Origin of the sequence: Castellaniella sp. (assembly GCF_034674885.1) — a bacterium.
GTDB lineage: Bacteria > Pseudomonadota > Gammaproteobacteria > Burkholderiales > Burkholderiaceae_B > Castellaniella.
Genome location: NZ_JAUCDS010000002.1, coordinates 163,177 through 219,488, shown reverse-complemented (window position 1 = coordinate 219,488; position 56,312 = coordinate 163,177). Strand labels below are relative to the sequence as shown.

The 56,312-nt window shown below is 64.4% G+C and carries 57 protein-coding genes (2 of these 57 only partly in view); 16 read left to right on the top strand and 41 right to left on the bottom strand.

Annotated features, from left to right (window positions below; genetic code table 11):
* The 7 genes in view from VDP74_RS02695 to orn are tightly spaced (at most 44 nt apart) and all read right to left on the bottom strand, a layout consistent with a single transcriptional unit that may run on beyond the window.
* Positions 1–1,101: the 5' portion of a sodium:solute symporter family protein gene (locus tag VDP74_RS02695; protein WP_322998077.1), read on the bottom strand. The gene continues 387 nt to the left of window position 1, outside the view; only the first 1,101 of its 1,488 coding nucleotides appear in the window; it begins with the start codon at positions 1,099–1,101; its stop codon lies beyond the left edge, outside the window.
* Complete coding sequence (locus VDP74_RS02690) at positions 1,098–1,283, bottom strand: hypothetical protein (RefSeq protein WP_322998076.1); 186 nt, start codon at positions 1,281–1,283, stop codon at positions 1,098–1,100. Before VDP74_RS02690 ends, VDP74_RS02695 begins: the two co-directional genes overlap by 4 nt.
* Before the next feature lie 24 nt (positions 1,284–1,307).
* Positions 1,308–1,877, bottom strand: coding sequence for a CDP-diacylglycerol--glycerol-3-phosphate 3-phosphatidyltransferase (gene pgsA / locus VDP74_RS02685; RefSeq protein WP_322998075.1), 570 nt, complete (start codon positions 1,875–1,877; stop codon positions 1,308–1,310).
* A gap of 44 nt (positions 1,878–1,921) precedes the next feature.
* Entirely contained in the window at positions 1,922–3,745 is a 1,824-nt protein-coding gene (uvrC, locus tag VDP74_RS02680) for an excinuclease ABC subunit UvrC (protein WP_322998074.1), read from the bottom strand.
* Entirely contained in the window at positions 3,708–4,754 is a 1,047-nt protein-coding gene (nagZ, locus tag VDP74_RS02675) for a beta-N-acetylhexosaminidase (RefSeq protein ID WP_322998073.1), read from the bottom strand. The genes uvrC and nagZ overlap by 38 nt, the downstream gene beginning before the upstream one ends.
* A 27-nt stretch (positions 4,755–4,781) precedes the next feature.
* Positions 4,782–5,216: a holo-ACP synthase gene (gene acpS / locus VDP74_RS02670; RefSeq protein ID WP_322998072.1), complete on the bottom strand. Its 435-nt coding sequence runs from the start codon at positions 5,214–5,216 to the stop codon at positions 4,782–4,784.
* Between the two features lie 14 nt (positions 5,217–5,230).
* A complete protein-coding gene (orn, locus tag VDP74_RS02665) occupies positions 5,231–5,776 on the bottom strand; it encodes an oligoribonuclease (protein WP_322998071.1) in 546 nt (181 codons plus the stop codon).
* 54 nt (positions 5,777–5,830) lie between these two features.
* Between orn and VDP74_RS02660 the strand changes: the two genes are divergently transcribed.
* Positions 5,831–7,075, top strand: coding sequence for a M48 family metallopeptidase (locus tag VDP74_RS02660; RefSeq protein ID WP_322998070.1), 1,245 nt, complete (start codon positions 5,831–5,833; stop codon positions 7,073–7,075).
* Complete coding sequence (rsgA, locus tag VDP74_RS02655; protein WP_322998069.1) at positions 7,068–7,967, top strand: ribosome small subunit-dependent GTPase A; 900 nt, start codon at positions 7,068–7,070, stop codon at positions 7,965–7,967. Before VDP74_RS02660 ends, rsgA begins: the two co-directional genes overlap by 8 nt.
* On the opposite strand, the gene VDP74_RS02650 is transcribed toward rsgA, so the two are convergent.
* The 8 genes from VDP74_RS02650 to VDP74_RS02615 form a co-directional block, all read right to left on the bottom strand.
* Positions 7,961–8,695 carry a CoA pyrophosphatase gene (locus VDP74_RS02650; RefSeq protein WP_322998068.1) on the bottom strand — a complete coding sequence of 245 codons (735 nt, stop codon included), beginning with the start codon at positions 8,693–8,695 and terminating at the stop codon, positions 7,961–7,963. The genes rsgA and VDP74_RS02650 overlap by 7 nt on opposite strands.
* 141 nt (positions 8,696–8,836) lie before the next feature.
* A complete protein-coding gene (rplS, locus tag VDP74_RS02645) occupies positions 8,837–9,208 on the bottom strand; it encodes a 50S ribosomal protein L19 (protein WP_322998067.1) in 372 nt (123 codons plus the stop codon).
* An 81-nt stretch (positions 9,209–9,289) separates the two neighbouring features.
* Positions 9,290–9,619, bottom strand: coding sequence for a hypothetical protein (locus VDP74_RS02640; RefSeq protein WP_322998066.1), 330 nt, complete (start codon positions 9,617–9,619; stop codon positions 9,290–9,292).
* A 144-nt stretch (positions 9,620–9,763) separates the two neighbouring features.
* Positions 9,764–10,405, bottom strand: coding sequence for a peroxiredoxin (locus VDP74_RS02635; protein ID WP_322998065.1), 642 nt, complete (start codon positions 10,403–10,405; stop codon positions 9,764–9,766).
* 114 nt (positions 10,406–10,519) lie between these two features.
* On the bottom strand, positions 10,520–12,331 hold the full coding sequence (locus tag VDP74_RS02630) for an acyl-CoA dehydrogenase (protein ID WP_322998064.1): 1,812 nt from the start codon (positions 12,329–12,331) through the stop codon (positions 10,520–10,522).
* An 88-nt stretch (positions 12,332–12,419) separates the two neighbouring features.
* Entirely contained in the window at positions 12,420–13,349 is a 930-nt protein-coding gene (locus VDP74_RS02625) for an electron transfer flavoprotein subunit alpha/FixB family protein (protein ID WP_322998063.1), read from the bottom strand.
* Positions 13,350–14,099 (bottom strand): electron transfer flavoprotein subunit beta/FixA family protein, encoded by a 750-nt coding sequence (locus tag VDP74_RS02620; protein WP_322998062.1) that lies wholly within the window; start codon positions 14,097–14,099, stop codon positions 13,350–13,352. It lies immediately after the preceding gene.
* Between the two features lie 76 nt (positions 14,100–14,175).
* Entirely contained in the window at positions 14,176–15,099 is a 924-nt protein-coding gene (locus VDP74_RS02615; RefSeq protein ID WP_322998061.1) for a histone deacetylase family protein, read from the bottom strand.
* Between the two features lie 220 nt (positions 15,100–15,319).
* On the opposite strand from VDP74_RS02615, the gene mltB reads away from it, so the two are divergent.
* Positions 15,320–16,264, top strand: a complete 945-nt coding sequence (gene mltB / locus VDP74_RS02610) for a lytic murein transglycosylase B (RefSeq protein WP_322998060.1) — start codon at positions 15,320–15,322, stop codon at positions 16,262–16,264.
* Between the two features lie 41 nt (positions 16,265–16,305).
* Here the strand turns inward: mltB and cysM are convergent, their stop codons facing one another.
* The 19 genes from cysM to gyrA form a co-directional block, all read right to left on the bottom strand.
* Positions 16,306–17,211, bottom strand: a complete 906-nt coding sequence (cysM, locus tag VDP74_RS02605) for a cysteine synthase CysM (protein WP_322998059.1) — start codon at positions 17,209–17,211, stop codon at positions 16,306–16,308.
* A 99-nt stretch (positions 17,212–17,310) separates the two neighbouring features.
* Positions 17,311–18,696, bottom strand: a complete 1,386-nt coding sequence (locus VDP74_RS02600; protein WP_322998058.1) for a TolC family outer membrane protein — start codon at positions 18,694–18,696, stop codon at positions 17,311–17,313.
* Complete coding sequence (locus tag VDP74_RS02595; RefSeq protein WP_322998057.1) at positions 18,693–21,758, bottom strand: efflux RND transporter permease subunit; 3,066 nt, start codon at positions 21,756–21,758, stop codon at positions 18,693–18,695. The genes VDP74_RS02600 and VDP74_RS02595 overlap by 4 nt, the downstream gene beginning before the upstream one ends.
* A 3-nt stretch (positions 21,759–21,761) precedes the next feature.
* Positions 21,762–22,817, bottom strand: coding sequence for an efflux RND transporter periplasmic adaptor subunit (locus tag VDP74_RS02590; protein WP_322998056.1), 1,056 nt, complete (start codon positions 22,815–22,817; stop codon positions 21,762–21,764).
* Between the two features lie 64 nt (positions 22,818–22,881).
* A complete protein-coding gene (locus tag VDP74_RS02585; protein ID WP_322998055.1) occupies positions 22,882–23,595 on the bottom strand; it encodes a DUF3313 domain-containing protein in 714 nt (237 codons plus the stop codon).
* A gap of 156 nt (positions 23,596–23,751) precedes the next feature.
* Positions 23,752–24,246: a ComEA family DNA-binding protein gene (locus VDP74_RS02580; RefSeq protein WP_322998054.1), complete on the bottom strand. Its 495-nt coding sequence runs from the start codon at positions 24,244–24,246 to the stop codon at positions 23,752–23,754.
* A 130-nt stretch (positions 24,247–24,376) separates the two neighbouring features.
* Positions 24,377–25,378 (bottom strand): ADP-glyceromanno-heptose 6-epimerase, encoded by a 1,002-nt coding sequence (gene rfaD / locus VDP74_RS02575; RefSeq protein ID WP_322998053.1) that lies wholly within the window; start codon positions 25,376–25,378, stop codon positions 24,377–24,379.
* The gene (rfaE1, locus tag VDP74_RS02570; protein ID WP_322998052.1) at positions 25,375–26,310 is read right to left on the bottom strand and encodes a D-glycero-beta-D-manno-heptose-7-phosphate kinase; all 936 of its coding nucleotides are present in this window, start codon (positions 26,308–26,310) and stop codon (positions 25,375–25,377) included. Before rfaE1 ends, rfaD begins: the two co-directional genes overlap by 4 nt.
* Positions 26,307–27,518 (bottom strand): lipopolysaccharide assembly protein LapB, encoded by a 1,212-nt coding sequence (gene lapB, locus VDP74_RS02565; RefSeq protein WP_322998051.1) that lies wholly within the window; start codon positions 27,516–27,518, stop codon positions 26,307–26,309. The genes rfaE1 and lapB overlap by 4 nt, the downstream gene beginning before the upstream one ends.
* Positions 27,519–27,529: 11 nt before the next feature.
* Positions 27,530–27,853: a LapA family protein gene (locus tag VDP74_RS02560; RefSeq protein WP_322998050.1), complete on the bottom strand. Its 324-nt coding sequence runs from the start codon at positions 27,851–27,853 to the stop codon at positions 27,530–27,532.
* 87 nt (positions 27,854–27,940) lie between these two features.
* Positions 27,941–28,291, bottom strand: a complete 351-nt coding sequence (locus VDP74_RS02555; protein WP_322998153.1) for an integration host factor subunit beta — start codon at positions 28,289–28,291, stop codon at positions 27,941–27,943.
* Between the two features lie 8 nt (positions 28,292–28,299).
* Positions 28,300–30,012 carry a 30S ribosomal protein S1 gene (rpsA, locus tag VDP74_RS02550; protein WP_322998049.1) on the bottom strand — a complete coding sequence of 571 codons (1,713 nt, stop codon included), beginning with the start codon at positions 30,010–30,012 and terminating at the stop codon, positions 28,300–28,302.
* Between the two features lie 106 nt (positions 30,013–30,118).
* Positions 30,119–30,823, bottom strand: a complete 705-nt coding sequence (cmk, locus tag VDP74_RS02545) for a (d)CMP kinase (RefSeq protein ID WP_322998048.1) — start codon at positions 30,821–30,823, stop codon at positions 30,119–30,121.
* An 8-nt stretch (positions 30,824–30,831) separates the two neighbouring features.
* Positions 30,832–32,157 carry a 3-phosphoshikimate 1-carboxyvinyltransferase gene (gene aroA, locus VDP74_RS02540; RefSeq protein WP_322998047.1) on the bottom strand — a complete coding sequence of 442 codons (1,326 nt, stop codon included), beginning with the start codon at positions 32,155–32,157 and terminating at the stop codon, positions 30,832–30,834.
* Positions 32,154–33,047, bottom strand: a complete 894-nt coding sequence (locus tag VDP74_RS02535; protein ID WP_322998046.1) for a prephenate dehydrogenase — start codon at positions 33,045–33,047, stop codon at positions 32,154–32,156. Before VDP74_RS02535 ends, aroA begins: the two co-directional genes overlap by 4 nt.
* Entirely contained in the window at positions 33,044–34,156 is a 1,113-nt protein-coding gene (gene hisC / locus VDP74_RS02530) for a histidinol-phosphate transaminase (RefSeq protein ID WP_322998045.1), read from the bottom strand. Before hisC ends, VDP74_RS02535 begins: the two co-directional genes overlap by 4 nt.
* 12 nt (positions 34,157–34,168) lie before the next feature.
* Entirely contained in the window at positions 34,169–35,257 is a 1,089-nt protein-coding gene (pheA, locus tag VDP74_RS02525) for a prephenate dehydratase (RefSeq protein WP_322998044.1), read from the bottom strand.
* Positions 35,250–36,383, bottom strand: a complete 1,134-nt coding sequence (gene serC, locus VDP74_RS02520) for a 3-phosphoserine/phosphohydroxythreonine transaminase (RefSeq protein WP_322998043.1) — start codon at positions 36,381–36,383, stop codon at positions 35,250–35,252. Before serC ends, pheA begins: the two co-directional genes overlap by 8 nt.
* Positions 36,380–39,064: a DNA gyrase subunit A gene (gyrA, locus tag VDP74_RS02515; protein WP_322998042.1), complete on the bottom strand. Its 2,685-nt coding sequence runs from the start codon at positions 39,062–39,064 to the stop codon at positions 36,380–36,382. The genes serC and gyrA overlap by 4 nt, the downstream gene beginning before the upstream one ends.
* A gap of 376 nt (positions 39,065–39,440) precedes the next feature.
* On the opposite strand from gyrA, the gene ompA reads away from it, so the two are divergent.
* From ompA to VDP74_RS02500, 3 genes are all read left to right on the top strand, one after another.
* On the top strand, positions 39,441–40,010 hold the full coding sequence (gene ompA, locus VDP74_RS02510; protein WP_322998041.1) for an outer membrane protein OmpA: 570 nt from the start codon (positions 39,441–39,443) through the stop codon (positions 40,008–40,010).
* Positions 40,011–40,104: 94 nt separating this feature from the next.
* Entirely contained in the window at positions 40,105–40,812 is a 708-nt protein-coding gene (gene ubiG, locus VDP74_RS02505; RefSeq protein ID WP_322998040.1) for a bifunctional 2-polyprenyl-6-hydroxyphenol methylase/3-demethylubiquinol 3-O-methyltransferase UbiG, read from the top strand.
* A gap of 5 nt (positions 40,813–40,817) precedes the next feature.
* Entirely contained in the window at positions 40,818–41,498 is a 681-nt protein-coding gene (locus VDP74_RS02500; RefSeq protein WP_322998039.1) for an HAD-IA family hydrolase, read from the top strand.
* On the opposite strand, the gene sstT is transcribed toward VDP74_RS02500, so the two are convergent.
* The gene (sstT, locus tag VDP74_RS02495; protein ID WP_322998038.1) at positions 41,455–42,687 is read right to left on the bottom strand and encodes a serine/threonine transporter SstT; all 1,233 of its coding nucleotides are present in this window, start codon (positions 42,685–42,687) and stop codon (positions 41,455–41,457) included. The genes VDP74_RS02500 and sstT overlap by 44 nt on opposite strands.
* Positions 42,688–42,905: 218 nt before the next feature.
* Here sstT and VDP74_RS02490 point away from each other — a divergent pair, with 218 nt between their 5' ends.
* Positions 42,906–43,895, top strand: a complete 990-nt coding sequence (locus VDP74_RS02490; RefSeq protein WP_322998037.1) for a diaminopimelate dehydrogenase — start codon at positions 42,906–42,908, stop codon at positions 43,893–43,895.
* Positions 43,896–43,906: 11 nt separating this feature from the next.
* Positions 43,907–44,470: a DUF924 family protein gene (locus tag VDP74_RS02485; protein ID WP_322998036.1), complete on the top strand. Its 564-nt coding sequence runs from the start codon at positions 43,907–43,909 to the stop codon at positions 44,468–44,470.
* 24 nt (positions 44,471–44,494) lie between these two features.
* Here VDP74_RS02485 and VDP74_RS02480 read toward each other — a convergent pair whose 3' ends face one another.
* On the bottom strand, positions 44,495–45,421 hold the full coding sequence (locus tag VDP74_RS02480) for a DMT family transporter (protein WP_322998035.1): 927 nt from the start codon (positions 45,419–45,421) through the stop codon (positions 44,495–44,497).
* 128 nt (positions 45,422–45,549) lie between these two features.
* On the opposite strand from VDP74_RS02480, the gene VDP74_RS02475 reads away from it, so the two are divergent.
* On the top strand, positions 45,550–45,897 hold the full coding sequence (locus VDP74_RS02475; protein WP_322998034.1) for a carboxymuconolactone decarboxylase family protein: 348 nt from the start codon (positions 45,550–45,552) through the stop codon (positions 45,895–45,897).
* A gap of 92 nt (positions 45,898–45,989) precedes the next feature.
* On the top strand, positions 45,990–46,709 hold the full coding sequence (locus VDP74_RS02470; protein WP_322998033.1) for an RNA polymerase sigma factor: 720 nt from the start codon (positions 45,990–45,992) through the stop codon (positions 46,707–46,709).
* Between the two features lie 24 nt (positions 46,710–46,733).
* Here VDP74_RS02470 and VDP74_RS02465 read toward each other — a convergent pair whose 3' ends face one another.
* Both VDP74_RS02465 and VDP74_RS02460 read right to left on the bottom strand, forming a co-directional pair.
* Entirely contained in the window at positions 46,734–47,522 is a 789-nt protein-coding gene (locus VDP74_RS02465; protein ID WP_322998032.1) for a biotin/lipoate A/B protein ligase family protein, read from the bottom strand.
* Positions 47,519–47,824, bottom strand: a complete 306-nt coding sequence (locus VDP74_RS02460) for a biotin--protein ligase (RefSeq protein ID WP_322998031.1) — start codon at positions 47,822–47,824, stop codon at positions 47,519–47,521. The genes VDP74_RS02465 and VDP74_RS02460 overlap by 4 nt, the downstream gene beginning before the upstream one ends.
* 58 nt (positions 47,825–47,882) lie before the next feature.
* Between VDP74_RS02460 and VDP74_RS02455 the strand changes: the two genes are divergently transcribed.
* Positions 47,883–49,418 carry an MDR family MFS transporter gene (locus VDP74_RS02455; RefSeq protein ID WP_322998030.1) on the top strand — a complete coding sequence of 512 codons (1,536 nt, stop codon included), beginning with the start codon at positions 47,883–47,885 and terminating at the stop codon, positions 49,416–49,418.
* Here VDP74_RS02455 and VDP74_RS02450 read toward each other — a convergent pair.
* Together VDP74_RS02450 and VDP74_RS02445 are read right to left on the bottom strand one after the other, a co-directional pair.
* Positions 49,406–49,771 (bottom strand): ribbon-helix-helix domain-containing protein, encoded by a 366-nt coding sequence (locus VDP74_RS02450; RefSeq protein WP_322998029.1) that lies wholly within the window; start codon positions 49,769–49,771, stop codon positions 49,406–49,408. The two genes, VDP74_RS02455 and VDP74_RS02450, sit on opposite strands and share 13 nt — an antisense overlap.
* A 63-nt stretch (positions 49,772–49,834) precedes the next feature.
* The gene (locus VDP74_RS02445; RefSeq protein ID WP_322998028.1) at positions 49,835–50,413 is read right to left on the bottom strand and encodes a DJ-1/PfpI family protein; all 579 of its coding nucleotides are present in this window, start codon (positions 50,411–50,413) and stop codon (positions 49,835–49,837) included.
* A gap of 297 nt (positions 50,414–50,710) precedes the next feature.
* Here VDP74_RS02445 and VDP74_RS02440 point away from each other — a divergent pair, with 297 nt between their 5' ends.
* From VDP74_RS02440 to VDP74_RS02425, 4 genes are read left to right on the top strand one after another with little or no spacing between them, the layout of a single operon-like run.
* Positions 50,711–51,679, top strand: coding sequence for a tripartite tricarboxylate transporter substrate binding protein (locus tag VDP74_RS02440; protein WP_322998027.1), 969 nt, complete (start codon positions 50,711–50,713; stop codon positions 51,677–51,679).
* Positions 51,680–51,715: 36 nt separating this feature from the next.
* On the top strand, positions 51,716–53,239 hold the full coding sequence (locus tag VDP74_RS02435; RefSeq protein WP_322998026.1) for a tripartite tricarboxylate transporter permease: 1,524 nt from the start codon (positions 51,716–51,718) through the stop codon (positions 53,237–53,239).
* 16 nt (positions 53,240–53,255) lie between these two features.
* The gene (locus VDP74_RS02430) at positions 53,256–53,741 is read left to right on the top strand and encodes a tripartite tricarboxylate transporter TctB family protein (RefSeq protein WP_322998025.1); all 486 of its coding nucleotides are present in this window, start codon (positions 53,256–53,258) and stop codon (positions 53,739–53,741) included.
* Positions 53,742–53,800: 59 nt separating this feature from the next.
* Positions 53,801–54,892, top strand: a complete 1,092-nt coding sequence (locus VDP74_RS02425; RefSeq protein WP_322998024.1) for a tartrate dehydrogenase — start codon at positions 53,801–53,803, stop codon at positions 54,890–54,892.
* 9 nt (positions 54,893–54,901) lie between these two features.
* Here the strand turns inward: VDP74_RS02425 and VDP74_RS02420 are convergent, their stop codons facing one another.
* Complete coding sequence (locus VDP74_RS02420) at positions 54,902–55,816, bottom strand: LysR family transcriptional regulator (RefSeq protein WP_322998023.1); 915 nt, start codon at positions 55,814–55,816, stop codon at positions 54,902–54,904.
* A gap of 159 nt (positions 55,817–55,975) precedes the next feature.
* Here VDP74_RS02420 and VDP74_RS02415 point away from each other — a divergent pair, with 159 nt between their 5' ends.
* Positions 55,976–56,312: the beginning of a tartrate dehydrogenase gene (locus VDP74_RS02415; protein WP_322998022.1), read on the top strand. The gene runs 749 nt beyond the window's last position; the window shows 337 of its 1,086 coding nt (coding positions 1–337); its start codon is at positions 55,976–55,978; the stop codon falls past the right edge of the window.

Sequence of the window (56,312 nt, the reverse complement as noted above, 5' to 3'; positions counted from 1 at the left end):
GCGCGCCTCGTCGCGATGCCCGAGGGCATGGGCGTAGACGTCGCGCGACAGCATGGACGACAGGGTCAGCATGATGGAATCGATGGTGGAGACCGCCGCCGCCAGGATGCCGATCATCACGATCTCCGCCAGGATGGGCGGCACCATGTCCGAACCCAGCAGGCGCGGGGTGGCCAGATCGGGCGTGGACAGGCCAGGCAGCGCAATCAACGCACTGAAGCCCCAGGTGACCGACACCAGGGTATAGATCAGGCCAAAGCACAGGAAGCCGATCAGCATGCGCCGCAGGGCCGACAGGTCCTTGGGCATGAACAGGCGCTGGCTGACCTGCGGATTGGACAGGCTGAAGAAGAACCAGGGCAGCGTCAATCCCAGGAAGGTGGCAAATGAGAAGAAGCCCGGACCGGGCACCGTGAGGACCTCGCCCGGCGCCTGCGCGAGGCGGTCGAACATGACGCCCAGCCCGCCCAGCTGATGCACCACCAGCAAGGCCACGGCTGTTGCCGACACCAGCATGAACAACGCCTGCAAGGCATCGGTCCACATGATGGACCGCATGCCGGCAATGTACGAAAAGATCAGGGCCACCACCGTAGCGAACACGGTGCCGGTGGTGAAGCTGATGGCGCCATGGCTCATGCCGGCCAGCAGGTAGCCCACTCCAGCCAGCTGCACGGCGGCGTAGGGGATCAGGAACAGGCAGTTGGTCAGCGCCGTGGATACCGCCACGGACTTGCTCCGGTACCGGTGGCCCAGCATCTCGCTGGGCGTGATGAAATCATAGGCCTTGCCCACATGCCAGAACTTGGGCCCGAAGACGGCGACCAGCGACACCCCCACGAAATACACGATCTCAAAACCGAAGGCCCCGACGCCCGCCTTGTAGGTCAGCCCCGCCAGACCCACCAGCATGAAGGCGCTGTAGGTGGTCGCGCTGTAGCTGAGCGCCGAGACGAAACCTCCGAAACGCCGCGCGCCCAGGAAGTAACCGGACATGCTGACGGACCGGCCATTGGTGGATTCATCACGCGCCAGCCAGGCGACGCAGATGGCGATCGCCAGGTAGACGGCGACGCCGATCCAGAGTGATGTGGCGCTCATTGGTCATGCCCCCGCAGATCACGGGTGGCGATCAGGTTCAGGATGATCACCAGCGCACCGACCAGCGTCCAGAACAGGAAGCTGCCGTACCAGGCATTGACGCGATCCAGGAACAGATACGGGACCACATAGCACAGGAGTGCCAGGACCCAGATGCAGGCGAGACTGAGTTTTCTAGTCATGACGATAGAGGATGAGGCAGCCGATCAGCTGCGGCGCTGGATTTCCGGCCAGGCCTTTTTCAGGTAATAGCACATCGACCAGACGGTCAGGATGGCAGCCACGACGATCAGGATGGAGCCGACGACGCGGGTGGACATGCCTTCGATGGGCTGCCAGTACAACAGACAGGGAATGGCGACCATTTGGGCGGCGGTCTTGAATTTGCCCAGGCGATGGACGGCCACGCTGCTGCTGGCGCCGATTTTCGCCATCCATTCACGCAGGGCGGAAATGGTCAGTTCGCGCCCGATGATGACCAGGGCGATCAGGAGATCCACCCGCCCCAGGTGCAACAGGATCAGGAGCGCCGCCACCACCATCAGTTTGTCGGCAACAGGATCCAGGAACGCGCCGAAGGCCGAGGTCTGGTTCCAGCGCCGGGCCAGATAGCCGTCGAACCAGTCGGTGACGGCAGCCACGATGAATGCGATGGCCGCCGCGCTGTCACGCCAGCCGGACACAGTCCAGGCGTCCGGCAGATAGAACAATCCCACGAGCAGCGGGATCATGGCAATGCGCAGCCAAGTCAGAGCGATGGGGATATTGAACGGCATGATAGATGTAATACTACCCCAAGCAGGTACCCGGCAGGCTGCGCTTAACGCAAGGCGTGATAAATGCGTTCGGCCAATTGGCGGGAAATGCCGTCCACACCGGCCAGTTCGTCGATGCTGGCATCCACGACCCCCGAAAACCCGCCGAAGCGGGCCAGCAGGTTCTTGCGGCGATGCTGGCCGACGCCTTCGATGTCCTCCAGGCGCGAGACATTGCGCGCCTTGGCGCGGCGCGCCCGCATGCCGGTGATGGCAAAGCGGTGCGCCTCGTCGCGCACTTCCGCCACCAGCATCAAGGCGGCGGATTCCACCCCCAGGGCCACCGCCGGCCGGCCATCGACGAAGACCAGGGTTTCCAGGCCGACCTTGCGGTGGTCGCCTTTCTTCACACCCACGATGCGGCTGACGTCCAGCCCCAGTTCCTCGAACACCTGGCGGGCCACACCCACCTGCCCTTCCCCGCCATCGATCAGCACGATGTCGGGCAGGGCCACGTCGCCGTCGGCCACGCGGCCGTAGCGCCGGGTCAGGGCCTGGCGCATGGCGGCATAATCGTCCCCCGGCTCGATGCCGGCGATGTTGAAGCGGCGATACAGGGAATGCTGCATGGCGTGGCTCTTGTACACCACGCAAGACGCCTGGGTAGCCTCGCCCGCCGTGTGGCTGATGTCGAAGCATTCGACGTGCAGGGCCGCCAGGGCGTCCGGGTCCGTATCCAGATCCAGTTCCACCGCCAGCGCCAGCGTGCGGGCTTCGCGGGCGCTGGACTCCGACAGGCGCTGGGCCAGTGCCATGCGGGCATTGCGCTGGGCCTGTTCCAGCCAGGTCCGACGGGCGCCCTGCGGGCGCGACAGGACCCGCACCTTGTGGCCGTGCTGTTCGGCCAGCATATTGACCAGGTCGGGATCCGGCAGAACGTGCGAGCAGACCAGGACCGGCGGCACCGGATTGTCGGCATAGTGCTGGGCCACAAAGGCCGCCAGCACGTCTTCCGCCGATTCGTCCTGGGCCTGGGTGGGAAACAGGGGCTTGTCGCCCAGATGACGGCCGGCCCGCACCATGGCCAGATTGACACACACCCGTCCGCCGGAGACCTCCACGGCGATGATGTCGGCGCTGTCCTCGCCCACCTGTTCCATGGTCTGCTGCTGCAGGACTTTTGCCAGCGCCCGCATCTGGTCGCGCAACACGGCCGCCTGCTCGAAGTCCTCGCGCTCGGCGGCCTCCATCATGCGTTGTTCGATGTCTTGCAGCACTTCGGTCGTGCGGCCTTCCAGGAACCGGATGGCGCGTTGCACGTCCGCCTGATAGTCGGCCAGGGAAATCTTGCCCACGCAGGGTGCCGAGCAGCGCCCGATCTGATACAGCAGGCAGGGACGCGTGCGGTGCGCGTAGACGCTGTCCTCGCACGTGCGCAGCTTGAAGACCTTCTGCAGGATCTGGATGGTTTCGCGCACCGCCCAGGAATTGGGATAGGGGCCGAAGAAATGCCCCTTGCCCTGGGTGCTGCCCCGGTAATAGACGATACGCGGGGCCTCGTGATCCGTGATGTGCAGATAGGGGTAGGACTTGTCATCCCGGAACAGGATGTTGTAGCGCGGCTTCAGGCGCTTGATGAGGTTGTTTTCCAGGATCAGCGCTTCGGCCTCGGTGCGCGTGACCGTGACTTCGGTGCGTGCCACCCGCGCCAGCATGTGCTCGATGCGCGGGCCGTGACCGGTTTTCTGGAAATAGGAACTGACGCGGCGCTTCAGGTCGCGGGCCTTGCCCACGTAGAGGACCTCTCCATCGGCGTCGAGATGCCGGTAGACCCCCGGCAGGCGCGGCAGATCAGCTAGAAAGGTTTTCAGATCGAAGGCTTCGGGCACGGAGATACCTGGGGTCGGACAAAAGCCCCGTCCAGTCCGGGGACGGACGGGTCGGCATCAGGCGACGGATGCGACGCACGGCCTGGGGATCCGGAGAACGCCCGTCCAGGGCCGCCAGCAGTTCATCGGCCAGATCGGGGCGGTTGCAGACCAGCACCATGTCGCAGCCGGCCTCCAGGGCGGCGCGGGCGCGAGCCTGGATGTCGCCGGCCACGCTGGCGCCTTCCATGGTCAGGTCGTCGGAGAACACCACGCCGTCATAGGCGAACTGTTCGCGCAGGATGCCGGTCACCCAGCGACGCGAGAAACCGGCGGGCTCGGGCGCCACCTGGGGATAGATGACGTGCGCGGGCATGACGGCGGGCAGGACCAGGTCGCCCAGCCAGCCGTAGGGGGCGGCATCCGCGTCCAGGATATCCGCCAGCGGGCGATCGTCCACGGGAATGGCATGATGGGAATCGGCGGCAACGGCCCCATGGCCCGGAAAATGCTTGCCGCAAGCCGCCATGCCTGCCTGCTCCAGCCCCTGGATCAGGGCGCGGGCCAGCAGGGCCACCACAGCGGGATCCTCGTGAAAGGCGCGGTTGCCGATCACCTGGCTGACTCCGTAGTCCAGATCCAGCACGGGCGTGAAGCTGAAGTCCACCCCGCAGGCCCGCAATTCGCTGGCCAGCACGAAACCGGTCTCGGTCGCCCCGTGCAGGGCTGCCTGGGGATCCTGGTCGTACCACTGGCCCAGGGTCCGCATGGCCGGCAGCGGTGTGAAGCCGTCTGTGCGAAAGCGCTGCACACGCCCCCCTTCGTGATCGACGGCGATCAGCAAGGGTTCCTGGCGAGCGGCATGGATGGCGGCGCACAGGGCAGTCAGCTGGGCTCGATCCGAGAAGTTGCGGGCGAACAGGATGACGCCGCCCACCTGAGGGTGCTGCAGGCGCAGCCGCTCGGCATCCGTCAGTTCCAGACCGGCAACGTCTGCCATGACGGGGCCCGGAGGTAAGAGATTCTGCATGAAGGTTCAGTGTCCCGTCTGTTGGATTCACATCGTTGAATTCGGCTCGGGCGTGGCGGGCAGGCCTTCGATGACGACGAAGGCGGCCACCATATCGGATTCATCGGTCATCGACACGTGAGCGCGCCCGAAACGGGCATCGTACCAGTCCTTCAGGGGGCCGGTCAGGTGGATTTCCGGCGCCCCGCCCCGACGGTTCAGGATCTGCACCCGCGACCAGGTCATGGGCATGTGGATGCCCAGGCCGATGGCCTTGGAGAAAGCTTCCTTGGCGGCAAACCGGGTGGCCAGATACAGGATGCCGCGCCGGGGATCGCGCGCCGTGCGCCGCGCGTGAACCTGCTGCTCATCCGGCCCCAGCACGCGCTGGACGAACCGATCCCCATGCCGGGCGTGGATGCGCTCGATGCGCGCCACCCGCAGCAGGTCGGTGCCGATGCCGGCGATGCCCATGCCTGCCATCAGATCCCCCTGTTCTACAGACGCAGAAAGTGTTCCCGATAATGCTTCAGCTCGTTGATGGATTCCTGGATGTCGGCCAGGGCCTCGTGTTTGCTGGCCTTGGTGAAGCTGCGGTAGACCTCGGGCTTCCAGCGCAGGGACAGTTCCTTGAGTGTGCTGACATCCAGATTGCGATAATGAAAATAGGCTTCCAGGCGCGGCATGTATTTCACCATGAAGCGCCGGTCCTGGCCGATGGTATTGCCGCACATGGGCGATTTGCCGGCCGGCACCAGCGGCGCCAGAAACTCCAGCAGGATGTCTTCCACCTGGGACTCGGTCAGGGTCGAGGCCTTGACCCGATCGATCAGGCCGCTCTTGCCGTGCGTGGACTGATTCCATTTGTCCATGCCATCCAACACCGCATCGTCCTGATGCACCACCAGCACCGGGGCCTGAGCGACTTCAGTCAGGTCGGGTTCGGTGACAATCAGGGCGATTTCCAGAATGCGTTCCTTTTCGGGATCCAGCCCGGACATTTCCATGTCCAGCCAGATCAGGCGCTGATCATTCGCAGCCATCACCTATAATCCTTTCAACTGAAAATCCGATTTTCGCATATTGGCCGGACGGACATGCTGACCTCCCTGTTTCTCGCCTGCCTGATCGGCGATCTGCTGATCCGCTACTGGCTGGCCCGCCGGCAAATCCGCCATGTCCTGGCGCACCGCGACGCCATCCCGAGCGCATTCGCCGAACACATCAGCCTGCGCAGCCACCAGCGCGCAGCCGACTACACCGCTGCCCGCTGCCAGCTGTCGATGATCGAACGCATCACCGAAGCCGTCATCCTGCTGGCCCTGACGCTGCTGGGCGGACTGCAGGCCCTGGATCTGGTCCTGGGGCGCCTGATCGAACATGAACTCTGGCGCCAGCTGGCGCTGGTCGGCTGCGTGCTGGCTCTGCTGGGAGCGGTCGGCCTGGCGTTTTCCGCCTGGCGTACGTTCGGGCTGGAAGCCCGCTACGGCTTCAACCGCATGACGCCGCGCCTGTTCGTCTCCGACGCCCTCAAGATGCTGCTCATCACCCTGGTGCTGGGCGGGCCCCTGCTGGCCGCCATCCTGTGGATCATGGGGGCGACCGGCACAGACTGGGCCTGGTGGGCCTGGGGTGTGTGGGTGACCTTCAACCTGCTGGTACTCTGGCTGTATCCCAGCTTCATCGCGCCGATCTTCAACCGCTTCACCCCGCTGGACGACCCGGCGCTCAGTCAGCGCATCCACGCCCTGGCGCAACGCTGCCATTTCGGGCTGTCGGGTCTGTTCGTCATGGACGGCTCGCGCCGCTCGGCGCATGGCAACGCCTATTTCACCGGTTTTGGCCGCCACCGCCGCATCGTCTTTTTCGACACCCTGCTCTCGCGCCTGAACGCCGACGAGGTCGAGGCCGTGCTGGCCCACGAACTGGGGCACTTCGCTCATCACCACATCCTGCGGCGGATCGTATTCAGCTTCATTACCGCAGGCATCTTCCTGCAGCTGCTGGCCTGGCTGTCGACCCAGCTGTGGTTCTACACCGGTCTGGGCGTCCTGCCCCAGCTGGGGCGGCCCAACGACGGCCTGGCGCTGGTGCTGTTCATGCTGACCCTGCCGGTGTTCACCTTCTGGGCAGCCCCCATCGCCAGCCTGCTGTCGCGCCGGGACGAGTTCCAGGCCGACCGCTACGCGGTCCGGCAATGCGGCGCGCAGCCCCTGGAGAACGCCCTGGTCAAGCTCTACGACGACAACGCCGCCACACTGACGCCAGACCCACTGCATTCCGCCTGGTACGACAGTCACCCTTCAGCCGCCGTGCGCATCGCCCACCTGCACCATGGCTAAGCTCGCGCTGCAAGGCCGCGTCATTGCAGCCCACGGACGCCACTACCGAGTCGCCATCGATCATACGGATCAGCTGCGTCACTGCTATCCCCGAGGCAAGAAAACGGGCATCGCCGTGGGTGACCAGGTGCGCATCCTGCCGGAAGGCGAACACGAAGGCGCCATTACCGACATCCTGCCGCGCCGCAATCTGTTCTACCGGTCCGACGCCCAGCGCAGCAAACTGTTCGCCGCCAACATCGACCAACTGCTGCTGGTGCTGGCGGCTGAACCGGAATTCTCTGATGATCTGCTGGGGCGCGCCCTGGTGGCAGCCAGCAGCGCCGACATTCCCGCCCACATCGTGCTGAACAAGGCCGACCTGCCTGCCACCGCTGCGGCCCGCACCCGGCTGGCGGCCACCGAATCGCTGGGCGTGCCGGTGCATGCGCTGTGCGCCCTGGACCCCGATCAGGTCCACGCACGCCTGGGCCCACTGCTGCAAGGGCGCCGCACGCTGCTGCTGGGCCAAAGCGGCATGGGCAAATCCACCCTGCTCAATGCCCTGGTTCCCGATGCCCAGGCTGCCACCCAGGCGCATTCCGTCGCCCTGGGTACCGGACGCCACACGACCACCCACACCCGCCTGTATACCCTGCCCGAAGGGGGTGAGTTGATCGATTCCCCGGGTTTCCAGGCCTTCGGCCTGCAGCACCTGAGCCCCCAGGAAATCGAACACGGTTTCCCGGAATTCGCCCCTGCGGTCGCCCAATGCCGTTTCTATAACTGCACGCACCAGCATGAACCGGGGTGTGGCGTACTGGCCGCGGTAGCCCTGGGCACGATTTCCGCCCAGCGCCACGCGCTCTACCTGCGCATCCTGGCCGAAAACGAGGCCGCCCGGCGCTACTGATCGCCGGTAGACACCCCGGCCGATGCGGCCAGGAAATAGTAGAAATTTCGAATCAGGACGGCTGTCGCGCCCCAGATGAAGTGCGACTGCCAGCGCACGGAAAAATAGCAGCGGCCATGGCCCCAGGCGGTCTGCAGCTGATGCAGGCGATGCTGCGTGGGATCCATCAGGACGCTCAATGGCACTTCGAAGACCTCGGCGACTTCGGATCGGTCGGCCCTGACCTGGAACCCCGGCAGCAATTCGCCCACCACCGGCGTCATGACGAAATGCGTGGTCGTCAGGAGCGCGGGCTGCACCCCCATGATCTGCACGAACTGCCGGTCCACCCCGATTTCCTCGCGGGTCTCGCGGATGGCGGCCGCCACGGCGTCGGCATCGGTGGATTCGATGCGCCCGCCCGGGAAACTGATCTGCCCCGCATGATCATGCAAATGAGCAGCGCGGCGGGTGAACAGGACGTTCAGCCCGGTGGCGCGCTGCACCAGAGGCATCAGGACGGCGGCTCGCCGCGCCTGAAGCAGCGCGGGATTATCAGGCAGGAAGGCCTGGGCAAACAGGGGTTCGACGTGCCAATCGACGGATCGCGCGAAGGCCTGGCGGATATAGTCCAGACGCAGGCAGTCCGGAGGCAGGGGCGGCAAAGCGATGCCCGGCAAAATGGGCTGGGCGGCCGGATCAAAACCTGCGGATCGCACAGGATCCGGGGAAGAAATCGGGAGCGTCATGACATCCAAAGGTAAACCGAACCACACATCGCCGCAAGCCCTGTCAGCGTCCCGAGTCGAGCGCCGCTGGCCCGTCGCGCAGCGCATCAAAGAAAAAGGCACCCGAGCGGGTGCCTTTTGGGTGCTGCAAGACCGCCGCGATCAGGCGGATTTGCGAACCAGCTTTTCCTTGATGCGAGCAGCCTTGCCCGTACGGCCGCGCAGGTAGTAGAGCTTAGCACGGCGGACATCGCCACGGCGCTTGACTTCGATGCCGGCGATCTGCGGGGAATACAGCTGGAAAGTACGTTCCACGGCTTCGCCGGAGGAGATCTTGCGCACGGTGAACGCGGAGTTCAGGCCGCGATTGCGGCGGGCGATGACCACGCCTTCGTAGGCCTGGGCGCGCTTGCGCGTGCCTTCGACGACGTTCACGCTGACGACCACGGTATCGCCCGGGCCGAATTCAGGGATGACGCGGCCTTCGGTCAGGCGCGCGATTTCTTCTTGTTCAAGGGTTTCGATGAGATTCACGGTAGCTCCGAGAGCATCTTGGGTACGGCTATGAAATGAGATGAATGCCGTAGCAGAGGATGCGGTAAACGCGTGATTATATCAGAAGCCGGCCACCGCACCCAGCCACATCAAGCCAGGAATCATGGCGGCCCACACCAGCACCATGAGAACGTCGCCCGCCAGGGCCGCCAGGCGGCGCCACCCGATGCGCGCCCCGGCCTGTGGCCGGTGCATCCGGACGACCGGCGCTGCGGAAACGGCTGTCGCCTGTCGCCGCGCGGCCGCAGCCGTGCGGGAGCGGCCTGCCAGCCGGCCGCCCCAGGACCCGCCCGGCACCCAGGGTCCCTGCAAGGCACCTGCCGTATTGAAGTACGGAAGCGCCGCACCGCGCCTGCTGCCTGTCCATGCCAAGCCGATTGATCCAGCCATGTCGAGTCTCCTGTGCGCCTGGCGGACATCCGCCAGAACTGTGATTTCATCCAGTAGTTGACATACTGTACAAAGAAACAGTGTTCAGCGCAAGAAAAAACGCCGACCCCGAGAGGCCGGCGCTTCATATGGCCGATCTGGAAATCACAGATCCGGCTGCGGGGTCGTGCGCAGGTATGGGCGCACTTCCTTGTAGCCCTTGGGGAATTTTTCCTTCAACACGGCCGGGTCCTTGATGGACGGGGCGATGATGACGTCTTCGCCCGGCTTCCAGTTCACCGGGGTGGCGACGCTGTAATTGTCCGTCAACTGGATGGAATCCAGGGCCCGCAGGATTTCATCGAAATTGCGGCCGGTACTGGCAGGATAGGTCAGGATCAGGCGGATCTTCTTGTTCGGATCAATGACGAACACCGAACGCACCGTGGCTGTGGTGCTGGCATTCGGGTGGATCATGTCATACAGCGTGGCGACCTTGCGATCCTCGTCGGCCAGGATCGGGTACTGGACATTCGTCTTTTGCGTGTCGTTGATGTCCTTGATCCAGTCGATGTGGGATTGCTTGCCATCCACCGACACGGCAATGACCTTTGCTCCGCGCTTGGCGAAATCGCCCGAGACAATGGCGGTATAGCCCAGTTCGGTGGTGCAGACCGGGGTGAAGTCGGCCGGATGGGAAAACAGCACCCCCCAACCATTGCCCAGCCATTCATGGAATTTGATCTTTCCCAGGGAAGATTCCTGTTCGAAATCGGGGGCGACATCGCCCAGACGCAGCGTAGCCATTGATCACTCCTGTCTTAAGTGTCTGCCGCCCGGACGATCCGGGCGACGAATTGGTTCAGACACTTAAGATTCTTGCAGAATATAGGAGGCTATTGAAATACATCTAAGTTATAACTATATCTGCGCCTGACGTACATATCGGTCCGCCAGACCGCCTGCCTGGATGGCCTCGTTCAAGGCAGCCGCCCGAGGCAGCACATGCGCGGCATACTGCACGGCGGTAGCGATCTTGTTGACCAGGAATGGATCCGTGGCGCCCGCCTGGATGGCTGCTGCCGCCACCTGCGCGGCACGCCCCAGCTGCCAACCGGCATGGGCCGTGCCTGCCAGCATCAGGCAGGGCACGCTGCCCGTGAACACACCGCGAATGTCCTCGCGGACATGTCCCAGGACGAAACCCACGGCGGCCTCGTAGGCCTGCGCGGCGTCTTCCAGACGCTGCGCAATCAGCCCCAGGGCGTCCGCATGCACGCCCGCCGCCGCCCGCAGCGCCGCCACCGTGTCCCGCATGCCGGCAATCTGTTCGCCTGCGACCTTGCCTGCGTCGCGCACGATCTTGCGGCCGATGAAATCATTGGCCTGGATGGCTGTGGTGCCCTCGTAGATGGGCAGGATGCGCGCATCGCGGTAGTACTGGGCCGCGCCGGTTTCCTCGATGAAGCCCATGCCGCCGTGCACCTGCACGCCCAGGGAAGCGACCTCCACGGACGATTCCGTGGAAAACCCCTTGACGATCGGCACGCAGTATTCGTAGACAGCCTTGAAGCGCGCGCGGTCGGCTTCGCTGGTCGCATGCGCGGCCTTGTCCCGATAGCTCGCAGCCACGTAGGCCACGGCCCGGGCGCCTTCGGTCAGCCCGCGCATCACGCCCAGCATGCGGGCGACATCCGGGTGGCGCACAATCGGCACCGGGCCGGCCGAGCCTTCCAGCGCATTGCCCTGGACACGTTCGGCGGCATAGGCGGCGGCATGCTGCAAGGCGCGCTCGGACACGGCCACCCCCTGCAGGCCCACCGCATAGCGGGCGGCATTCATCATGATGAACATGTATTCCAGGCCGCGATTTTCCTCGCCGATCAGGTAGCCGACCGCACCCTCGCCCACTTCGCCCTTGCCGGACCCATACAGCAACACGGCGGTCGGGCTGCCGTGGATGCCGAGCTTGTGTTCCAGCGACGCGCAGTAGACGTCATTGTGCTTGCCCAGGCTGCCGTCTTCGTTCACCAGGAACTTCGGCACGATGAACAGGGAAATCCCCTTGACGCCTTTGGGCGCGTCGGGCGTGCGGGCCAGCACCAGATGGATGATGTTCTCGGCCAGGTCGTGATCCCCATAGGTGATGAAGATCTTCTGTCCACTGAGGCGATAGCTGCCGTCGTCCTGGCGCAGGGCGCGGGTCTTCAGCAGCGCCAGGTCGGACCCCGCCTGGGGTTCGGTCAGGTTCATGGTGCCGGTCCAGCGGCCTTCCAGCAGCGGCGGGATGAAGCGGGATTTCTGTGCTTCGGTCCCGACCATGGACAGGGCTTCGATCACGCCATCGGTCAGCAGCGGACACAAGGAAAACGACAGGTTGCCGGCATTGAGGCTCTCGGTGACCGGCGCCGAAATCAGCTTGGGCAGCCCCTGGCCACCGAACTCGACCTCGTGCGGCAGGCCTTGCCAGCCGCCTTGCGCGAACGCCTGGAATGCAGCCTGAAAGCCGGGCGTGGTCCGCACGGCGCCATCCTGCCACTGCGCGGGCCGGGTATCGCCCGCCCGATTCAGCGGGGCGATTTCCTGCTCGACGAAACGGGCGTTTTCCTCCAGCACGGCATCCACGAGATCGTCCGAGACTTCCTCGAAGCCGGGCAGCGCCAGCACGCCAGGCAGGTCGGCAAGCTCGCGCAGAATGAAACGGATATCCTGGGTAGGGACCTGGTATGTCATGATGATTCCTGTGTAGAGCGGACCCCGGCGGCGGCCGATCGGTCAGCAAGAAAAGCGACGAGCCCCGCAGGGCTCGTCGCATCCGGCATCAGAGCGCCTTGACCAGTTCAGGCACGGCCTCGAACAGATCAGCCACCAGGCCGTAGTCCGCCACGCCGAAGATCGGCGCCTCGGCGTCCTTGTTGATGGCGACGATGACCTTGGAGTCCTTCATCCCGGCCAGGTGCTGGATGGCCCCGGAAATCCCGACGGCCACATACAGCTGCGGCGCCACGATCTTGCCGGTCTGGCCGACCTGCCAGTCGTTGGGCGCATAGCCTGCATCCACTGCCGCGCGCGAGGCGCCCAGGGCAGCGCCGAGCTTGTCGGCCAGGGGGTCCAGGATCTTGAAGTTTTCCGCGCTGCCCAGGCCGCGCCCACCCGACACCACGACGGATGCCGCCGTCAGTTCGGGGCGGTCGCTCTTGGCCAGTTCCCGGCCGACGAAGGACGACTTGCCCGAATCCGCCACCGCATCCACGGATTGGACTGTCGCGCTGCCGCCGGCTGCCGCCGCAGGGTCGAACGCCGTGGTGCGCACCGTGATGACTTTCTTCGCATCGACCGACTGCACCGTCGCCAGGGCATTGCCGGCATAGATGGGACGCACGAAGGTATCAGCCGATTCGACGGCGATGATGTCGGAGATCTGCGCCACGTCCAGTTTCGCAGCCACGCGCGGGGCGACGTTCTTGCCCGACGCCGTCGCCGCAAACAGGATGTGGCTGTAGTCGCCCGCCAGCGCCAGCACCTGGGCGGCCAGGTTTTCGGCCAATGCATCGGCCAGCGCAGGCCCATCGGCCAGCAGGACCTGGGCCACGGAAGCCGTCTGCGCGGCTTCCTGGGCCACGGCCTGGGCGCCGGAACCGGCCACCAGCACGTGGACGTCGCCCCCCAGGGCTGCAGCCGCCGTCACGACATTGCGAGTCGCGGCGCCCAGCCGGGCATTGTCATGTTCAGCAATAACCAGAACGCTCATTCAGACCACCTTCGCTTCGTTTTTCAGTTTGTCCACCAGGGCCGCCACGTCAGGCACGATGACGCCCGCAGAACGGCTCGGGGGTTCCGTGACCTTCAGGGTCTTCAGGCGCGGGGCCGGATCGACGTTCAGATCGGCCGGCGACACGGTGTCCAGCGGCTTTTTCTTGGCCTTCATGATGTTCGGCAACGTCACGTAGCGTGGCTCGTTCAGCCGCAAGTCCGTGGTGATGACGGCCGGCAGCGCCAGGCTGAGCGTTTCCAGGCCGCCGTCGACTTCCCGCGTGACCTGAACCCGATCGCCCTGGATTTCGACCTTGCTGGCATTGGTCGCCTGGGGCCAGTCCAGCAAGGCGGCCAGCATCTGGCCAGTCTGGTTGGCATCGTCGTCGATGGCCTGTTTGCCCAGCACGATCAGACCAGGCTGTTCTTTCTGGGCCAACGCGGCCAGGATCCTGGCCACGGCCAGGGGCTGCAATTCGGCATCGGTCTGCACCAGAATGCCGCGATCGGCGCCGATCGCCATCGCAGTGCGCAGGGTTTCCTGGCATTGCGCCACCCCGCAGGACACGGCCACGACTTCGGTGGCTGCGCCCTTTTCCTTCAGGCGGGTGGCTTCCTCGACGGCGATTTCGTCGAACGGATTCATGGACATTTTGACGTTGGCGATGTCCACGCCAGTGTGATCGGATTTCACACGAACCTTGACGTTAAAGTCAACGACGCGCTTGACCGGTACCAGGACCTTCATCGAGCTAACTCCAGATTGAAAAGAAAAGAGAATGCAGGCGCCGAGAAACGGCTGGAATCTCGGCGCGACACAGGCATCAGTAGCCCCCCAGCGCCCGTACGTGCGCCACGGCGCTGCGTCCCAGGGCGGAAAGATCGTAACCGCCTTCCAGGAAGCTGACGATCCGCCCCTGGGCGGATTCGGCGGCCGCCTCGACCAGGCGTTCGGTGATCCAGGCGTAGTCCGCCTCGACCAGTTTCAGGCTGCCCATGTCGTCTTCGCGATGCGCGTCGAACCCTGCCGACACCAGAATCAGTTCCGGCTGGAAGCGGCGCAGGGCCGGCAGCCAGTGCTGCGTGGCCAGATCGCGCACTACCTTACCATCGGAATAGGCATCCACGGGAATATTGATCATGTTAGCCCCTGGATGTTCCTGACGGGTATCGGGAAACAAGGGGTACTGATAGAAACTGCACATCATGACACGATCTTCGTGCAGGAAGATTTCTTCGGTGCCGTTGCCATGATGCACGTCAAAATCGACGATGGCTACGCGCTGCAGGCCGTGGACGTCCAGCGCGTAGCGGGCCGCTACGGCAATGTTGTTGAAGAAGCAGAAGCCCAGCGCCTGACCGGGACGGGCGTGGTGCCCAGGCGGACGGATGGCGCAAAACGCGGTCTGCGCGTGCCCACCCAGGATCTCATCCAGAGCGGTCAGCCCCGCGCCCGCTGCGGCCCATGCCGCCTGCAGGGTGTCGGGGTTCATGATGGTATCGGGGTCCACCGGAAAATATCCATGGGCAGGCGCATGCTGGCGCAAAAAGGCCAGGTATTCTGGCGTATGCACCCGCAGCACATCATCCGGAGTCGCCGGCCTGGCCTGCCGTTGAGACAGAAAATCCATCAGGCCGCTGGCGGCCAATTGGTCGGCCACTGCATCCAGGCGCTGGGGGGATTCAGGGTGCCACGCACCCATTTCATGCAGGCGGCAGGCGGGATGAGTAATATAGAGCGTCTCCATAAGGGCGATTATGTTCAGACCAACCCGTATTTTGCAAGTTGCCGTAGCGTCGTTGTTTTTATCCGGCTGCGCCAGCAGCAATGGCGGCCACACTGTTTCGGACACTGGCAGCACAGTGAATCAAACAATCGTTTCAAACGATCGTATTAATTCTAGCAGAAGCAGCGGCGCACACCAAGCCGCATCGACGCCCGGAGATTTCATCAGTCCCGATGGGCAATTGCTACCCGAACTGGAGACCTTCGCCCGCCAGACGGCGCAGGCCCAAGGCGTCCCGCTCGATCAGGTCGAGGCCCTGCTGAAAACGGCACGATACAACGCCACGGCCGTGCGCCTGATGACGCCGCCGGCTCGCCAGGGCCGCATCCGGCGGGCCTGGTTCAGCTACCGCCAGCGGCACGTGGACCCCATCCGCATCCGCCGGGGCGCCGCCTTCTGGGAAGCCCACCAAAGCGCACTCGAACGGGCCAGCGCTCGCAGCGGGGTCCCCGCCTCGATCATCGTAGCCATCATCGGCATCGAGACCGTCTACGGCCAGTACACCGGCGATCATCGGGTGCTGGACACGCTGACCACGCTGGGATTCCGCTACCCCGACTCATCCCGCCCGGAACGCCAGGCCATGTTCCGCGAACAGCTGGCCGACCTGATCGCGCTGGATCACCAGGGGAAACTGGATGCCTACACCGTCGAAGGCTCTTTCGCCGGTGCCATGGGGTTGCCGCAATTCATGCCCGGCAGCCTGATGCGATACGCGGTAGACGGCAACGGCGACGGCCGGGTGGACCTGGCCGGCAACGTGGACGATGCCATCGCATCGGTCGGCAACTTCCTGCGGGAACACGGCTGGGTGCGCGACGTGCCGGTCTTTGCGCCGGTCAGGCTGCCGGTCGACGCCGGACGGCTGGCACAGGATGGCCTGACGCCCACCAGCGACTGGCCTGCTCTGAAGGCAGCGGGCGCCCAGGCCTTGCCAAGCCACGACACGCGCTGGCAGACTCAGGCCCTGGGGGTGATCGACCTGCAGGACGAAGGCCGCAACACGCACGAATACCGCACGGCCACGCCCAATTTCTTTGCCATCACCCACTACAACCGCAGCTATTTCTACGCGGCTTCTGTGGCTGACCTGGCTCAGGAGATCCAGGACAGGACGGGCTTCTGAGTCTGCGAGGGCCCGGCAACACCGCCCGGGCCTGGTGCGACCTAGCCGAATACCCCGGTCGACAGGTAGCGGTCGCCTCGGTCGCAGACGATGAACACGATGGTGGCGTCGCGCACCGTGGCGGCGACCCTCAGGGCAGCCACGGCGGCCCCGGCCGACGAGATCCCACCGAAAATGCCTTCTTCGGCAGCCAGGCGCCGGGCCATGGATTCGGCCTGATCCTGGGTGATGGGCTCGAAGGCATTCACTTCAGCGGGATGGTAGATGCTGGGCTGATAGGCTTCCGGCCATTTGCGAATGCCGGGAATATGGGCGCCGTCGGCCGGCTGGGCCCCGATGACCTGGATCGCCGGGTTGCGCGACCGCAGGTAGCCGCCCACGCCCATGATGGTGCCGGTGGTCCCCATGGCGCTGACGAAATGCGTGACCTGGCCATCGGTCTGTTCCCAGATTTCAGGGCCGGTGGTTTCACGGTGGGCGCGGGGGTTGTCTTCATTGGAAAACTGATCCAGCACGAAACCCTGGCCTTCGGCCTGCATGCGCAAGGCCTCGTCCCGGGCGTATTCCATGCCGCCCTGGTCGGCCGGGGTCAGGATGAGCCTGGCCCCGTAAGCCGTCATGGCGGCGCAGCGTTCCTGGGACGAATTGTCGGGCATCAGCAGAATCATGCGGTAACCGCGCACGGCAGCCGCCATTGCCAGCGCGATGCCCGTATTGCCGCTGGTGGCCTCGATCAGCGTATCTCCGGGTCGGATGTCGCCACGCGATTCGGCCTGACGGATCATGCTGAGCGCGGCCCGGTCCTTGACCGAGCCCGCTGGGTTGTTGCCCTCCAGTTTGGCCAGGATGACGTTGCCGCGCGCCGCGCCGGCATCGCCCGGCAGGCGCTGCAGACGCACCAGAGGGGTTGAGCCGACGATGTCTTCGATGGTGGGATAGATTTTCATGCCCAAAATCATACACCCGCCGGTTGGACGCACATGCTCTTATCCCCCGGGGTTATGAGCATATGCAGGAACATCCGGTGAGCCCGACAGGCGGCCGGTTCAACGCGCCGGTCGCACCGGCGGATGCTGCGACAGGTAGCTGTTGACCGCAGCCACATCCTGGTCGCCCAACGCCCCTACCAACGCAACCAGGTTCAATCGCGACAGCAGATACTGATAGCGCGCCGCATCGAGATTCTGCACCGCCGAGAAATACTGCTGCTGGGCATCGAGCACATCCAGCGTGGTGCGCTCACCAACCGTTTCCCCGAGCCGTGTGGCATCCAGGGAGCTCTTGGCGGCAACCACCGCCTTTTCCAGCGCATCAATCTGAGGTTGGGCAACCTCGACTCCCAGGAATTGCTGCCGGATCTGCACATCGCTGGTCTCCAGCGTAGCCCGCAACTGCGCGTCGGCCTGATGCTTCTGGTCGATGGCCTGGCGCAGCTTGGAATCGTATCCGCCACCGGCAAAGATCGGCACGCTGAGCTGCACGCCTATGACAGTCTGCCGCGAACGGTCCGGCGCCACCAGCAGCGGCAGCCCCCCATTCTGGCTGGTGTCCTGATAGCTCATGTATAAATCCAACTGAGGTCGGTTGTAGATCCGATTCTTGTCGACGTTTGCCTCGGAAATCGAAATCTGAATCTGCGCCCCCAGCACATTCAGATTGGCCGCCCGGCCACGAGCGGTCCAGACATTGACATCGTCCGGTTCGGGCGCGGCGGGCTTGAATGCATCAGACACCCTGGCCAAGGCAACGGGCTGCACGCCAACCAGGCTCCGGAACTGCTGTCGCTGGATCTCCAGGGCGTTCCTGGCCGCAATGATCTGCGCTGCCATGGCCTGGTCGCGGGCCTGGGCGTCACGCACATCGGTGATGTTGGCCTTGCCGGCATTGAAGCGCGCCTGTGCGCTGGCCAACTGCTGCGCGATCGCCGCCTGCTGCTCATGGGCGAGCGCCAGGCTTTCTTCAGCCATCAGCACGCCAAAATACGATTGTGCGACGTTCAGGACCAGATTCTGCCGGGCGCCACGAAACTGGATGTCGGCCAGTCTGGCCTGATCCTTGAGCTGCCGAGCCCCTGTGCTGACTGCGGCATTGTAGATGGGCTGCGTCAGGGTGACGGTAAATCCGCGCAGAGAGCCCGAAGCATCCCCCACCAGGGGAGCCAGAGGCAGGTTCGTCTGGGGCGTGGATACGGAGTTCACGTGCACATAGCTGATCATGCCCGTGACGGCAATCTGGGGCAGATACAGGGCGGTGCCTTGGCGGGCGCTCTCCTGGCCGGCGGCAAATGCGAACTGGGCTGCTTCCAGGTTGGGGTCGTGCGCGCGCGCCTGGTCGACGGCTGCGCGCAGGTCCATCGCCACCGTCAGCCCTGGCGTCAACAGGAAAGCCAGCGCCCACGCCACGACGAGATGCGGGATTCTTGTGGACTTCATGCCTGCCCCCTCTTTGGCCCGCCCTGATCGGACCGGAAGGCCAAAGCGTAGGCGGCCGGCAGGAACAGCAGCGTCAGCAGCGTAGCCCCGGTCAGCCCCCCCATGATGGCCCATGCCATGGGCCCCCAGAATACGGACTGAGTCAGAGGAATCATCGCCAGGACTGCGGCGGCCGCCGTCAGCAGGATAGGCCGCAGGCGATGCACAGTCGATTCGACGATCGCCTCGTGCAGCGGCACGCCTTCCGATTCAGCTTGCCCAATCTGCACGATCAGGATGACCGAATTGCGGATGATCATGCCGAACAGGGCCAGCACGCCCAGCATGGCCACGAAACCGAAAGGAATACGGAAGGTCAGCATGATCGCGGTGACGCCGATCAGGCCCAGCGGTGCGGTCAGCACCACCAGCAGCATCTTGCCCATATGCTGCAGCTGGATCATGAGCAGGAACAGAACAACCACGCCGACCAGTGGCAGGACGGCCTTGATCGCCGTCTGCGAGCGCTGGCTGGATTCCAGCGCGCCGCCCAGCACGATGTCGTAGCCCGGCGGCAGGGTTGCGGCATACGACTGGATCGCAGGCCAGAGCGCCGTCGACACGTCGTTGGCCTGGACTCCATTGGCGACATCGGCCTGCACGGTGATGGTCGGCACGCCATTGCGGCGCCAGCGCATGCTGCTCTCGCTGGACAGACGCAGGTCCGCGATCTGCGTGAGCGGCACGAAGGCGCCGGTCCTGGTATGGACGTAGAGATCCTTCAGCGCGTCCAGGTCGCCACGCTCGGCGCCAGCCAATCGCGCGACGATATCCAGCGTCTCGTCGTTTTCATAGTATTGAGTGACGTCCAGACCGGTCAGCGAGGCCTGCAAGGCCTGCGCAATACTGCGGGAACTGACGCCCAGCGCACGCGCCTGATCCTGGTTGACATCCACCCGGAGCGTGGCGGTGCGTTCTCCCCAGTCCATGTTGACGTCGCGAACGTCGGCACGGCCACGCAACATCGCCATGACGTGGTCCGAGATCGAACGCAGCTGGCCGTCATCCGTGCCGCTCAGGCGCAGCTGGATCGGATAGCCGACTGGAGGGCCATTCTCGAGCCGAGTCACGCGACCACGCACCCCTGGAAACGAGCTCGAAAACAGGTCCTGGATCTTCAGCAGCACACGTTCGCGCTGCGGGATGCCCTTGCTCATCACGACCAGCTCGGCCAGGTTGCTCTGCGTCTGCACGTTCAGGGGCAGGTAGAACCTGGGGCTGCCGCGACCCGCATACGTGGTCACCGACACGATATCGCCATCGCCGAGCAGCTGCTTTTCCAGCTCCTGGGATTGCCGCCGGATCTCGTCGAAAGATGCATTCTGCGGGAACCAGAGATCGACGATCAGTTCGGGGCGATCCGAGGACGGAAAGAACTGCTTGGGGACCCACCGAAACAGGGCGACCGCCACCACGAACAAGAGAACGGTCACGGCCACGACCAATGCGCGGTGATCCACGCACCACCCCACCAGGCGTCGGAACCTGCGGTAGAACGCGCCCTGATAGACGGCCTGCTCGTCACGGGCCCGGCCGCTGAAATCCGGCAGCAACTTGAAACCGATGTAGGGCGTCACCAGCACCGCCACGAACCACGACACGACCAGCGACACGCCGACGACTTCGAACAGCGACCGGGTGTATTCGGCGGACGACGTTTTTGCGATAAAGACCGGCAGAAAGCCGGCCACGGTGATCAGCGTGCCGGTCAGCATCGGAAAAGCCGTGCTGACGTAGGCGAAGCTGGCGGCGCGGACCCGGTCCCATCCCTCTTCGAGCTTCAACACCATGACCTCGACGGCGATGATGGCGTCATCGACCATGAGCCCTAGCCCGATGATCAGCGCCCCCAGGGAAATGCGCTGCAGGTCGATGCCGCCGAGATACATCACAAAGAACGTCACGGCCAGCACAAAGGGAATGCACAGCGCCACCACGAACCCCGTGCGCAGCCCCAGCGACAGGAAGCACACCAGCAGCACGATCCCCACCGCCTCGTACAGGCTTTCAGTGAACTCATCGACGGCATCCCGGACCACACGCGGCTGGTCGGACACAGTGTCGAGCGTCACCCCGACGGGAAACTGCTGCCGCAAGCGGGCCGCGACAGCCTGCAGGCCGTCACCCAGCTTCAGGACGTCGCCGCCGCTGCGCATGCTGATGGCCAGCCCCAGGGCAGGCGCGCCATTGAAATACATCCTGGAGGCCGGCGGATCCACATAACCGCGCGTCACGGTGGCTACATCGCCGAGCCGGATGATCTGGCCCTTGGCCTGGATGCCGAGATCGCGGATGTCCTGCACCGAGTCAAAATTGCCGCTGACCTGTATCCGCACCTGCTGATCCTGCGTTTGCGCGATGCCGGCTGGCTGCACGGCATTGACGGATTTCAGTGTATCGACGATCTGGTCCGGGCTGACGCCCAGGGCCGCCAGCTTGGCGTTGGCGTACTCGATGTAGATGCGCTGATCCTGGTCTCCGACAAGACTGACCTGATCGACGTCGGGCACGCGCAGGAACGCCTCGCGCGCCGTATCGGCGTAATCCTTCAGCTGCGCGTAGCTGAAGTCCTTGCCGGTCAGCGCGAAGATATTGCCGTACGTAGTGCCGAACTCGTCATTGAAGAACGGCCCCTGCACCCCCCGGGGCAAGGTGTACTGCATGTCAGCGATCTTCTTGCGGACCTGATACCAGGCCTGCGACACCACCCCGGGTGACAGATCGTCGCGCAGGGACACCATCAACCGGGCGCTGCCCGGCTGCACCATAGTCTTGACGTTGTCCAGCTCGGCCAGGGTCTGCAGTTTCTTTTCGAGCTTGTCGGCGACCTGGCCTTCCATTTGCTGAATCGTCGCACCGGGCCAGTTGGCCTGGATCACCATTGTGCGCACCGTGAAGGCGGGATCCTCCGCCTGTCCCAGGTGGAAGTAGGCGTAGCCCCCACTGAGCACGAACACGATGATCGAAAACAGCACAAACTGTCGGTGCGCAAGTGCAAGCTGGGACAGATTGAGCCGCGACACGGTTCAATCCCCTGCCGGAGGCTCGACTACAGGCTGGACCGTCTGTCCGGTATGCAGCAGATTCCCTCCCTTGGTCACGATCACGTCGCCATCGGCCAGGCCGGATGCGATGTAGGCGACATCACCTCGTATGAAGGCAAGCACGACCGGATGCGTATCCACGACACCGCCTGCCCCGACCTTCCAGATCGCAGATGCGCCCGCCTGCGGATACACCACGGCGGTCAGCGGCACCGCATACTGCAGGCCCGCAGCCTGTCCCTGCACATGCACGTAGGCCGTCATGCCCAGGCGCAGCGAAGCATCGGGTTCCAGCACCGTCACGTGCGCATCGTAGGTTCCGGTCGTGCTGCTGGCGGCCGGATCGATTTCCCGCAATTTTGCCCGCCAGGCCATACCAGGCGCAGCCCAAAGCGATACGGTCAATTGCCCCGCCGCGCGCAGCGAATCCAGGCGGGTCTCGGGAACGCTGATCACGACTTCACGATCGCCATCCCGAGCGATGCTGACAGCGGTCTTTCCTGAACTGACGACCTGCCCGACATCGACGTCGATGTCGGTGACGAGCCCGTCGACCGCTGCCCGCAGCGTCGCGTAATCCAGCTGATTGGCAGCCTCGTCATACTGAGCCTGGGCGGCCGTCAGCTGCGCGACGGCGGTGTCCAGCGAGACCTTGTCCCGATCGTAGGCCGCCTGGCTGATGAAGCTCTGCTTCAGCAGCACGGCATCACGGCCCAGATCGACCCTGGCCTGGGCCGCCTTGCTGGCCGCCGCATCCCGTTGCGCCCCGGCCTGCTGGAGCGTCAGCTTGAGATTGCTGGGGTCGAGTTGCAGCAGCGCCTGGCCGGCGTCCACATGCTGCCCGACCTCGACCAGCCTGTGCTGCACTGTGCCTGGCACACGGAAGCCCTGGTCGCTGACATGGCGGGCGGCAATGGTGCCGACAAAGGCAGCGCTGCTGTCGGCCGCAGCGGATTGGACCGTCATGGTCAGCACCGGGCGAGGCGATTGCGCATCGGTCACCCGCCCATCCCCGCAGGCGGCGAGCAACGCAGCCAAGCAGAGAACCGCCGTCATCCGACACGACCGGATCGGCATGCGGGCCCTGCGGCCACCTTGCGCATCACTCATCGGCAGCTGTCGGATAACCGTTGGCGCGATCCAGCCGCGCGACGAAACGGGCCACCCAATAGTCGACCAGGGCATGCACCTGGTCATCCGAGGGCGGCGTGTCCCTGCCCGACACGGTTGTCCGGCTCTGGCGGCTATCGACCGCCGCGCCCAACAACTTCCCGGTCTGGCTATCCCGCGCTTCGCTCTCGATGGACATCCGCAGCGCATGAGGGGTCTCGTCAACCGCCATCCGAGCGACGTTGAACAAAGCCTTGGCCGGCACCAGATCGCGGATCTTGAGCTGAGGGCCCGCCTCGACCAGGCCGACCACCGCGATCCGCAGCCGTGCCACACCCGGCCCCGGCTTCTGCACGACCCGGTAGTGCGTACCGAGCGCGGCGGCAAGCCGGGAGACGTAGTAGTTCGAAATCTCCTGCAGGCGATCGGGACTCAGTGCGTCGTAGACGCCCTGCGTGTTGATGATGAATACAGGCGCATCGACGATGAAGCTGCGGTATTGCCCTGCGTTCACGCCAGGAGCCATATAGTGTCGATAGCCGGGAGTATCGGCATCCGGGGCCAGCAGGCTGTAATCCTTCAGGAATCCAGACGGAGCTGGCTGTGAGGAGCCTGGGACAGGCTGCGTCGGTGCGGTCGAACAGGCCGCCAGCGACAGTACGCCGATGGCGGCCAGGGCAAGCGCGAAAGTGCCTCGTGTCTGCATTTGCGTCTCCCGGGGGTGATTGTTCTGTGGATCACTGACAGAGCGCATCGACCGGGAGCCTGATTGAAAGCCCCAGGAAAACAGCCCGCTACTGCATGTCGCACGATGGCCTCACCCCCCAATACCGTAGCGATGCCCGGGCCTGTAGACGCGATTTTATTTTCCGCTTTTTTCTTTATGTGTCAATATTTTTTTGGAGGCTGGTGAGCGCTGCGCGCCATCTGTGGAAATGCCGGTATCCGCAGCCGGCCCAGGCTGACGTCCCTGCCCCGACCGGCGGGTGCCCCCGCCATCGATGGTCAGGCCGGCGGACTGCAGTGCCTGGGCGCGACGCGGACCGATGCCGCGCACGCGATCCGACAGATCGGCAAAGGACAGATAGCGACCGCCCCGGGCGCGCTCGTCCAGGATGATCTGGGCCGTCTTGGGCCCGATGCCACGAATGCCGCGCAGCTGATCCAGAGTGGCAGTATTCAGGTCCACTGCGCCGGCGGACCCGGCCCAGGTCAGGGCCGCCAGGCTGGCGGCTCGCAGCATGCGCGATACGCGCGGCGCCGAGGGCAGGCGCGTGCGCCGCCGACGGGCCGGCAGGACGGTGATGTCCGCAAGGGGCGCGGGCTGCGCCACGGTGCTATGCAGGAAGGGGTTCATGGCAGACTCCTGAGTAGAGAAGGATGTCTGGCCATGATGCCGCAGGCGCAAGCCGCACAGGGGTGTGCTTGATCGGATTTGTCATACCCCAAAAATCACGCCCCGCCCCATGGGGCGCCTGCATCAGCCGTCAGGTGCGCAGCTGACCGCCGTCCAGCAGTCGCTGGGTGTAGGCGCTGACGCCAGTCTGGACGTCGCAGAAGGGCCGCGTATAGCCGGCAGCCCGCAACTGGGTGAGATCGGCCTGGGTGTGGCTCTGATAGCGGCCCTTCAGGTCGTCGGGGAAAGCCACATAGCGCAGCTGGCCGCCGCCCACGAGTTCCTCCAGCGGCAAGGCCAACTGCCCCTGGTGCACCCGCAGGCTGTTGACGACAGTCTGCGCCACGTCGTTGAAGGGCTGCGCGCGGCCCGTGCCGCAATTGAAAATGCCCGACACGCCGGGGTGGTCCAGGAAGTGCAGATTGACATCCACCACATCGTCGATGTAGACGAAGTCACGCTGCTGGCCTCCATCCGGATAGCCGTCCCAACCACCGAACAGACGCACGTGGCCCTGTTCGACATACTGGTTCATGTTGTGGAACGCCACCGAGGCCATGCGGCCCTTGTGCTGTTCGCGCGGGCCGTAGACATTGAAATAACGCAACCCGACGACCTGCGCGGTGAGCGTGCCCATGCGGCGGCGCAGCACCTGATCGAAGAGCAGCTTGGAATAGCCGTAGACGTTCAGCGGGGATTCATGGGCGGGGCCCTCGATATACTGCGGCCCGGCGCCATACACGGCAGCCGACGAGGCATACAGGAAAGGCACCTCGCGCGTCTGGCAGTATTCGAACAATTCCAGCGTCACGCGGAAATTGTTGTCCATCATGAACTGGCCGTTGCGCTCTGTCGTATCCGAGCAGGCCCCCTGGTGGAACACGGCATCGGGGCGCGGCAGTTCTCCAGCCAGCACGCGGCGGCGGAATTCGTCCTTATGCAGATAATCGGCAATTCGCAGGTCGACGAGATTGCGGAATTTGTCGCCGTCCGTGAGGTCGTCCACGACCAGGATGTCGTCGATCCCGCGGGCGTTCAGGCCCCGCACCAGATTGCTGCCGATGAAGCCGGCGGCGCCTGTCACTACGATCATGATGACAACTCCTCTGCGGTCACGATGGACGTGCCCAGTTTACCCACGACAATGCCTCCGGCCCGATTGGCCCAGGCCATGGCGTCGTACCAGCCCAGCCCGGCAGCCCGCATGACCGACAGCGTGGCCAGCACCGTATCGCCCGCGCCGGACACGTCGAAGACCTCGTGCGCCTGGGCATCCACATGCTGGCGACCGGCTTCTGTATAGAGCGTCATGCCCTGTTCGGAGCGCGTGATCAGCAAGGCCTCCAGCGCCAGCTCCCGGCGCAGCGCCTGGGCGCGGTTGGTGAGATCGTCTTCGGAATCCCAGCGACCCACGGCATCCTGCATTTCGCTGCGATTGGGCGTGACCAGCGCCGCGCCCAGATAGCGTTTGTAGCTGTGGCCCTTGGGGTCGACCAGCACCGGCACGCCGGCATCCCGAGCGGCGCGGATCAGGACTTCCACCCGTCCCAGGGCGCCTTTGGCGTAATCGGACAGCACCAGCAGATCATAATCCGCCAGACGGGCCTTCAGGCCGGCTTCCAGGGCTTGCAGGGCCTGCGGGCCCGGCCCCTGTTCGAAGTCCACCCGCAAAAGCTGCTGCTGGCGGCCCAGCACCCGCATCTTCAGGGTGGTGTCCATGCCGTCAGCATCGTCCACCAGGCCGTCCTGGATATGAGCCTCGCGGATCAGCGACCTGACCCGGGCGCCGGCCTCGTCGGCGCCGACAATGCCCAGCAGGCCGACCTGGGCCCCCAAGGCTGCGATGTTGCGGGCGACGTTGGCGGCGCCTCCCAGGCGATCTTCGCGGCGAGCGACACGCACCACCGGCACAGGGGCCTCGGGCGAAATGCGGTCCACCTCGCCAAACCAGTAGCGGTCCAGCATGATGTCGCCGGCCACCAGAATCCGGGCCGCGCGTGCGGCCGACAGGGGAAAAGGCATCATCGGATTTCCTCGAGGCGGCGTGGCTGATAGGTTTCCCAGGCGTTGCACCCCGGGCACTGCCAGTAATAACGGCGCGCCTCGAAGCCGCACTGGCTGCAGGCGTAGCGGTCCAGGCGCTGGGTGTGTTTATGAATCAGGCTGCGCAACAGGCCCAGGTCGGCGCCTGGCACCATGCGATTGTCGGGCACCGGCCCGTCTTCCTGGGAGAGTTCGACTTCCAGCAGGCGGTCCAGGCCCAGCAAGGACGGGTGCGCGCGCAAGGCCTCGCGGGCAAAGGCCCAGGCGGGGTCGGCGCCTTCCTGTGTGCGCAAGGCGCGGAAAACGACGTTGAACAGGTCCAGGGTGGGCACGCGAGCGTACTGCGCCTGCAGCAGGGCCAGGCCTTCGTCGCCCCGCCCCAGGGCCGTGTAGCAAGCCAGCAGCGGCCCGGCCACCAGGCCGGCGTAGTCGGGCGCCGCGCCCAGCACGTCCTGCAGGTACGCCCGCTGGGACTCCAGGTCGCCGCGCCGCGCCGCCCACTGCGCGCGCAGCAGGCGCACCCGGGTTTCCGACGCGGGCGTGGTGCCGTTCTGGCGGACGGCGTGATCGGCGGCATCCAGGGCCTGGGCGGCCGCATCGAAGTCGATGGGATCGGCTTCCAGCAAAGCCTGGGCGCGCTCGCAATGATAATGAGCCAGCTGCGGCACCGGTTCGTCCACGCGGTTGCGCAGTTGCTGGACCGCATCGATGGCCCTGGGCCAGTCGTGTTCCGATTCGTAGATGCGGATCAGGGCGCGGATGGCTTCCTGTGCATGCCGGGTATGGATGATGGCCTGAAAACCCTGTTCGGCGCGATCCAGCAGCCCTGCCTTGAGAAAGTCCTGGGCAAGTTCCAGCTGAGCATTTTCCCGGTCGGCCAGGGGCAGGTCTTCGCGCGCCAGCAGGCTCTGGTGAACGCGGATGGCGCGCTCGATCTCGCCCCGGCGACGGAACAGACTGCCCAGGGCAAAGTGCAATTCGGTGGTTTCGGGGTCGAGCTTGGCGACTTCGATGAAGGCATCGATGGCGCGATCGGGTTCTTCATTGAGCAGGAAATTCAGGCCCTTGAAGTACGAATCCGGCAAGGCGCGCGTTTCCGACAGCATCTGCCGAAAGTCGAAGCGCGCCGCCAGCCACCCCAGTCCGAACAGGACGGGGACGATGATCAGCCACCAGGGTTCAAAATCCACAAGGCCCCCGATCAGAGCGGCGCGAGCGGCGCCACGGTTTCCGGAATCATCGGCCCGGACCCGGTCTGCGGATGTTCAAGGGCTTCCTGCGCGCGCGACAGTTCGCGCCGCAGGCGATTGATCTCGCGGCGACGACGCAGCACGGCGGAAAACGCCACCAGCAGGCCAAAAGCGACTCCCAACACGAAAGCCACCAGCATCACCACGATCAGCGGCACCTGATGCAGCACCTGGTCAGCAAAAAAGCCCACGTCCACTGGTGCGGTATTTTTCAGGGCGAACAAAAGCACGATGATGAAGATCACCAGGCGCAGCAACCAGACCAGGTAGCGCATATGCCAAGCTCCTTGAAAGGGAATGCCGCTATTGTAAAGGCAAAAAAAGCGGCCCGAAGGCCGCTTTGAATGCATCCGGTGAGGGATTCATTCGTTCAAATAATGCATCTGATACAAGTCCGCCACCGTGGCGGGTTCTTCGGCATCAGCGGCGGTCGGCCCCTGATCCACGCGTTCGCGGAGTTCCTTGCCGGGCTTGAAGTGCGGCACCAGCTTTGCGGGCACCAGCACCTTTTCGCCTGACTTCGGATTGCGCCCGACGCGCGGCTGGCGCTGCGACAGCGAGAAGCTGCCGAAGCCGCGAATCTCGATGCGCTGACCCTGGGCCAGCGCATCGGCCATCGCGTCCAATACCGTCTTCACCGCCAGGTCCATGTCGCGGATCGCCAACTGAGGGTAGCGCGCCGCCAACATGGTGATGAGTTCGGACTTGGTCAGGCCAGGCATCAGTTGTCGCGCTGCTGGTCGAGCTTGGCCTTCAGCAAGGCGCCCAGGTTGGTGGTGCCCGACGAAGCGCTGGCTTCGGTCATGCGCTGGATGGTATCAGCCGTTTCAGCATTGTCGCGAGCCTTGATCGACAACTGGATCGAACGCGCCTTGCGATCGACGTTGATGATCATGGTTTCGACCTGGTCGCCGGCGTGCAGCACCGTGGTGGCGTCTTCGACGCGGCCAGCGGAGATTTCAGAAGCACGCAGGTAGCCATCGACGTCCACGGACAAGGTCACGACGGCGCCCTTGGGTTCCACGGACTTGATCGTGCCGGTCAGGACAGCGCCCTTGTCGTAGGTGGCCACGAAGTTGTTGAACGGATCGCCTTCGAGTTGCTTGACGCCCAGCGAGATGCGTTCCTTGTCGGTGTCGATACCCAGGACCACGGCATCGATCTCGTCGCCCTTCTTGAAGTTGCGCACGGCTTCTTCGCCGGTCTCGGCCCAGGAGATGTCGGACAGGTGCACCAGACCATCGATGCCGCCGGGCAGACCCACGAACACGCCAAAGTCGGTGATGGACTTGATCGCGCCATGGACCTTGTCGCCACGCTTGAAGTTGGAGGCAAAGTCTTCCCAGGGATTCGGGCGGCACTGCTTCATGCCCAGCGAGATGCGACGACGGTCTTCGTCGATTTCCAGGACCATGACTTCGACTTCCTCGCCCAGGGTCACGACCTTGCGCGGATCGACGTTCTTGTTGGTCCAGTCCATTTCGGAGACGTGCACCAGGCCTTCGATGCCGGCCTCGACTTCGACGAACGCGCCGTAGTCGGTCAGGTTGGTGACCTTGCCGAACAGGCGGGTGCCTTGCGGGTAGCGGCGACCCAGGCCGATCCAGGGATCTTCGCCCAGCTGCTTGACGCCCAGCGAGACACGTTGCTTTTCCTGGTCGAACTTGAGAACCTTGGCTTCGATTTCCTGGCCAACGGACAGGACTTCGGAGGGGTGGCGGACACGGCGCCAGGCCATGTCGGTGATGTGCAGCAGGCCGTCGATACCGCCCAGATCCACGAACGCGCCGTAGTCGGTGATGTTCTTGACGATGCCCTTGATGATGGCGCCTTCGTGCAGGTTTTCGAGCAGCTTTTCGCGTTCCTCGCCCATGCTGGCTTCGAGCACGGCACGGCGCGACAGCACGACGTTGTTGCGCTTGCGGTCGAGTTTGATGACCTTGAATTCCAGGGTCTTGCCTTCATAAGGCGTGGTGTCCTTGACGGGACGCAGGTCGACCAGCGAGCCCGGCAGGAAGGCGCGGATGCCGTTGGTCATGACCGTCAGGCCGCCCTTGACCTTGCCGGTGATGGTGCCGTTGACCAGTTCGCCGGATTCCAGGGCCTGTTCGAGCTGCAGCCAGGCCGACAGGCGCTTGGCGCGGTCACGCGACAGAATGGTGTCGCCATAGCCGTTTTCCAGGGAATCGATGGCCACGGAGACGAAATCGCCGTCCTGGACTTCGAGTTCGCCCTGGTCGTTCAGGAATTCTTCCAGGGGAATGTAGGCTTCGGATTTCAGGCCTGCATTGACGACGACGAAATTGTGGTCGACGCGCACGACTTCGGCCGAAATGACCTCGCCGGAGCGCATGTTCTGATCTTTGATGCTGGCAGCAAACAGATCGGCAAAGTTTTCACCGCCCAAGGCGGCTTCAGTGGTAAGGGTGGACATGAACGATAATCCATACGCCCCGAAGGGCAATCATGACACGCCAGGACGAACCCGGCGGAGTGAACAAAAATCCCACATGACGGGGGCCGGAAACCCGACCCTGCCGTCAGGCAGGCCCATGTGCCGATCCCAGATTACGCCAGAGATCCAGCACCTGATCGACGACCTGATCCACCCCGATATGGGATGAATCGATCGTCACCGCGTCTGCCGCCGCCACAAGCGGGGCATGCGCCCGATCGCGATCGCGCGCATCGCGCGACCGAAGATCATTCAAAAGGTCGTCTAGGTTAGCAGAAATTCCCTTGTCCCTCAACTGCTTATGGCGCCTTTCGGCCCGGACATCCACGGCGGCATCGAGAAAGATTTTCAGGGGCGCGTCGGGAAAAATGACGGTGCCCAGATCACGGCCATCCGCCACCAGCCCCGGTACCCGGCGAAAGTCGCGCTGGCGCGCCAGCAGCGCCGTGCGCACGGCCGGCAGGGCGGCGACCTTCGAGGCCAGGTTGCCGATGGCTTCCTGGCGGATCAGCTGCGTGACGTCCTGGCCGTCCAGGCGGATGCAGCCTGGGCCGAACTGCGCATCGAGTCCACGAGCCAGGCGGGCGGCCAGGGATTCGTCGCTGCCGTCCCCTCCGGCCCGCTGCACGGCCAGCGCGGTCAAGCGGTACAACGCCCCGCTGTCCAGGGCGTGCCAGCCCAGGCGATCAGCCACACGCTGGGCGATGGTGCCCTTGCCCGAAGCGGTCGGACCGTCGATGGTGATGACGGGGACGACGGCATCGCCCCGTCCGGAAACAGTGGAACTCATGGCTTGCCTCATGCCTGCAGCAGATGCCGGAAATCCCGGAAATAGTCCGGGTAGGTCTTGGCGACACAGTCAGGATCGAGGATCGTGACCGGCACGGGGCCGAAGGCCGCCAGCGAAAAACACATGGCCATCCGATGGTCGTCGTAGGTGCCGATACGGGCCTCGCGCCACTGGTCCGCCGCCAGCGGATGCACCGTCAGGCTGTCGGCATCTGATTCCACCTGGGCACCCAGGCGAGCCAGCTCAGCATGCATGGCGTCGATCCGGTCGGTTTCCTTGACCCGCCAGCTGGCGATGTTGCGTAGACGACACGGCCCATCGGCATACAGGGCCAGCACCGCCGCGGTCATGGCCGCATCGGGAATCAGATTGAAATCGCGGTCGAAGGCCCGCAGGCGTTCGCCCTGCGCCACAACCGGCCCCCGCACCACGAGCGCGTCGGCCTCGCGGCGCACGTCCGCGCCCAGGTCCTGGACGACGTCGGCGAACGCCAGATCGCCCTGGATGCTGTCGGCGCCCACCCCCTGGATGCGAATCGGTCCCCCAGCGATGGCGCCCAGGCCCAGGAAATAGGATGCGGACGACGCATCGCCTTCGACGGCATAGCGGCCGGGGCTGCGATACCGCGCCTGCGCGGAAATGACGAACCGTTCCCAGCCGTCGCGCTGCACATCTACGCCGAAACGGGCCATGAGGTTCAGGGTGATCAGAATATAAGGTTTGGAGATCAGGGGGCCGTCCAGTTCGATGACCACATCCCGGCGCATCCGGCCAGCCGCAATCGGCGCCGCCATCAGCAAGGCGGTCAGGAACTGGCTGGACACCGAGCCTCGCACCCGGATGGGTTGATCCAGACGCAGGCTGCCCGGAGCGATCTTCAGCGGCGGATACCCTTCGTTGGCCTCGTAGATCAGGTCGCAGCCCAGGCCGCGCAGGGCGTCGACCAGATCGCCGATGGGCCGCTCGTGCATGCGCGGCACGCCCGAGAGGCGGTAATCCCCCCCCATGACGGCCAAAGCGGCGGTCAGCGGCCTGAAGGCCGTGCCGGCATTGCCCAGGAACAGATCGGCCTGGCGTTGTGGCCAGGCGGCGGACCCCGCGACGCGCACCTGCCCGGCGCCATCGTCCTGCACCCCGACCCCCAGCGCCTGCAAGGCGGCCTTCATGACGCGGGTATCGTCGGAATCCAGCAGGCCGGTCAGGGCAGTTTCGCCTTCGGCCAGCGCCGCCAGCAGCAGCGCCCGATTGGAAATGCTCTTGGAACCCGGCAGGGTCACGGTGCCCACCGCCCGCACGGACGGTGGCAAGGACAGGAATGGCGTGCGGTCAGTCATGGTGTCGGATTGCGCCCGCCCCAGAACCGGCGCGCCAGCGCGGCCTGTTCGAGCAGGTTTTCAAGGGTTTCAGGATGGGAGCCGTCATTCAACGCTGCGCGCCAGAGATCCAGCATCCGGGTGAAATCGTCCAATTCCTGCAGGACGGCATCGCGATTGGAAAAGAAGATGTCGCGCCAGACCTCGGGGGAACCCGCCGCGATCCGGGTGAAATCCCGAAAGCCGGTGCCCGCCAGGCTGAGCCGGGTGTCGGCATCATCGGCGCGCACCACCTGGGCCATGAAGGCCGCCGCCAGGAAGTGCGGCAGATGACTGACACAGCCCAGCGCCCTGTCGTGCGCGGCGGGGTCCATCAACTGGACCCGGGCGCCCGTAGCTTCCCAGATGCGGATCAGGCGGTGCTGGACGGCGCCGGGGGTGTCTTCGAACGGGGTCAGCACGACCTTGCGTCCATGGTACAGCAGGGAATCAGCGGCTTCCGGCCCAGTCATCTCGGACCCTGCAATCGGATGCCCCGGGATGAACTGCACGCAGCGATCACCCAGAACATCCTGCGCCAGGCGCGCCACGTCGGATTTGGTGCTGCCGGCATCCGTCACCAGGGTCTGCGCCCGCAGATGCGGCGCCAACGTCTGCAGAATGCTGGCCATGGCCCCGACCGGGGTTGCCAGAAAAATCAGGTCGGCTTGTGCAGCCGCCTGCTGCAGCGTGGCGATCTCGTCGATCAGGCCCAGTTCGCGAGCGCGCTGCAGGGATGCCGGCTGCCGCCCCACCCCCAGCACGCGCCCAACCTGCCCCACCCGGCGCAAGGCGGCTGCGAACGAACCACCGATCAGGCCGGTCCCCACCACGGCCAGCACCGGCACCAGGGGGTCGGGAACGCTGCTCATGGGCGCAGGATATCGGTCAGTGCCTGGATGAAACGGGTGTTTTCCTGTGGCAGGCCGATGCTGACGCGCAAATGCCGTGGCAGGCCGTCGCCCGCGACCGGGCGCACGATAATGCCCCGGCGCAGCAGTTCGCCATGCACGCTGACGGCGTCGCCGACCTCGACCAGCACGAAATTGCTGTGGCTGGGCACGTAATTCAGCCCCAGGGCCGAAAAGGCGTCTTGCAGCTGGGCCCTGCCGTCACGGTTCAGGGTATAGGTCCGATCCAGGAAATCGGTATCCGACAGGGCCACCCGGGCGGCCAGCTGGGCCAGCGCATTGACGTTGAAAGGCTGGCGCACACGGTTCAGCAGATCCGTCAGCACCGGCTGAGCCATGGCATAGCCCACCCGCAACCCGGCCAGGCCATAGGCCTTGGAAAAGGTGCGGGTGACGATCAGATTAGGATATTCCTGCACCCAGCGGGCACTGTCGATACGCTCGTCGGGATCCAGATAATCGTCGTAGGCCTCGTCCAGCAACACGGTGACGCGATCCCCGTGGCGATCCCGGACCGCATCCAGAAAGGCCTTGACCTGGGCTGGCGGCACGTGAGTGCCGGTGGGATTGTTGGGGTTGGCGATGAACACCAGCCGGGTATCGTTGGCGATGGCGTCGAGCATGGCCGGCAGGTCGTGCCCATAATCCCGGGCGGGGACCTGGATGTGGCGCGCCCCCCGGGCCTGGGTGCTGAGGCGATAGACCGCGAAGGCATGCGCGGCATACACGGCGGACGTGCCTTCGTCCAACAGGGCCAGCGAAGCCAGTTCCAGCAGATCGTTGGACCCATTGCCCAGGGTGATCCAGGCCGTCGGCACGCCATGGTGCGCGGCCAGATCGACCTTCAGGTCGAAGCCGTTGGGGTCGGGGTAACGCCCCTGCAGACTGCCGGCCGCCTGGCTGAGCGCCTCGCGCACACGGCCCGAGCAGCCCAGCGGGTTCTCGTTGGAGGCCAGCTTGATGATGCCGGCCGGATCCAGGCCGAATTCACGGGCCAGTTCCTCGATGGGCTTGCCGGGCTGATAGGGTGCGATCGCCCGGACGTGTTCCGGGGCCAGGGGCTGAGTCATGACGGGATTACCTCATTGCCGGGGATAGGAACCCAGGATCTTGAAGAATGCCACCTGCTGGCGCAATTCCGCCAGGGCCTGCTGTACAGGTTCGTCCTGGTGATGCCCCAGCAGATCCACATAAAAATAGTATTCCCACTGACCGGTGCGGGCCGGCCGGGATTCGAAACGGGTCATGGAGACATCGTGCCGCGACAGGGGCGCCAGCATCTCGTAGACCGCCCCGGCGCGGTTGGGCACCGCCAGGATCAGGCTGGTCTTGTCGCGACCGGTCGGCCCGGCGTCCCGCGCCCCGACCGCCACGAAGCGGGTCTGGTTCTGCGGGTCGTCCTGGATGCCGCTGGACACGGCGCTCAGCCCCCAGGCAGCAGCGGCTGCGTCTCCGGCAATCGCCGCACAGGATGGGTCTTCGGCCGCCATGCGAGCCGCCTGCGCATTGCTGGCCACCGGCAGGCGTTCCAGCCCCGGATGGTTGCGGCTCAGCCAGGCCTGGCACTGGGCCAGGGCCTGGGGGTGCCCCAGCACCCTGCGCACGCCCTCGAGGCCACCGGTCAGGGTCAGCAGATTGTGATGAATGCGGATGGTGCGCTCGCCCAGCACCTTCAGCGAGGAATTCAGCAGCAGGTCCAGACTGCGGTTGACGGCGCCTTCGGTGGAATTTTCCACCGGCACCATGCCGACGTCGGCCTGGCCAGCCTCGACGGAGCGAAAGACCTCGTCGAAGGATTCGCAGCGCAGGCCGGTAATCGCCTGGCCAAAATGTTCGTAGGCGGCCTGTTCCGAAAACGAGCCCTGCGGCCCCAGGAATGCCACGGTCAGGACGCTTTCCAGGCCCCGACAGGCGGAGATCACCTGCCCCCAGATGGCCGCCACGGCCGATTCCGGCAACGGCCCGCCATTGATGGTCTGCAGGCGCCGGATGATGAGCGCCTCGCGTTCGGGCTTGAGAATCGGCCCGGTAGCGTCGAAGCGTTTCTTGACGTCGCCCACCTGCAAGGCAGCCTGCGCGCGCTGGTTCAGCAGAATCAGGATCTGTTCATCCAGCGCGTCGATGCGCGCTCGGAGCGGTTCCAGGCTGGCCTGCAGGTCCTGTTCAGCCATGGCGCGCCTCGAAATCCTGCAGGAAGCCGATCAGCGCCTGGACGCCCTGGAGGGGCATGGCGTTGTACAGGGATGCCCGCATGCCGCCCACGGCCTTGTGGCCCTTCAGGGCCAGCAGGCCGGCGGATTCCGATTCAGCCAGGAACGTGGCGTTCAGGGACTCGTCGCGCAGGAAGAACGGCACGTTCATGCGGGATCTGACGGCGGGATGAATGCGGTTTTCGTACAGCGCAGAGCCATCCAGGTAGTCGTACAGGGTGCGGGACTTGCGCGCGCTGGCTGCATCCATGGCCGATACTCCGCCATGTTTCAGCAACCATTTGAAGACCAGGCCGGCCATGTAGATGGCAAAGGTCGGCGGCGTATTGAACATGGATTGGGCACCAGCCACGGGCGCGTAGTCGAACACCGAAGGGCAATGCGGCTGCGCATGGCCGATCAGGTCCTTGCGCACGAACACCAGGGTCACGCCCGCCGGCCCGGCATTTTTCTGCGCGCCGGCATAAACCACGCCCAGCCGCGAAAAATCGATGGGCCGCGACAGAATGTTCGAGGACATGTCGGCCACCAGCGGAACATCGGGGGCGCCCAGGTCCGCCATGTCCGGCATGACGGCCTGTTCGACGCCGCCGATGGTCTCGTTGGCGCACAGATGCAGATAGGCCGCATCGGGGCGGACATGCCACTGGTCCTGGGCTGGCATCCAGCACCATGAACCATAGGTGCGACCATCCAGCTCAACGGAGGATTCAGCCGTGGCCGCCACGGCGATGTCGCCATAGCGCTTGGCTTCGTTGAACGATTTCCGCGCCCAGTGGCCGCTGAGCACGTAGTCCGCGCGCCCCAGGCCGCCGCGGCCGATCAGGTTCAGCGGAATCAGGGCGTTCTGCGCCGAGGCGCCACCCTGCATGAACAGCACCTCGAAATCATCCGGCACCGCCAGCAGCGTGCGCAGATCGGCTTCCGCCTCGTCGCGGATGCGGCTGTAGTGCTTGCCCCGGTGGCTCATTTCCATGACCGAGGTGCCGCTGCCTTGCCAGTCGCACAGGTCTGCCGCAGCCTGCTGCAGCACTTCCAGTGGAAGGGTCGAAGGGCCTGCGGCAAAATTCCAGGGGCGGGTGGTCATGAAGGGTCCTTAGGGGAAGGGGAAACATCGGGCATGACGTCGCCGGCGGGTGCATCGCCCGCAGGACCAGCGTCGTCGCCATTCGTCTCGTCGGCATCGGTTTCATCGTCCGCATCGCTTTCAGCCACGCGTCGCACTCCGATCAGGCTGCTGTCCTCGTCCACGTTGATCAGCGTCACCCCTTGGGTGGCCCGGCCCATTTCGCGGATTTCCGACACTCGGGTGCGCACCAGCACGCCGCTGGTGGTGATCAGCATGATCTCGTCTTCGGGCTGCACCAGCACGGCGCTGACGACCTTGCCGTTGCGGGCCGAGGTCTGGATGGCGATCATGCCCTTGGTGCCGCGCCCATGACGGGTGTATTCGACGATGGACGTGCGTTTGCCGTAGCCGTTTTCCGTGGCGGTCAACACGCTCTGGGATTCGTCCTCGGCCACCAGCAAGGCGATGACGGACTGACCGTCTTCCAGGGACATGCCCCGCACCCCGCGAGCCGTACGGCCCATGGGGCGCACGTCGTTCTCATCGAAACGCACGGCCTTGCCGGCATCCGAGAACAACATGACGTCATGCTGGCCGTCGGTCAGTTCCGCGCCGATCAGATAGTCGCCCTCGTCCAGGCCCACGGCGATGATGCCGGCCTTGCGGGGGTTGGAGAAATCCGACAACGGAGTCTTTTTGACCGTGCCGCGCGACGTAGCCATGAAGACGTAGTGATCGTCGCTGAAGGCCTTGACCGTCAGCACGGCAGTAATGTTCTCGCCGTCGACCAGCGGGAACATATTGACGATGGGCCGGCCGCGCGAATTGCGCGAACCCTGCGGGACTTCCCAGACCTTCAGCCAGTACACCCGGCCGCGATCCGAGAAGCACAGCAGGAAATCGTGCGTATTGGCGATGAAGAGCTGGTCGACCCAGTCGTCTTCCTTCATGGTGGTGGCTTGTTTGCCGCGCCCGCCACGTTTCTGCGCCCGGTATTCGGACAGCGGCTGGCTCTTGATGTAGCCGCTGCGCGACAGCGTCACCACCATGTCCATGGGCGTGATGAGATCCTCGGTCTCGAGCTCGGTGGCGTTGTATTCGATTTCCGAGCGGCGCCGGTCGTTGCTGGCGTTGGAGAATTCGGCGCGGATCGCCTGGAGTTCGTCGCCGATGATCGCGGTGACCCGTTCGGGGCGGGCCAGGATGTCCAGCAGGTCGGCTATGGTCTCCATGATCTCGCGGTATTCGCCGACGATCTTGTCCTGCTCCAGGCCGGTCAGGCGCTGCAGGCGCATGTTCAGGATTTCCTGGGCCTGGACTTCGGACAGGCGGTACTGGCCGTCGGCCTGCAAGCCGAATTGTGGTTCCAGCCCATCCGGGCGATAGGCAGTCCGTCCGCCCGACGCGACGTTATCGTCTGCACGCGCCAGCATTTCCCGCACCAGGGACGAATCCCAGCTGCGTTCCATCAGGGCCTGGCGCGCCACCGGTGGCGTGGGTGCCGCCTTGATGATGGCGATGAAGTCGTCGATATTGGCCAAGGCCACCGCCAGGCCTTCCAGCACGTGACCACGTTCGCGGGCCTTGCGCAACTGGAAGATCGTGCGGCGTGTGACGACCTCGCGACGATGCTGCAGGAAGTACTGCACCATCTGTTTGAGATTCAGCAGGCGCGGCTGGCCGTCGACCAGCGCCACCATGTTCATGCCGAAGGTTTCCTGCAGCTGGGTGTTCTTGTACAGATTGTTGAGAACGACTTCCGGGACTTCGCCGCGTTTCAGTTCGATCACCAGCCGCATGCCGTCCTTGTCGGACTCGTCGCGGATGTCGGAAATGCCGTCGATCTTCTTTTCGTTGACCAGTTCGGCGATGCGTTCCTGCAAGGATTTCTTGTTCACCTGATAGGGGATCGCATCCACGACGATGGCCTGGCGGTTGCCGTGAGGCAGATCCTCGAAGTGGGCCTTGGCCCGCATGATCACCCGCCCGCGACCGGTGCGGTAGCCCTCGCGCACACCGGACATGCCATAGATGATGCCGCCCGTGGGGAAATCGGGCGCCGGGATGCGTTCGATGAGTTCGTCGATGGTGCAATCGGGATTGCGCAGGCAGTACAGACAGCCTTCGACGACTTCGGACAGATTGTGCGGCGGAATGTTCGTGGCCATGCCCACGGCGATCCCGGCGCTGCCGTTGACCAGCAGATTGGGCAGGCGCGAGGGCAGCAGCAGAGGTTCCTGTTCGCTGCCATCGTAATTGGGACCGAAATCGACCGTATCCTGGTCGATGTCAGCCAGCAATTCGTGGGCGATCTTCGCCAGGCGGACTTCGGTGTAGCGCATGGCGGCGGCATTGTCACCGTCGATGGAACCGAAGTTCCCCTGCCCGTCGACCAGCATGTAGCGCAGGGAAAAATCCTGGGCCATGCGCACGATGGTGTCGTAGACGGCGGAATCGCCGTGCGGGTGATATTTACCGATGACGTCACCGACGATACGGGCGGACTTTTTATACGCCCGGTTCCAGTCGTTGTTCAGTTCGTGCATGGCAAACAGGACGCGCCGGTGCACGGGCTTCAAGCCGTCGCGCACATCGGGCAGGGCCCGCCCCACGATCACGCTCATGGCGTAATCCAGATAGCTGCGCCGCATTTCATCTTCGAGCGAAATGGGCAGGGTCTCTTTAGCGAAGGATTCCATGTATATGTCCGAAACCGATAGGCGTCAAACCGCCAGGGGGGCAATCGGTGATTCTATCATCCGCCCAGACAGGCCATCGTCAGGTGTCCGGCAAGGCCTCGCAGGCGGCCAGATCCGATCCGGTACGGGCCAGCGTTGCAAAAAGCCCACAGCCAGCCCCCCCTGGCCCGGACAAATTGGCCCCGGAGTACCAGACAACGCCATCAATACTTAACCCGAGCGAGGAAAATGCCTTAAGATTTCGGCTAACACGCACCAAACCCAGCGCAATTGATAGTTTTCCAACTGGACATTGCTATACTGGAAATGTTCTTTCGAGATGCGGCGGGGGTTCGCTGCGGTCACTTTCAAGCATCATGCTCAAACGAGGAGAAACATGAATAAACCCTCCAAAATCGCTATTGGACTCGCCATTGCTGCTATGGCTGCCATGGGTACCGCGTCGGCCTCCGACAACTGGACCAACGTCGATGGTCACGTCTGGAAAGACGCCAGCGGCCAAAACTGCTGGCGCGATGCATTCTGGACGCCGGCCACCGCTGCTGAAGGTTGCGGCAAGCCCGTCGCCGAAGCCCCTGTCGTCGCCCCGACCGCCAGCAAGGTCGTCCTGAACGCCGACACCTTCTTCGACTTCGACAAGTCCACCATCAAGCCCGAAGGCAAGCAGGTCCTGGATCAGGTTGCTCAGCAAGCCGGTTCCATCAACCTGGAAACCATCATTGCCGTCGGCCACACCGATTCCATCGGTACCGAAGCCTACAACCAGAAGCTGTCCGAGCGTCGTGCCAATTCGGTCAAGCAATACCTGGTCAGCAAGGGCGTTCCGGCTGATCGCATCTATGCCGAAGGCAAGGGCGAACTGCAACCGGTCGCGTCCAACAAGACCCGCGAAGGCCGCGCTCAGAACCGTCGCGTGGAAATCGAAATCGTCGGTACCCGCAAGTAATTCTGCAGGCCGCACGAGCCACCGCGTCCCTGACGCGGCGGCACTCAAGGCTCCGCGCGTGCGGGGCCTTGTTCATTTCTGGAATCCGAAGCCCATGCATGCCACCAACGCCGACCCCGCCGAACTCGATAAATTCAGTGCCCTGGCCTCCAGCTGGTGGGATCCCCAGGGGGATCTGAAGACGCTGCACGACATCAACCCCTTGCGCATGGACTGGATCCGCAGCCAGGCGGGCGACCTGGCCGGCCAGCGCGTGCTGGACATCGGCTGCGGCGGCGGCCTGCTGACCGAAGCCATGGCGGCCGAGGGAGCCCAGGTGACGGGCATCGACCTGGCCAAGGCATCCCTGCAGGTTGCGCGACTGCACGGCCACGAATCCGGCGTCCAGGTCCAATACGAATGCGTCAGCGCCGAAGACTACGCAGAACAGCAGGCCGGGCAATTCGATCTGGTCACCTGCATGGAATTGCTGGAGCACGTGCCCGACCCGGCCGCCGTCGTGCAGGCCTGCGCCCGGCTGGTGCGCCCTGGCGGCCTGGTCTGTTTTTCGACGCTGAACCGCAACCCGAAATCCTTTCTGCTGGCGATCGTGGCTGCCGAATATCTGCTGCGCATGGTGCCCAAGGGCACGCACAGCTACGAGCAGTTCATCACGCCCAGCGAGCTGGCTGGCGCAGTCCGGTCGGCTGGCCTGGACGTCAGCGCGCTCAGCGGGCTGGAATACCTGCCACTGACCCGCCAATATCGCCTGGCGCCGGACACGGGCGTGAACTACATGATGGCGGCTCGCCGCCCGGAATGAATGCCATGCACCCCTGCCTCGTTCTTTTCGACTTCGACGGCACCCTGGCCGACACTGCCCCCGACCTGGCGGCGGCAGCCAACCGCCAGCGCGGCTATCGAGGGCTGGACCCCCTGCCCTACGAGTCCTTGCGCCCCTACGCCTCGCACGGCGCGCGCGGCCTGCTGAAGGTGGCGCTGGACCTGGACCCGGGCACCGAAGACTATGAACGCAGCCGCCAGCAGTTCCTGCAGGACTATGCCCGGGACATGCTGGTGCATACCCGCCTGTTCGCAGGCATCGATACCCTGCTGGATCAGCTGGCCGAGGCCTCGATGGGTTGGGGCATTGTGACCAACAAGGTCGAATCCCTGGCCCTGCCCATCGTGCGCCACCTGGGGCTGGAGCCCCGCTGCCGCGTGACAGTGGGCGGCGACACCACGCCCCACACGAAACCGCACCCCGAACCCCTGCTGCACGCCGCCCGGCAGGCGGGCTATGCACCGTCCCAGTGCCTGTACGTGGGCGACGACGAGCGCGACATCCTGGCGGGCAAGGCCGCCGGCATGGCCACCGTGGCCGCCGGCTACGGCTACTGCTCGGACGACCCGGCCGGCTGGCTGGCGGACGCCATCGCCCGCCAGCCCGAGGACCTGTGGCCGATCATCCAGCGTTGGGCGCAAGGCGAGCCGAGCCCGCAGCGGTAAACAGCACGTCGGTCGAGGAATTCAGGGCGGTTTCCGCCGAATCCTGCAGCACGCCGATGATGAAGCCCACACCGACGACCTGCATCGCCAGGTCATTGGAAATGCCGAACAGGCTGCAGGCGACCGGAATCAACAGCAGGGACCCGCCGGCCACGCCCGACGCACCGCAGGCGCATACCGCCGCCACAATGCTCAGCAGCAATGCCGTGAACAGATCCACGGACACCCCCAGCGTATTGACGGCGGCCAGCGTCAGCACCGTGATGGTGATGGCCGCGCCCGCCATATTGATCGTGGCCCCCAGGGGAATCGACACGGAATAGGTGTCTTCTTCCAGCCCCAGCTTTTCACAGAGCGCCATATTGACCGGGATGTTGGCCGCCGAACTGCGGGTGAAGAACGCGGTCACCCCTGATTCCCGCAGGCAGGTGAAGACCAGGGGGTAAGGATTGGCACGGATGCGCCAGAAAACGAGCAGGGGATTGACCACCAGGGCCACGAACGCCATGCAGCCCAGCAGCACCACGAGCAGGCGGGCATAGTCCAGCAGCGCGCCAAAGCCGGTTTCGGCAATAGTGGCGGCGACCAGGCCGAAGATCCCGATCGGCGCCATGCGGATGACGATGCGCACGATGAAAGACAACCCCAGGGACAGATCGGCCATGACGTGCTTGGTGGACTCACGGGCATGGCGCAAGGCCAGGCCCAGGCCCACCGCCCAGGCCAGGATGCCAATGTAATTGGCCTCCAGCAGGGCGCGCACCGGATTGTCCACTACGCTCAGCAACAGATTGCGCAAGACCTCGATCACGCCGCTGGGCGGCGTCAGGGCGGCGTCTCCCATCTGCAGCCGGATGGTCAGGGGGAACATGAAACTGGCCACCACGGCCACCAGGGCAGCGGCAAAGGTACCGATCAGATACAGGCGCAGGATAGGCCCCAGCGAGACCCGGGCGCCCTTGCGATGGTTGGCGATGGATGCCGCCACCAGCACGAACACCAGCAAGGGGGCGACCGACTTCAGGGCGGTGACGAACAGCCCGCCCAGCAGGCTGACTGCCCGAGCGGTCTCGGGTGACAGGTAAGCCAGCAACACGCCGGCCACCAGGCCGACGAGGATCTGTGCTACCAGGCTGCCGTTGCTGACGAAATGCAGCAGCGGATTGGGTTTGGAGGCGGACGACGCCATAGGGAAACTCCATGATGAACTTCTGGCCACGGACCAGGAAGATCAGCCATGTACCTACCCCATACCACCCTGCCCGACACCAGCGGCAGGGTGCCGCGCCCAGCTTGAAATGGCCGCCATTCTATCATCCGCCGGAACGGCGCCCTGCGCTGCGTCCGCTGCAAGCCGATACAATGAAACCCCGCCGTACGCGGCTGACCTCGATCCAAAGGATATTCATGGCTTCATCCCCCATCCGCATCGGCATCGCCGGCTATGGCAATCTGGGCCGTGGCGCACAGGCGGCCATCGCCCGTCATGCCGACATGCAGCTGGTCGGCGTCTTCACGCGCCGCGATCCGGCCGCCCTGGCGCTGGATGACCCATCTGTGCCGGTCTGGTCGCTGGCCGATGCAGCGGCCCACCGGGATGATATCGACGTGCTGATCCTGTGCGGGGGCTCGAAGGACGACCTGCCCACCCAGGGGCCCGAGCTGGCCCGGTGGTTCACCACGGTGGACAGCTACGACACCCATGCCCGGATTCCGCAGTACTTCCAGGCCGTCGACGAAGTGGCGCGGGCGCATGGCAACCTGTCCATCCTGGCCGTCGGCTGGGACCCTGGCCTGTTCTCCATCAACCGCCTGATGGGCGAAGCCATCCTGCCCCAGGGCGCCACCTACACGTTCTGGGGCAAGGGCCTGAGCCAGGGGCATTCCGACGCCATCCGGCGCGTGCCCGGCGTTGCCGGCGGCGTGCAGTACACCATCCCCGTGCCGGCTGCGGTCGAGCGCGTCAGGGCGGGCCAGCAGCCACAGCTGAGCACCCGCGAAAAACACACACGTGAATGCTATGTGGTCCTGCAGGCCGGGGCCGATGCCCGGCAGGTAGAACAGGCCATCGTGACCATGCCGGATTATTTCGCCGACTACGACACCACGGTACACTTCATCGACGCCGAGACCTTGCGGCGCGACCACGCCGGCATGCCGCATGGCGGCTTCGTCATCCGCAGCGGCGAATCCGGCCACGGCGACCAGCAGGTGGTGGAATATTCCCTGAAGCTGGCCAGCAATCCGGGATTCACCTCCAGTGTGCTGGTCGCCTACGCACGGGCGGCCTGGCGCATGAAATCCGGTGGCGAAGCCGGCGCGCGCACGGTTTTCGACGTGGCCCCAGGCCTGCTGTCCCCCAAATCGGCGGCCGATCTGCGCCGTGAACTGCTCTAGGAACCCCCACCATGCATCCTGCCCATCCCGATCACGCCGGCATTCCGCATACTGCCCAAGCCATGGTGGATTTCTGGCGGGATGCGGGGCCCGCCCGATGGTTCGCCAAAGACGAGGCCTTCGACTCGGCCTTGCGCAGCCGTTTCTACGATGCCCATTACGCGGCGGCCCGTCAGGAACTGGAAGCCTGGCTGCAGCAGCCCGAATCCGCCCTGGCGCTGATCCTGCTGCTGGACCAGTACCCGCGCAATGCCTTTCGCGACACGGGCCACATGTTCGCCACCGACGGGTTGGCGCTGGCCTATGCCCGCCGCAGCCTGGTTTTCCTGGACCAGATCGAACCCGATCTGCGCAACTTCATCTGCCTGCCCTTCATGCACGCTGAAGACCTGGCCATCCAACGGGAAGCCGTCGTGCTCTATCAGCAGCACGCGCCGGCTTCTCTGCACTGGGCCCAGGTGCATCACGACATCATCGCCCAGTTCGGCCGATTCCCCCACCGCAATGCCGCGCTGGGGCGCGTCACGACGCCGGAAGAACAGGCATTCCTGGATTCAGGGGGGTTCGCGGGATAAGCCCGAACCCGCACACCGGCTGATTCACGCGCCTCGGCTGATCCGCCACTGCGCATACCACCCGTAGCCGCTGAGAAGCACGACGCCGACCACCACCAGCAAAGATCCCAGCAAAAAGCCCGGCCCGATGGGCTCGTCCAGCAGCCAGGCACCCAGGATCACGCCGAACAGCGGCGTCAGGAAGGAAAACACGCCCAGGCGCGAAGCCAGGTATTTCGTCAGCAGCCAGAACCAGGCCAAGTAACTGAGAAACGCCACAAAAACGACCTGGAAGGCCAGACCGGCCCAGACCAGCGGCGAGGGATGAAAGGTCGTCTGCCCCATCAGCACCGCTGCCAGCAACAAGAGCGCCGAGCCGCCCACCAATTGATACATCAAGGTCTGGCTGGCCGGCAATGAAGCCAGCGGCGTCACCCGGACCACGACGGTCGTCGCCCCCCAGGCCGCGCCTCCCAGCAAGGCCAGCAGATCGCCCCAGAGCATGGCGCCGGCCTGTGCCGGCACATGGTCTCCGCGCACCAGAAAGGCGATCCCCACACCGGCAAACGCCAGAATGACCCCGCCCCACTGCACAGCCGCCAGGCGCTCTTCGGCCAGCTTCCAGTGCAATCCGATGGCCGCGAAGATGGGCGCCGTGTACAGCAGGACGACCACGTGGCCGGCTGTGGTGAAGCGCAGGCTTTCCCCGATCAGGACGAATTCCAGCGCATACAGGGCGCCCGCGCACAGCCCGGGTTTCCAGAGCGACAGGGCCGTACCGATACGCTCGCGCCGTCCGACCATCACCAGAGCGACCAGCAGGCCGCCGAGCGCCGTGCGCAGGCCGATCTGGAAGACCGGTGAAAAATCATCCGTCGTGGCCTTGAGCGCAATCTGCTGCATCGCCCAGATCAGACACAGCAGCAACATGAGCCCCGATGCCCGGCCATCCATGGGTTGACGGTGTTCCACGCGAGAGTTCCTTGATCAAAGCCTGTATTGTAGGGTGCCTCCACCCTGTCTGCGGCAGGGGCTCCCTGGCCTCCGGCAGGCGCCGGGTCTATGATGACAAGGCATCAACTTCGCATCAGGAGCAGCCCATGGACTCACCCATGTACCCCCACGCCACTGCCGACCTGGCCAAGCGCCGCGCCGAACTGGCCCCGGAACCCCTGGCTGCCTTCAAGGCATTCAGCAAGGCGGTCTTCGCGCCGGGCGCGCTGGACGCCAAAACCAAGCAGCTGATCGCCGTGGCGGTGGCCCACGTCACCCAATGTCCCTATTGCATCAAGGGCCACACGGAAGGCGCGGCACGGGCTGGGGCCACGGATGCCGAAATCATGGAGGCCATCTGGGTTGCCGCCGAAATGCGAGCCGGCGGGGCCTATGCGCATTCCAACCTGGCGCTGCAGACCCTGGACGGCCTGCACGGCAAGGATCACGCCTGATCCTCCCCCCTTGCAATCATCATGCCGGACGGTGAAACGTTTTGCCGTCCGACATCATCCAATAACGTCCAGGGCTTATTCGGGGAAGTACAGTGGATACTCAAGCTCAGCACGATTTGACAAAAGAAAGCGATCTATCGCTGATTGCCTGGTGTCGCGCCGGCAATCTGCAGGCGTTCGACCTGCTGATGCGCCGGCACAACCAGCAGCTCTACAGAGCAGCACGCAGCATCCTGCACGACGAGGCCGAGGCCGAGGACGCAGTCCAGGAAGCCTGGTGGAAGGCCTTCCAGCACCTGGCGGACTTCCGGGCCGACGCACAACCCGCCACGTGGCTGACGCGCATCACCGTCAACGAGGCCCTGATGCGCCGTCGACGAAACAAAACCCGCGAAGCCCACATCCAATCGGCATACCAGGTTTCCACCGAACAGAACAGCATGCTTGCGCCCGGCTCCAACCTCCCCGCTCCCGATACCTCCCGCCCCGACCAGGCTGCCTGGCGGGCGGAACTGCGCCACCAGATCGAACGGCACATCGACGCCCTGCCCGATATCTACCGGACGGTCTTCATGCTGCGCGGGGTCGAAGAAATGTCCGCCGCCGAGGTCGCCCAGGCGCTCGACATGCCCGAAGCCACGGTGCGGGTGCGCTTCATGCGGGCCCGTCGTCTGCTGCAGGACGGGCTGAAGCAGGATTTCGACCCCAGCGTCGCCGATGCCTTCTCTTTCGCCGGCGAGCGTTGCAACCGCATCGTCGCCGGGGTCCATGCCCGGATGCGGGCAGCCGGCATCCTTAAGGATCCGGACTAGTCAGACACACGGTGGCCCCCCAGGTCAGGGCACCTTGGATTGCCATTCCGGGGTGCCGAATTTTTCCCGGATCAGGCGCTCGGCCTGGGCCAGTTCTTCGGCAGTCAAGGTGTCGTCCCGCAGGCCATTGCGCTGCCGGAAGGTCTCCAGCATGCGGGCGATGATGGCTTCCCGGGGCAGACCGGTCTGGCTGCGCAGCGGATCGACGCGCTTGGCCGCCGAGGTCGTGCCCTTGTCCGATAGCTTTTCCCGACCGATGCGCAGGACCTGCAGCATCTTCACCGCGTCGATGTCATAGGCCATGGTCACGTGATGCAGCACGGCGCCACCCCGGCGTGCCTGGGCTGCGCCGCCGATCTTGCCGCCATCAGAAGTAATGTCGTTCAGCGGCTGGTACCGGGCCTTGATGCCCAGGTCTCCCAGGGCCTGCAGGACAAAATCGTCCATATAGGCATAGGCATCCCGGAAACTCATGCCGTCCACCAGGGACAGCGGCGCATAGATCGAATAGGTGATCGCGTTGCCGGGTTCGATGAACATGGCGCCGCCGCCGCTGATGCGACGCACGACCTGAATGCCGTGCGCCTGGGCCGCCTGCGCGTCGACTTCGTTCTTCAGGGACTGGAAAATGCCGATGACGACCGCCGGCGCCCCCCATTCCCAGATGCGCAAGGTCGGCGCGCGGCGCCCGGCGGCGACCTCGTCCAGCAGCACCTGATCCAGAGCAACATGCTGCAGCGGCGACAGCGGCGCCGGATGCAGCAGCCGCCAGTTGAAGTCGGTCCATGCGCTGCGGTTTGTGGCGTCATTCATGCCAGTGCCCTCCCGATGACGACCGCTATGCCTTCCGGGGTCAGGCCGAACATCTCGACATCCGCCGCCAGTGCGCGGTTCACCGCCCGGGTCAGCTGCGCCGCATCAGCATCGGCGGGCAGGCCTTCCAGCGCCGCGTTGATGGCATCCAGGGCCTCGGGCGGCTCGAGGAAGAAATCGCCCGACAGCCGCACATGCCTCAAGCGGCCGTCCAGGACCTGCAGGTCCACCACCACCAGTTTCCCGCCCGGGATCTTGTATTCCCCATGCCCCTGCCGGGGGCTCGGCCTTGTGTCATACATCCCTGTTTTCCATGTTCTGCGTGGACTAAGATGGAAGCCTTGTCGCACTGCCGCCATTATGACCGTGATCGCGCCGGAAACGCCGGATTCTCCCTACAGCCCTCCTGCCGAACCCACCCCGGTCGCCCACCGGGGCTGGATCCTCGCCGCACTGATGCTGACCATGTCGCTGGCGGCCATGGACATCACCATCGTTGCCACCGTCATTCCGCAGATCGTCGGTGATCTGGGCGGCTTCGACCGGTTCACCTGGCTGTTCTCCATCTACCTGCTGGCCCAGACCGTCACCATCCCCATCTACGGCAAACTGGCCGACCTGTACGGCCGCAAACCTGTACTGATAGGGGGATCCGCCCTGTTCCTGCTGGGCTCGGCAGCCTGCGCCCTGGCCTGGGGCATGATTCCGTTGATCGTCTTTCGCGCCGTCCAGGGCCTGGGAGCCGGGTCCATCATGGCCACGGTCAACACCCTGGCAGGCGATCTGTATTCCACCCGCGAACGCGCCCGGGTCCAGGGCTGGCTGTCCAGCGTCTGGGGCATCGCCGCCATCGTCGGCCCCACCCTGGGGGGCGCCTTCGCCGAATACGCCACCTGGCGCTGGGTCTTTCTGATCAACCTGCCCATCGGCCTGGCCGCCATCGCCCTGATCGCCCGCTACCTGCACGAACACGCGCCTGCCCGCCGGCATGCCATCGATTACATCGGCGCCATCCTGATGATGCTGACAGGGGCCATCGGGGTTTTCGGCCTGCTGCAAGGCGGCAACGCCTGGGACTGGCTCTCCGTGTCCAGCCTGGCGACCTTCGCCCTGGTGGCAGTGCTGATGATCGCCACCGTGATGCGAGAGCGGCGCGCCGCCGAACCCATCATGCCCGGCTGGGTCTGGCGCCACCGGCTGATGCTGGGCTCGAACCTGGGGGTGCTGGGCATGGGCCTGGTCATGATGGCGCCAGGCACCTACCTGCCGGTCTTCGCGCAATCCGTCATGGGCCTGGGCCCGATCAGCGCCGGCCTGGTCCTGGCCAGCATGAGTCTGGGCTGGGTCTCCGCATCCGCCTGGTCGGGGCGCCTGTACCTGCAGTTCGGCTTCCGGGACACCGCGCTGTTTGGTGGCGCCCTGATCCTGCTGGCAGTCCTGGGGTTCGTCGCGCTACCGCCCCAACCCGCCACCTGGCTGGTCACGGCGGATCAGATCCTGCTGGGCGCCGGCTTTGGCATGCTGTCCACGCCACTGCTGGTCGGCGTGCAATCCGTCGTCCCCTGGAACCAGCGGGGTGTGGCGACCAGCGCCAATATGTGGTCGCGCTACCTGGGCCAGAGCCTGGGGGCCGCCGTGGTCGGTGCGCTGTTCAACAACGCCATGCGCAACGCGCTGGAGGCCGCCCCGTCCACCCTGAGCGGCGCCCTGCCCGCCGTGAATGACGTGATCACGGCGCTGCAGACCGACCCAGCCACATCCGCCAGCCGCCAGTATCTGCTGACGGCCTTCGATACGGCTACCCACCAAGTCTATGTGGGGATGATCGGAATAGCGCTGCTGACGCTGCTGGCCGTGCTGTTGATGCCGCGGCGCACCGGGCATCAGGCCGCCTGACCCGCGCACAGCAGTTCCGGCAGATCCCGCAAGACGGCCTTGGCATCCAGCGAACGCAGCGGCACGCCTGCATCCGCCGGGATGCGGCCATCGACCTGCAGCATCTGGTAGCGCAGGCAGCAGACCCGCAGGAACGAAGCAAAGTTGCCTGTTTCACCCCGGTACTGCAGCAATTCGTCGTACAGGCGTTCGATCAACTGCGTCACCCGCATGCCATCGCGCCGTGCGATGTCTTCCAGCACATGCCAGAACAGGTGTTCCAGGCGCACGCTGGTCGCCACGCCATGCAGGCGCAGCGAACGGCTTTCACTGTCGTAGGACCGGGGATTGGCCCGGATGAAGATTTCACACATGGCATAAGATCCCGAACAGGCGCGTCATCCCCTGATTGTAGAGACTGGCGCCGGCTTGGGAAATCAGTGCTGGACGCGCGTGCCCAGGACGGCCAGGAACTGGGCGATCCAGGCCGGGTGCGCAGGCCAGGCCGGAGCCGTGACCAGATTGCCGTCCGTATGCGCCTGATCCACCGCGATATCGGCATACTGACCGCCAGCCAGGCGGACTTCCGCCGCGCAGGCCGGATAGGCGGAACACGTGCGACCTTGCAGCACACCGGCCGCCGCCAGCAGTTGCGCCCCGTGGCAGATCGACGCGATGGGTTTGTTGGCACTCTGGAAGTGCCGCACGATCTCCAGCACACGCTCGTCCATGCGCAGATATTCCGGCGCGCGGCCCCCGGGGATGACCAGACCGTCATAGGCAGCCGCATCCACGGCATCGAAATCCCGGTTCACCGTGAAGCGATGTCCGGGCTTTTCGCTATAGGTCTGGGCACCATCGAAATCGTGCACCGCCGTGGCGACCCATTCCCCCGCCTTTTTTCCCGGGCACACCGCATCGACGTGATGCCCGACGGCCTGCAAGGCCTGGAACGGCACCATGACTTCATAGTCTTCGACGTAGTCGCCCACCAGCATCAACAATTTCTTGGCCATCATCTGTCTCCTGTCCTGAGTTGTAGAGATCAGGTCCATTGTGATGCTTTCGACGGGACGCCGGGTAGTATGCACATACCGCCCGGGCGTCTGCATGCAGCCAGGAAAACAGCGCATGAGGCCTGAAGCATTTGTGAATTTCAGTTAAACAAGCTTTGCATACACCCCTGAATCATCAAAAGCTGGTTGATTAGAATAAAGGACAGCAGGCTCGACGGACAGCCGGGCATGCACAGAAAATGGCCGAAGTATCCGGCTCCTCCGGAACCATTCGGTCCAACTCGAGGAGACATACTGATGAAGCAACCCATCCGTACCCTTGCAGGCGTCACACTGGCCATGGCGGCCATCGGGTTCTCGACTCCCAGCCTGGCTGAATTTCCCGACAAGCCTCTGACCTACATCATGGCCTTCAACCCAGGCGGTGAATCCGACATCACGGCCCGCATCCAGGAAGGACCGCTGGAAAAGGTACTCGGCCAGGACGTCAACATCGTCTACAAAATCGGCGGGGGCGGATCGGTGGGCTGGTCCGAGCTGGTCCATTCAAAACCCGACGGCTACACCTTTGCAGGACACAACTTGCCCCACATCGTGCTGCAACCCATGGAGCGCGGCGATGCGGGCTTCAAGACCCTGGATCTGAAGAGCATCTACTTCTTCGAAAGCACGCCTGATCTGCTGGTGGTGCGCCAGGACAGTCCGTTCAAGACCTTGAAAGACTTCATCGATTACGCCAAAAGCCAGCCACCCGGTGTGGTGACGGTGGGCGGCAGCGGTTCCTCCAGCGCCAATGACCTTGGCACCACCATGCTGAACAAAGCGGCCGGCATCAAACTCACCTACATCCCTTTCAGCGGCAGCGGCGCAGCTGTACCGGCCCTGCTGGGCGGTCACGTCACAGCGCTCATGACTTACTCAACCATGGGTGTCCAGTACAAAGACAAATTCCGTGCGCTGGCCATCGCATCCGAGGAACGCATGGGCGTGCTGGGCGACGTCCCGACGTTCAAGGAACTCGGCTACGAGGTGGTCGAAGGTGCCTACCGCGGAGTGGCCGCGCCTCCGGGAACGCCGGATGACCGCGTGAAGGTCCTGGCCGACGCCTTCGAAAAGGTCATGAAGGACCCTGAGGTCAAGAAGAAAATGGACGAGAACGGCTTCAAGATCGAATACATGGGTCCGGAAGCATCTCTCGAACTGGTCAAAAAGAAAATGGTCGAGTACAAGGCGCTCATGACGGAGATGGGCCGCCTGAAGAAATAAGCCATTCGTCCCGCCACTTTCTCGAACAGGTAATCCATGACTGAAGCCATCTGGCAAGGCCTCATCCATCTCCTTTCCTTTCACAACCTGGCCCTGATTGTGGCAGGCACCGTCGCCGGCATGGTGATCGGCGCGCTGCCGGGCCTGACGGCCACCATGGCTGTCGCCCTGCTAGTGCCGTTCACCTTCAGCATGGACCCAGTCGGCGGGCTGGTCCTACTGGGCTCCATCTATATGGGTGCCATCTACGGCGGCTGCTTCAGCGCCATTCTGATCAACACCCCCGGCACACCCAGCTCCATCGGCACTACGTTTGATGGCTATCCCATGGCTCGTCAGGGGCGCGGCGAAGAAGCCGTCATCGGCGCCACCGTGGGGTCGGCCATCGGCGGGGTGTTCGGCGTCATCTGCCTGATTTTTCTCAGCCCGCTGCTGGCCGACATCGCGCTGCGCTTTGGACCGGCGGAATACTTCTGGGTAGGGGTTTTCGGCATCACCATCATTTCCAGCCTGTCGTCGGGCGCGTTTCTCAAGGGCATGACGGGCGCTGCGTTCGGCATTCTGGTCTCCACCATCGGCATCGCCCCCGTGGGCGGCGATGTGCGGTTTACCTTCGGCTTCCCCGCCATGCAAGCGGGAGTCGATCTGATCGTGATCCTGATCGGCCTGTTCTGCATCCCCGAGCTCCTGAACCTGGTCTTTCATTCATCCAGCGGCAAAAAAAGCATTGATTACAAGCGCGCCAAAGGCGTGCTGGGCACGACGGTCCGGCGTGTCTTCGCCATGCCGGGCAATCTGCTGCGCTCTTCCATCATCGGCACGGTGGTGGGCATCCTGCCCGGCGCCGGGGGCAGTATCGCCAATCTCGTCTCATACAACGAAGCAAAACGGGCTGCGAAGCACCCAGAGGAATTCGGCACCGGAAAGCTCGATGGCGTGGTGGCGACTGAAACCGCCAACAATGCCGTGGTGGGAGGTGGCCTGATCCCCTTGCTCACGCTGGGCATTCCGGGCGCACCGCCCGATGCCATCATCTACGGCGCCCTGATGATGCAGGGGCTACGCCCCGGCCCAGAACTGTTTGCCGAGCACGCGGACATCACCTATACCTTCATGCTGGGCGTGGGGCTGTCGGCGCTGGTGATGGTGCCTGTCGGCCTTTATGGCGGACGCCTGCTGGCCCGGTTCGTCTCACGACTCCCGGTACGTTATCTGGTACCCGGCATCGCCATTCTGACCATCGTGGGTTCCTATGCCATCCGCAACAACTTCCTGGACGTCATGCTGATGTTGGGTTTCGGCGTAGCGGGCTACGTCCTGCGCTGGCTTGGCTTCAGTGCGGCCCCCATCGTGCTGGGCCTGATTCTCGGGCCCATCATGGAAACCGGCCTGGTGCAGGCGAATCTGATGGGCGCGGCCTACACCCATTCCTGGTATGCCCTGTTTGTGAACCCGCTGTCCTGGATCCTGATCGGCCTATCGCTGTTCTCGTTCCTGTGGCCCTACTTCGGCCCATCGACGATATGGCTGCGGCGCCGTGCATCCCGCACCCCGTCCTGAACGCTAGGAGCACACCATGAGCCCTCTTTTCCGCGACCGTCTGGGATCACTGCTGATGATCGCCTTCATCGCCGTGCTGTGGAGCCAGCGCGATTACAGCAGCCGTTTCGGCGGCCTTTTCCCAGACACCATCATGGCCATCATGGCTCTGTTTGTAGCCCTGACCTTGATCCTATCCTTCACTCCCTGGTCCGTCCGGCTCGAAAAAAGCAGCGACGAGGCCGACGGCACAGATGGCGCCCGGCGCACCACGCAGCGCCGCCAGGTACTGGTCGTCATCATCCTGATGGCCCTCTGGACGGGCCTGTATCAGTCCGTCGGTTTTGCCATCACGGGCACGCTGGGATTCGCAGCTATCGCATGGTATCTCGGCGATCGACAGAAGGGCCTGCGCGGCCTGGCGACGGCCCTGGCCTACGGAGCGCTCGTCAGCTTCGTGGTCTACACCGTGTTCGACTACTTCCTGCTGGTGCCCCTGCCTGCCGGCTTTCTGTTGGGCTGACCCCAGGCCAAGAACCCATCCATGCCGGCCCACGTCACACGGATCACCAGGTACGAACCATGAAACCACTACACATCGCCGTCATCCCAGGAGACGGCATCGGCCGCGAGGTCATGCCCGAGGCGCTGCGCGCACTCAAGGCATTGGGCGCGGGACATGCTCTGAACCTGCAGTTCCAGCCATTCGATTGGGCCTGCGCGGAATACTGGCAAGCGCACGGCTCGATGATGCCCCAGGACTGGTTCGAGCAGATCCGCCATTTCGACGCCATCCTGTTCGGAGCGGTCGGCTGGCCCGCAGTGGTGCCCGACCATATTTCATTATGGGGGTCTCTGCTGAAGTTCCGCCGAGAATTCGACCAATACATCAACCTGCGGCCAGTACGACTCATGCCGGGCGTACCGTCTCCTTTGGCTGGCCGGACGCCTGGCGATATCGACTTCATGGTGGTGCGTGAAAATACCGAGGGCGAATACACCGATCTGGGCGGGCGGCTCTACCAGGGTACCGACCGAGAAATCGTCATCCAGGAATCCGTCTTTTCGCGCCACGGCGTGGACCGCGTTCTCAAGTACGCCTTCGAGCTTGCCCAGCGCCGCCCCCGCCGCCACCTGACAGCTGCCACCAAGTCCAACGGCATTGCCATCAGCATGCCGTACTGGGACGAACGCCTCAAGGCCATGGCCGAACACTACCCGCAGATCACGTGGGACAAGCACCATATCGATATTCTCTGCGCCCGATTCGTCCTGCAGCCAGACCGCTTCGACGTAGTCGTGGCATCGAATCTCTTTGGCGACATCCTGTCCGATCTGGGACCAGCCTGCACCGGCACAATCGGGATTGCCCCTTCGGCCAACCTGAACCCGGAGCGCCACTTTCCCTCGCTCTTTGAACCGGTGCACGGATCCGCGCCAGACATCTACGGCCGGAACATCGCCAACCCCGTGGGCATGATCTGGTCCGCAGCCATGATGCTGGAATTCTTCGGCCAACGGGAACCCGCCTGTCTGAACGCGTCAAATACGCTCATGGAAGCCATCGAGTACGTGCTGAGCCAGGGCCCCCGGACCCCGGACCTGGGCGGCCAAGCCAACACCACCCAGATGGGGCAAGCCATCGCTGACCGCATCGCAGCGGCCACTCGTTGAACCATGGCCTCAGGGTTTGCCGCTCAGCTCGGCGGCGAGAAAATCGACAAAAGCGCGCACCCGCGTCGAAAACTGGTGCCGCTGGGCGTACACCGCATGAACATCCGCCTCCGGCGTCGCATAATCGGGCAAGAGAAGCACCAGTCGCCCATCCGCCAGATATTCCTGGATGTCCCACTCGGCCCGCATGAGCACGCCATGGCCGTCCAGTGCCCAATTGACGGCGATCTCGCCATCATTGGTGGTCAACGGCCCGTGAATCCGGACTGTCTCTGCTTTTCCCGCGCCACCGCGACGGCTGCTCAGGCGCCAGACACCATAGGCCTCATCTCCCTGGCGGATTCCAATGCAACTGTGCTTCGCCAGATCGCGCGGTGTCAGCGGCACCCCACGCCGGGCCAGGTAGGCAGGTGAGGCGCACAGAATACGCCGATTCGGCGCCAGGCGCCGGGCGACCACCCGGCCGTCCGGTGGCTCTCCAAACCGGATACAGACGTCGTAGGCATCATCCGTCAGCGGCGGCGGTGTCACGGACAACTGAAGCTGTACAGACACGTCAGGGTAGGTTTCCACAAAACGCGAAATCGCAGGAGCCACATGACTGCGTCCGAACCCCAACGTGGCGTTCACCCGCAGCAGGCCCGTGGGACGCTGGCGAGCGCCTCCCAAGAGGCTGCTCAGCGTCTCGATCTCTTCAAGAATATGCCGTGCATGCGTCAGGTAGACCTCACCTTCCGGGGTCAGTTGCATGCGGCGCGTCGTCCGATTCACCAGCGGCACGCCAGCTCGGCGCTCCATCAGTGCCAGGCGCTTGCTGACGGCGGCAGGCGTCAGGCCAAGCTCGCGGGCGGCGGCGCTTAGGCTTCCCGCCGAGGCCAGCATGGAGAAAAATCCGAAATCCGCCGCCTGTACCGATTCCTTCATGCGATCACCTATGAATTGAAGTTAAGCATGCTGTGTTCTCAAGGCCATTCTATCAACCCGCAGTAGGGTAACAATAGAGTTCCAAACGACAGCCGGAAAGCCCTGAACCGCGGCCCGGCGCACCGGTCGGCTCGAATGCAATCCACAAGGAACCAGAGTATGAAAACGTATCGCATCGCTACCATTCCCGGTGATGGCATCGGCCAGGAAGTCATCCCTGCAGGCCGCAAGCTGCTTGAAGCAGTGGCCCGTGCTGATGGAGGATTCACCTTTGACTTCAAGGATTTCGACTGGGGAGCCGACTACCATCGCATTCACGGGGTCATGATGCCGGAAGACGGATTGGATGCATTGCTTGACCGAGACGCCATCCTGTTCGGGTCCGCTGGCGACCCCCACATCCCAGACCACATTACTCTATGGGGACTGCGGCTCAAGATCTGCCAAGGCCTGGACCAGTACGCAAACGTGCGCCCCACCCGAATCCTGCCCGGCA

Coding starts and splice junctions, on each gene's coding strand:
- VDP74_RS02690 (WP_322998076.1), bottom strand. CDS start 1,283: ATGACTAGAAAACTCAGTCTCGCCTGCATCTGGGTCCTGGCACTCCTG.
- pgsA (WP_322998075.1), bottom strand. CDS start 1,877: ATGCCGTTCAATATCCCCATCGCTCTGACTTGGCTGCGCATTGCCATG.
- nagZ (WP_322998073.1), bottom strand. CDS start 4,754: ATGCAGAATCTCTTACCTCCGGGCCCCGTCATGGCAGACGTTGCCGGT.
- acpS (WP_322998072.1), bottom strand. CDS start 5,216: ATGGCAGGCATGGGCATCGCCGGCATCGGCACCGACCTGCTGCGGGTG.
- orn (WP_322998071.1), bottom strand. CDS start 5,776: ATGGCTGCGAATGATCAGCGCCTGATCTGGCTGGACATGGAAATGTCC.
- VDP74_RS02660 (WP_322998070.1), top strand. CDS start 5,831: ATGCTGACCTCCCTGTTTCTCGCCTGCCTGATCGGCGATCTGCTGATC.
- rsgA (WP_322998069.1), top strand. CDS start 7,068: ATGGCTAAGCTCGCGCTGCAAGGCCGCGTCATTGCAGCCCACGGACGC.
- VDP74_RS02650 (WP_322998068.1), bottom strand. CDS start 8,695: ATGACGCTCCCGATTTCTTCCCCGGATCCTGTGCGATCCGCAGGTTTT.
- VDP74_RS02640 (WP_322998066.1), bottom strand. CDS start 9,619: ATGGCTGGATCAATCGGCTTGGCATGGACAGGCAGCAGGCGCGGTGCG.
- VDP74_RS02635 (WP_322998065.1), bottom strand. CDS start 10,405: ATGGCTACGCTGCGTCTGGGCGATGTCGCCCCCGATTTCGAACAGGAA.
- VDP74_RS02630 (WP_322998064.1), bottom strand. CDS start 12,331: ATGACATACCAGGTCCCTACCCAGGATATCCGTTTCATTCTGCGCGAG.
- VDP74_RS02625 (WP_322998063.1), bottom strand. CDS start 13,349: ATGAGCGTTCTGGTTATTGCTGAACATGACAATGCCCGGCTGGGCGCC.
- VDP74_RS02620 (WP_322998062.1), bottom strand. CDS start 14,099: ATGAAGGTCCTGGTACCGGTCAAGCGCGTCGTTGACTTTAACGTCAAG.
- VDP74_RS02615 (WP_322998061.1), bottom strand. CDS start 15,099: ATGGAGACGCTCTATATTACTCATCCCGCCTGCCGCCTGCATGAAATG.
- cysM (WP_322998059.1), bottom strand. CDS start 17,211: ATGAAAATCTATCCCACCATCGAAGACATCGTCGGCTCAACCCCTCTG.
- VDP74_RS02600 (WP_322998058.1), bottom strand. CDS start 18,696: ATGAAGTCCACAAGAATCCCGCATCTCGTCGTGGCGTGGGCGCTGGCT.
- VDP74_RS02585 (WP_322998055.1), bottom strand. CDS start 23,595: ATGCAGACACGAGGCACTTTCGCGCTTGCCCTGGCCGCCATCGGCGTA.
- VDP74_RS02580 (WP_322998054.1), bottom strand. CDS start 24,246: ATGAACCCCTTCCTGCATAGCACCGTGGCGCAGCCCGCGCCCCTTGCG.
- rfaD (WP_322998053.1), bottom strand. CDS start 25,378: ATGATCGTAGTGACAGGCGCCGCCGGCTTCATCGGCAGCAATCTGGTG.
- rfaE1 (WP_322998052.1), bottom strand. CDS start 26,310: ATGATGCCTTTTCCCCTGTCGGCCGCACGCGCGGCCCGGATTCTGGTG.
- VDP74_RS02560 (WP_322998050.1), bottom strand. CDS start 27,853: ATGCGCTACCTGGTCTGGTTGCTGCGCCTGGTGATCTTCATCATCGTG.
- rpsA (WP_322998049.1), bottom strand. CDS start 30,012: ATGTCCACCCTTACCACTGAAGCCGCCTTGGGCGGTGAAAACTTTGCC.
- cmk (WP_322998048.1), bottom strand. CDS start 30,823: ATGAGTTCCACTGTTTCCGGACGGGGCGATGCCGTCGTCCCCGTCATC.
- aroA (WP_322998047.1), bottom strand. CDS start 32,157: ATGACTGACCGCACGCCATTCCTGTCCTTGCCACCGTCCGTGCGGGCG.
- VDP74_RS02535 (WP_322998046.1), bottom strand. CDS start 33,047: ATGAGCAGCGTTCCCGACCCCCTGGTGCCGGTGCTGGCCGTGGTGGGG.
- hisC (WP_322998045.1), bottom strand. CDS start 34,156: ATGACTCAGCCCCTGGCCCCGGAACACGTCCGGGCGATCGCACCCTAT.
- pheA (WP_322998044.1), bottom strand. CDS start 35,257: ATGGCTGAACAGGACCTGCAGGCCAGCCTGGAACCGCTCCGAGCGCGC.
- serC (WP_322998043.1), bottom strand. CDS start 36,383: ATGACCACCCGCCCCTGGAATTTTGCCGCAGGCCCTTCGACCCTTCCA.
- gyrA (WP_322998042.1), bottom strand. CDS start 39,064: ATGGAATCCTTCGCTAAAGAGACCCTGCCCATTTCGCTCGAAGATGAA.
- ompA (WP_322998041.1), top strand. CDS start 39,441: ATGAATAAACCCTCCAAAATCGCTATTGGACTCGCCATTGCTGCTATG.
- ubiG (WP_322998040.1), top strand. CDS start 40,105: ATGCATGCCACCAACGCCGACCCCGCCGAACTCGATAAATTCAGTGCC.
- VDP74_RS02500 (WP_322998039.1), top strand. CDS start 40,818: ATGCACCCCTGCCTCGTTCTTTTCGACTTCGACGGCACCCTGGCCGAC.
- sstT (WP_322998038.1), bottom strand. CDS start 42,687: ATGGCGTCGTCCGCCTCCAAACCCAATCCGCTGCTGCATTTCGTCAGC.
- VDP74_RS02490 (WP_322998037.1), top strand. CDS start 42,906: ATGGCTTCATCCCCCATCCGCATCGGCATCGCCGGCTATGGCAATCTG.
- VDP74_RS02485 (WP_322998036.1), top strand. CDS start 43,907: ATGCATCCTGCCCATCCCGATCACGCCGGCATTCCGCATACTGCCCAA.
- VDP74_RS02475 (WP_322998034.1), top strand. CDS start 45,550: ATGGACTCACCCATGTACCCCCACGCCACTGCCGACCTGGCCAAGCGC.
- VDP74_RS02465 (WP_322998032.1), bottom strand. CDS start 47,522: ATGAATGACGCCACAAACCGCAGCGCATGGACCGACTTCAACTGGCGG.
- VDP74_RS02460 (WP_322998031.1), bottom strand. CDS start 47,824: ATGTATGACACAAGGCCGAGCCCCCGGCAGGGGCATGGGGAATACAAG.
- VDP74_RS02455 (WP_322998030.1), top strand. CDS start 47,883: ATGACCGTGATCGCGCCGGAAACGCCGGATTCTCCCTACAGCCCTCCT.
- VDP74_RS02450 (WP_322998029.1), bottom strand. CDS start 49,771: ATGTGTGAAATCTTCATCCGGGCCAATCCCCGGTCCTACGACAGTGAA.
- VDP74_RS02445 (WP_322998028.1), bottom strand. CDS start 50,413: ATGGCCAAGAAATTGTTGATGCTGGTGGGCGACTACGTCGAAGACTAT.
- VDP74_RS02440 (WP_322998027.1), top strand. CDS start 50,711: ATGAAGCAACCCATCCGTACCCTTGCAGGCGTCACACTGGCCATGGCG.
- VDP74_RS02435 (WP_322998026.1), top strand. CDS start 51,716: ATGACTGAAGCCATCTGGCAAGGCCTCATCCATCTCCTTTCCTTTCAC.
- VDP74_RS02430 (WP_322998025.1), top strand. CDS start 53,256: ATGAGCCCTCTTTTCCGCGACCGTCTGGGATCACTGCTGATGATCGCC.
- VDP74_RS02425 (WP_322998024.1), top strand. CDS start 53,801: ATGAAACCACTACACATCGCCGTCATCCCAGGAGACGGCATCGGCCGC.
- VDP74_RS02420 (WP_322998023.1), bottom strand. CDS start 55,816: ATGAAGGAATCGGTACAGGCGGCGGATTTCGGATTTTTCTCCATGCTG.